Source organism: Nonomuraea sp. NPDC000554 (assembly GCF_040300065.1).
Taxonomy (GTDB): Bacteria; Actinomycetota; Actinomycetes; order Streptosporangiales; family Streptosporangiaceae; genus Nonomuraea.
In genome coordinates this window covers 1-57,671 of the sequence record NZ_JBEPDC010000044.1, presented here as the reverse complement: position 1 = coordinate 57,671, position 57,671 = coordinate 1, and the positions used below count along the sequence as shown (strand labels likewise).

The following is a 57,671-nucleotide window of genomic DNA, read 5'->3' as shown; positions in this document are numbered from 1 at the left end:
TCGGCGACGAGCTGCCGGAACAGCTCCTCGTAGCGCCGGCAGGCCCTGGCGGGCAGCACGGTGTGCAGCGTGTCGCGCACCTGCTGCCGCCGCCTGTCATCCCATTCGTCCCAGCAGCTCAGCCCGGAGACCAGGGTCGCCAGGTGGGAGGAGAAGCCCTGGTAGCGCGCCGACAGGGAGACGAGCAGCTCCTCGCGGGGCAGCTGCGGGGCGGGCACCGGCAGCTCGGCCGCGAGCAGCCAGTCGACCTGGCTCGCCGCGCCCTCCGGCCGGACCAGCCGGTCCTGGTCGGCCCGGCTCAGCTTCGGGACGACGTCCAGGCTGGCCAGCGCCTCGAAGTAGGCGTTGATCACCACGACGGCGTGCGCCGCGACCAGCCGTTCCGTCCGGTCGTAGCGGGACAGGCCCTTCACCTTGTCGCGCAGCGCCCGGATCAGGCCGTCGCCCAGCTTGACCGCCTCGCCGCGGGCGTCGAACAGGTCGATCGCGCCCAGCCCGAACAGCGCCACCGACGACGCCTTGTCGAGGACCCCGGTGAGGGCGCTCTCGCCTCCCAGCAGGACGACGGCGTCGCGGTAGCTCAGCATCCGGCGCAAGGGGGCTCCCGGGAAGATCGGCACCTTTCTCTCGGGATCGTAGCCGTGCGCGGCCGATGATCAGGAAGCGCCGAGAGCGATGGTGTCGGCCACCTCGGCGTGCCGTTCCGCCTCCTCCTCGGTGAAGCGGGCCTCGTCGAGCTTGTCGGCGATCTCCTCGTCCTGCTTCATGAGGGCCTCCAGCGACTGGCCCGCCATCTCCAGGACCCCCATGTCCGCGTACGCCTGCTGCAGGCGCGGGCTCCACAGGCCGATGTCCTTCACGCACGGGACGATCCGGCTGAACAGCAGTGAGCGGAACAGCCTGAGGTACTCCGAGTTGTCGGTCGCCCGCATCGCCTCGTCCACCTCGGACTTCGACAGGCCTATGTTCTCCCACGTCTCCCTGCCGCGCAGCCTGTCACGCATGAGGTAGCAGCCCTCGATGACGAAGTCCTCGCGCTCGCGCAGCTCCGCCTCCGACAGGTCCCGGTAGTAGTCGCGCAGCGCCATCCGGCCGAAGGCGACGTGCCTGGCCTCGTCCTGCATGACGTACGCGAGGATCTGCTTGGGCAGGGGCTTGGTGGTGATGTCGCGCATCACGCCGAAGGCCGCCAGCGCCAGGCCCTCGATGAGCACCTGCATCCCGAGGTAGGGCATGTCCCAGCGGGAGTCGCTCAGCGTGGACTCCAGCAGCGCCTTCAGGTGCTCGTTGATGGGGTAGGCCAGGCCGACCTTCTCCTGGAGGAAGCGGGCGTAGGTCTCGGCGTGGCGGGCCTCGTCCATGGTCTGGGTGGCCGCGTAGAACTTGGAGTCCAGGTCGGGGACCGACTCGACGATCTTGGCGGAGCAGATCATCGCGCCCTGCTCGCCGTGCAGGAACTGGGAGAACTGCCAGGCCGCGCCGTGCAGCCTGACGTCCTGGCGGGTCTTGTCGTCCATCCGCTCCCAGAGCGGCGTGCCGTGGATGGCGATCGTGTTGTCAGGGACGCCGAGGACGTTGTAGGGATCGACTTCCAGGTCCCAGTCGATGCGCTTGGTCGCGTCCCACTGCTTGTCCTTGCCCTTCTGGTAGAGGGCCAGCATGCGATCCCTGCCGTCGTCGTACTCCCAGGTGAACCGGCTCGTGCCGGCCATGTCCACGTTCCAGGTCGAGAGGCCGGCGGGGATGGTGTACAGCTCGTGCGTCGACATGGTGCCTCCGGGGGGATTACGTACACCGTACGTCCACTTCGAGCTTGCACGTACGGTGTACGCCAGTCAATAGAATGAGCTATGCCCACCGAGCCGTTGTCTCGCGCGCGTATCGTCGCCGCGGCGATCGACCTCATCGAGCGCGAGGGCGCCGACGCGGTCTCCATGCGGCGCATCGCGGCCGAGCTCGGGGTCGGCGCGATGTCCCTGTACAACCACGTGCCCAACAAGGACGCCCTGCTCAGCGGCGTCGCCGAGGCCGTGCTGAGCGAGATCGAGTTCACCGACGACCCTGACGCCGACTGGACCGACAGGGTGCGGGCGCAGGCCCGCGCGTTCCGGCAGATCGCGCACGGCTACCCGCGCTGCACGATGCTGGTGGTCAGCCGCCAGCTCCAGTCGAACGCGGGGCTGCTGCCGGTCGAGCGGGCGCTGGCCACGCTGCGCAGCGCCGGCTTCGACGGGGTCGACGCGGTCAGGGTGCTGCGGATGTTCATCGCCTTCATCGTCGGGTCGCTGCTGCGCGAGGTCGGCGTGACGCCGGCGTTCGCGCCGGCGCGCCACCCGATGGTCAGCCCCGAGGAGGTCGATCCCGCGCTGTTCCCCGAGGTGAGCGCGCTCGCCCCGCTGCTGGGCGGCTGCGATCACGAGGCGGACTTCGAGTTCGGCGTCGAACTGCTCATCCAGGCCATCGCCGCCCTCCCGCAACGGAAGGAGGGCACCCGGTAGCCCCGGGCGCCCTCCTGTCAACAGCCGTTCCTTCCCCTGAACGGCTGCTAGTACCAGTTGTGCGATCTGAAGTGGCCCCATGCGCCGCATGGCCGGCCGTACCTGCCCTTGATGTAGGTCAGGCCCCAGCGGATCTGGGTCTCCGGGTTCGACCGCCAGTCACGGCCCGCTCCCCGCATCTTTCCTCCGGGGAGCGCCTGCGGGATTCCGTAGGCGCCTGACGAGCTGTTGTACGCGCGGTGGTTCCAGTTGCTCTCCCTGGTCCACAGGTTGTCCAGGCAGCGGAACTCCTCGTACGACCAGGCCCGCTGGACCACCTGGTCCAGCGCGAACCCCTTGTTCCTGTCCGCCGGCCGTGGCACGGGCCTCGGCTTGACCGAGGTCTTCCAGGTGCCGAGCTGTACCGGAACCTGCCAGTAGCTCTGGTGGATCCCGGGTTTGGCCTCGGCCCAGGCGACGGTCGCGCTCCCGTCGACAACCGTGAAGGCCGTCACGGCGACGAGGGCGCTGCGCAGAACGCGTTTGCTGTCCAATTCGATCCTTGCTGTCAGGTCGCGTGCGGACGGGCGCCGCTGCTTGTCAGCGCCCTGCCGGTCCTCGTCCGTGGCTCGGACGAGGAGGGTCCGCGCGGCCACACCGGGATCTTGCTCCGCCCGATCGTGCTGGACGGCCCGGAGGGCTCCACGACGTGTCCTCTAGCCGGTTTCTATTACGCTCCGTCACGTTCGATCACACACTGTGATGGGCGAAGGGCAGGTGTTTGTGTGATCATTGCGGAAGAATGGGGTCCTCGCAGGGCCCGCGTTGCACGGCCCGGCGGCCCGATGGCCCGGCCTTTGGGGGAAACGGGCGTGAGCCTGAGGCGGGGCCCGGTCAGTACCAGTGGTGCGACCGGAAGTGCGCCCAGGCGCCGCACGGTGTGCCGTATCTGCCCTTGATGTAGGCCAGGCCCCAGGCGATCTGCGTCCTGGGGTTGGTGCGCCAGTCGCGGCCGGAGGAGGACATCTTGTGGCCTGGCAGCGCCTGCGGGATGCCGTAGGCGCCCGAGCCGCTGCCGGCCCGGTGGTTCCAGCCGCTCTCTCGAGCCCAGAGTCTTTCCAGGCAGCTGAACTGCGCCTGGCTCCAACCGCGCTTGGCGACCATGGGCTTGGCGATCGCCTTGTTCCTGCTGCCGGCCTGGGAGCTCTGCGCCTGTGCGGCCGTCGCGCCGCCTGCCGCCACGAGCGTGGCGCTCAGGATCAGGACGCTGGTACGGCGGAGCATGGGCATGCGGGTTCCCTTTCGACGGGTTCCGGGGACCGCGCCACCCTGCCGTACTCGCCCAGATTGTCGCGAATTGACCATGAAAACGTAGATCGTTAGTAAAGATCACGATTTATGGATGTTCAGGGGATTTGCCGGGAAAATGTGGACTGCGTCTCACTTTCCGGGCGGGGGTGTTCTGTAGGGTCGGCTCATGAGCCTTCGTGACATCCCGCTCCGCACGCTCGCGGACGCCCCCACGACCCTCGCCGAACTGGCCGGCGACAAGGCCGTGCTCATCGTCAACGTGGCCTCCAGGTGCGGCCTGACCCCGCAGTACACCGGCCTCGTCAAGCTCCAGGAGGAGTACGGGCCGCGCGGCTTCACCGTGGTGGGCATGCCGTGCAACCAGTTCATGGGCCAGGAGCCGGGCACCGCCGAGGAGATCCAGGAGTTCTGCTCGACGACGTACGGCGTCGACTTCCCGCTCCTGGAGAAGTCCGACGTCAACGGCCCCGACAGGCACCCCCTCTACGAGGAGCTGACGCGGACGACGGACGCCGACGGCCAGGCGGGCGACGTCCAGTGGAACTTCGAGAAGTTCCTGGTGGCGAGGGACGGCACGGTCGCCGCCCGCTTCCGCCCCGCCACCACCCCCGAGGACCCGGCCGTCACCTCGGCCATCGAGAAGCTCCTGTAGGCGCTTCGGGGCCCCTGGCGGGGCAGTAGCGGCTCAGTGGCGGGGGCCGCAGCTGCCGCGGACGATCAGTTCCGTCGGGAGGACGACGCTGCGGGGGCGCCTGCTGCCCGCGCGCAGCACCAGCTCCGCCGCGCGGTAGCCGATGTCGCGGCCGGGCTGGGCGATCACGGTCAGCGGCGGGGAGCACAGCTCGGCCCACGGCACGTCGTCGTACATCACCAGCGACACGTCCCGCGGGACCCGGAGGTCGAGCTCCCTCGCCGCCAGCACCGCCGCCTCGCCCAGCACGTTGCCGCCCGCGACCACCGCCGTCAGGTCGGGGCGGCTCTGGAACAGGCCGGACGCGGCCGCGTAGGCCGAGTCGCGGCTGCCCGTGGAGAACACGACGAGCTCCTCGTCCACGGGCGCGCCGACAGCCTCACGGAACGCCGCCACCCGCCGGTCGTGCCCGGGTCCTCCCAGGTACGCGATCCGCCGGTGCCCGAGGCCCCTCAGGTACCGCACCGCCGTGCGGATGCCTGTCCTGTCATCGGCCAGCACGGACGGCACGTCGAGCATCCGGGACGCGCCGGCTTCCTGCGGCCTGGACGCCACAGCGCCCGGCACTTCCCGTGGCCGGGAGAGGAGGGAACCGCCCGGGGCGTCCTGCGCGCCGATGCCGGGGGAGAGGCCGTCGAGCAGCATGAGGTCGGCGATGGCCGCGTTCTCCACCGAGTGATCCGCCACCGCGAACGCCGGACCATCGGCCGCGCCCCCGCCCATCGCGCTCGGGAGGCGGTCGGCGAAGACCACCGTCATGCCCGCCTTGACCGCCGGCCGCCAGGTGTCGGCGTCGCCCGCCGGGACCGCGATCACCCGGTCGACGCTCTGCTCCAGCAGCATGCCGATCAGCTCGGCCTCCTGCTCGGGGTCGTCGCCGGTCGAGCCGAGCACCACCGGCTCGCCCGCCGATCGCGCGCACGCCAGCACCCCCTCGGCGAGCTGCCCGTAGAAGGTGTCGGTGAGGTCGGGGACGAGCAGGCCGATGCCGCCGGTGCGGCGCTGGCGCAGGTTGCGTCCGAGCGCGCTGGGCCGGTAGTCGAGCTGGGCGGCGACGGCCAGCACCCGCTCCCGTGTCCGGGGGCTGGCCGAGCCCCCGGACAGCACCCTGGACACGGTGGCGACGCCGACTCCGGCCGCCTCCGCCACGTCCTTGATGGTCGCTCGCCGAGATTCCATGGAAACGATTCCATCATGCTTTCCGCGACACTGGAACCCCGATGACCCGACAGATGCTGCTCACACGGGAAGTCTTGACACTAATCTCCGTTTCGGGTGAGATGCTTGAAAACGTATCCACGTAAGTGGAAACCCCCGCACAACATCCGGGCCACCCCCTGGAGCGCGAAGGACTGTCATGGCATCCATCGTTCTAAGCAACGTCGACAAGATCTACGCCGGTGGCGTAAAGGCCGTGAACGGGCTCAACCTTGAGATCAAGGATGGCGAGTTCATGGTGCTGGTCGGCCCGTCCGGTTGCGGTAAGTCGACCGCGCTCCGGATGATCGCCGGCCTGGAGGACATCAGCGGCGGCGAGATCTCGATCGGCGACAAGGTGGTCAACCACCTGCCGCCGAAGGACCGCGACATCGCGATGGTCTTCCAGAACTACGCGCTCTACCCGCACATGACGGTCGAGGAGAACCTCGCCTTCGGCCTCAAGCTCCGCAAGATGCCCAAGCCGGAGATCCAGAAGCGCGTCCAGGAAGCCGCCAAGATGCTGGGCCTGGAGACCTACCTCAAGCGCAAGCCGGCCGCCCTCTCCGGTGGTCAGCGCCAGCGTGTCGCCATGGGCCGCGCGATCGTCCGCGAGCCGCAGGCGTTCCTCATGGACGAGCCGCTGTCGAACCTCGACGCCAAGCTGCGCGTCTCGATGCGCGCCTCCCTCAACACGCTGCACGAGCGCCTCGGCGTCACCACCGTCTACGTCACGCACGACCAGGTCGAGGCCATGACGCTGGGCGACCGCGTCTGCGTCCTGCGCGACGGCCTCCTGCAGCAGGTCGACACGCCGCAGAACCTGTTCGACAAGCCGGTCAACCTGTTCGTCGCCGGATTCATGGGCTCGCCGTCCATGAACTTCGTCACCGCCGAGCTGGTCCGCGACGGCGACGGCGCCGCCGTCACCTTCGCCGGGATCAGGCTGCCGATCGCCGAGACGACCTTCTCCGACAGGCCCGGCCTCGACCAGTACATCGGCAAGAAGGTCATCCTCGGCATCCGCCCGTCCGACTTCGAGGACGCCTCTTCCGCGGGCAACCACGCCAACGGCTGGGCCACGCTGCCCGTCAAGGCGGAGGTCACCGAGGAGCTGGGCTCCGAGATCAACGTGCTGTTCCTGATCGACGCCCCGCCGGTCGAGCACAAGGACACCGTCGCCGCCGCCGACCAGGGCGACGACGACGAGGCCGCGCTGCCGCTCGTGGGTGACAAGTCGCTGTGGACGGCGCGCGTCAACGCCCGCAGCCACGTCCGTCCGGGCCAGAACATCGACCTGGTGGTCGACACGCACAACGTGCACTTCTTCGACACGGAGTCCGGCCTGGCCATCGGGCACGAGGCGAACGTCGGGCGCTGAGCGTTCGAATCCCGGCCGTGAGCCCGCTCACGGCCGTCCGGGCCCCCACCGCGACCCCCTCCCGCGGTGGGGGCCCGCTCTTTCGCGCTCGTGGACGCCCCCGCTTCGGAGCGGCTTCAGCGGCCGATGCGTGCGGAGATCCGGCCCGCCAGGCCGCGCGGCACCAGCCTGCCCAGCGCGACGATCGCCTTGTAACGGGCGTCGGGGATCGACACCCGCTTGCCCAGCGCCAGGTCGCGCAGCGCCTCGTTCACCACGTTGTCGGCCTTCAGCCAGAGGAATCCGGGGATACCCGACACGTCCATCGTGGCGCGCTGGTGGAACTCGGTCCGCACGAAACCGGGGCAGAGCGCCATCACCTTGACGCGCGGGTTCCTCACCTCAGCCGCGGCGGACTCGCTGAAGTTGACCACCCACGCCTTCGAGGCGCTGTAGGTGCCGCGGGTGAAGAACGCGGCGACGGACGCCACGTTGATGACCGCGCCTCTGTCGCGCTCCTTCATCCCGGGCAGCGCGGCCAGGGTCAGCCGCAGCACGGCCTCGCAGTGCACCTTCAGCATGCGGACCTCGTCCTCGACCGGCACCTCGAGGAAGGCGCCGGGATGGCCGAAGCCCGCGTTGTTGACGAGCAGGTCCACGCCGTCGCGCAGACGCGACTCGACACGTGACAGCCCCTCGTCGGTGGCCAGGTCGGCGGCCAGCACCTCGACGTTCACGCCGTACCTGAGCTTGAGCTGGCCGGCGACGTCGGTGAGCCTGGCCTCGTCACGGGCCACCAGTACCAGGGTGAAGCCGTCACCGGCCAGGCGCCGGGCGAAGGCGGCGCCGATGCCGGCGGTCGCGCCCGTGATCATTGCGGTAGGCATGACCAGAACCCTAGCCGCTCACGACATCGAGGCGTTCCGTCAGCCCTTGATCGCCTCGGCGAGCTGGTTGATGAACTCCTGCTCGGCCCCGGAGACTCCCCTGGAGCTGTTGGAGACCTCGACGGCGATATCGATCAACCACTGCCCGTAGGCGTGAACATCGTCCTCGGTGCCCTTGCCGCGCAGCAGGGCGATGGCCGCTGGGGCGTTGGCGAGCGCGTCCGCGACCGCCTCGTCCCGGGCTGAGCCGACCGCCTCGCCCTTCGGGGTGCGTGCCGCGAGCGCCTTGATGAGCTCGTTGGTGCGCTGCTCGGCTTCCACGAGTGCCTTGCCGCCGGCGTACAGCTCCCTGGCCATCCCGATGACGCCGTCGTCCTCGGCCAGTACCGCCGCCCACGCCACCTGCCGGGGCAGGTGCAGCAGTTGGTTCAGCTCGTCCTCGGAGAATGCCGACTGGTCAGTCATGTCCCTGCTTTCCGCGTGTGAAGCTCCAAGCCTGGACGATGATCGCATGGGGAGTTCGCTGTGGAGGCCCAAGGCGTCACGCAGGCACCGACTCTTAGTGGAACAAATCATTCCGTTCTGATAGAGTCGTCGACGTCAACGGCACAAACCGTAAAGGATGAGCACTGATGGCAGACCTGTTTTCCGCTGCTCCCGAGGGATACAACACCGTCACGCCTTGGATCGTCACGAAGGACACCGCCAGGCTGATCGACTTCATCAAGGAGGCGTTCGACGCCGAGGAACTTGGTCGCGTGCATGTGGACGGCGGTGCGATCGGCCACGCTGAGGCCCGGATCGGCGACGCCATCGTGATGATGTTCGACTCGCCCTTCCCCGTTGAGACCCCGGGCCTGCTGCGACTCTTCGTGGCCGACGCCGACGCGGTCGTCGAGCGTGCTGTCCAGGCCGGCGCCGCCCTCGTCACCCGGCCGACCGAACTCTTGTGGGGCGACAAGGTCGGCCGGGTACGCGACCCGCTGGGCAACGTCTGGTGGATCCAGGAACGCGTCGCCGAACTCACCCCCGAACAGATGGGGGAGCGAGCCGCAGACCCGAAGTTCGCCGAGGCCATGACGTACCTCCAGTCGACGCTCGGCCCTGCCCTGCCCGCGCCCGAATAGCCGGATCAGCCGGCCCGTGGCTGAAGCGGGCCGCGCTTCCTGTTAGGCGACCTCGCCCCGCAGCTTGTGGCCGGTCTTCAGATGCGCGAGGCGGCCGAACCTCGGCCGTGCGGCCGACCTCCTCGCGCGAGGGACTTCTGGCCGATTTGTTGACGTTTGCGAGAAAACGATTCCTCGCATGTAGGGGTGCTCGGCCCGACGGAGGCTGCGCCGGCCTGGTCTGGTGGGACTCGGGCGAGCGTCGGCCGTCCGCAGAGGCGGGCGTTTCAGGGGGCGTTTCCGGCGAGACGGTCGGTCGCGCCCCCGCCGCCGTGGCGCCCCATCCGGGTCCGCGCAACCCTCTTCGGCGATGGATTCCCAGCTCACATCCCCCGTTGCCATCTTGTGATCCAAGCCTCCATTGACAGTCTCCGGGGCCGAATCTAGCTTTACGAGAAATCGATTTCCAGCAAACGATTTCTCGTGAAGGGCATTCGTAGTGGCGCGCATCGGACTGCTGAGCATCTCGGACGGGCGGGACTTCGTCGCCCGCGACCTCGTCGACCACATCAACACCGCGACGAACGGCCTGGCGGAGGCGTTGCGCAAGGAGGGGCACGAGGTCATCGTCGCGCCCGAGATCGTCTGGACGAACGAGCTGGCCACCTCGCAGGCCCGCTGGCTGGCCGACCGGCGTCCGGACCTGACCATCTTCAACTACACCGTCTGGGCCTTCCCGCACTTCACCATGCTGGCGGCCGAGGCGACACAGGGCCCGCTGCTGCTCATGGCGAACATCGACCCGGCCCAGCCGGGCATGGTCGGCATGCTGGCCGCCGGCGGCGGGCTGGACCAGATCGGCCGGGTGCACTCCCGCGCCTGGGGCGACATCACCGACGAGGCCGTGCTGAAGCCCCTCCTGGCGCAGGTGCGGGCCGCGCAGGCCGTCCAGGGGCTGCGCGGCTCGACGTTCGGCAGGATCGGCGGGCGGCCGATGGGCATGTACACCGCCGTCTCCAACACCGACCAGTGGATGCGCACCTTCGGCGTGGACGTCGAGGAGATCGACCAGTGGGAGATCGTGCGCCGCAGCGGGGACGTCGAGGCGTCCCGGGTGAAGCAGGGCAGGGAGTGGCTGGAGCGGCACGGCAACGTGCACTACGACGGGAAGTCGCTCACTCCTGAGCTGCTGGAACGGCAGATCCGCACGTACTACGCGATGCGCGAGCTGATCGACGAGTGGAACCTCGATTTCTCCGGCATCAAGGGCCAGCCCGAGCTGACCACCCACTTCTGCACGATGGACGTCGCCGAGGCGTTCCTCAACGACCCGTACGACTGGGAGGGGCCGAAGGAGACGCACGTCTGCGCGACCGAGGCCGACATGGACGGCGCCCTGACCATGCAGATCCTCAAATTGATCAGCGGCGACCCGGTGCTGTTCGCCGACGTCCGCCACTACCACGCCGACCGCGACGTGTGGGACCTGTGCAACTCCGGCCAGCACGCCACCTGGTACGCGGCCCGTTCCGACGACCCGCTGGAGAACCTGGCGAAGACCCACTTCTACCCGGAGGTGTTCTTCTTCCCGGCGGGCGGCGCGAGCGTCCATCACCTGGCCGCGCCCGGCGCCGCCACCTTCGCCAGGCTCACCCGAAGGGACGGCCGCTACCGCATGCACGTGATGCGCGGCGACTTCGAGCTGTACGACGACGAGACGAACGAGCGGATGGCCCGCCAGTCCACCTTCGAGTGGCCGCACGCGTTCACCCGCCTGCACGTCCCGGCGACGGAGTTCCTGGGACGGTTCGGCTCCAACCACATCCACGCGGTGCCCGGCGACCACGTGGAGGAGCTGGCCGCCGTGTGCGCCCAGCTCGGCGTCGACTTCGAGGGGTTCGGGGATGCTGCCTAGCCTGCTCGCCGGCGTCCTGCTGGCAGGATCGCTCGTCACTTCGGCGCAGGCCGTCACTGTGGACCCCGCCGTGGGCCCCAACATAGGCACGGACAAGGGCCCGGTCGGCTGGGACGTCTACCGCCACCTGGAGCGCCTGCCCGAACTGCCGGTCGGCGTCCAGACCAAGCAGTTCTCCAGCTTCGACAGGGCCGGCGACAACGAGGACGGCTTCGCCGGCACGTACTCGTGCCTGCGCACCGACGCCCAGGGCTGCGTGATCGCGGAGCACTCGGGCGCGGGCGAGGTGAACGCCATCTGGTTCACCAGGGACGAGGGCGACGTCACCCGCACCGGCAAGATCACGATCGAGCTGGACGGCGAGAAGGTCGTGGACGCGAGCCTGCAGGACCTGGTCGACGGGAAGCTCGGCGCCCCGTTCGTCAAGCCGCTGGTCGGCAACGCGGACCAGAGCTCGGGCGGCGTGTACGTCGAGGTCCCGATGCCGTTCACCCGCTCGATGCGGATCACCACGGAGCACAATCCGCTCTTCTACCACGTCACCTACCGCACCTTCGCGGACGCGGCCGGCGTCTCCACGTTCGACCCGGCCGACAAGGCGCTCGACGTGATCGAGAGGTTCTCGTCCGGGACGGATCCCAAGCCCGCGCTTCCCGGAGCGCGCACGCAGGACACGGCGCTGCGCGTGAACCCGGGCCAGACGGTGCGGCTGGCCGGCACGCGCGGCTCCGGCGTCATCTCCGCCCTGAAGGTCCAGCTGCCCCAGGCGGAGCACGTGCCGGCGAGGAACGAGACGGACGAGGGCCGAGCGTTCGGCGCGAACGGCTACAGCCAGTTCACCGTCAAGGTCGACCCGGCCAACGAGGGCGTCCGGCTGACCAGGCGGATCGACCCGGCCATCGGCAACCAGGTGGCCAAGGTCCTGGTGGACGGCCAGGAGGCCGGGCAGTGGGCGCCGAGCAGGAAGCTGCCCTCCGGGCTGTGGGCGGAGGAGGTCGTGGACCTTCCCGCCGCCCTCACCAAGGGCAAGGACCGGCTCACGATCAGAAACGCGTTCGTCTCCTCCGACCTGGACTACAACGAGTTCACCTACTGGGCCGACAGCGCCGGCAGGCGGACCGACACGGTCGACGTCGGCGACCCCGCGGACGAGGCCGCGCACGCGTACACGATCGGCGGTCAGACCTGGCAGGGCGTGCGCACCTTCGGCTACCCGCTCGACGACGCCGCGCAGGCGAAGATCGCGCAGGCGCGGGAGCTGCTGCAGGGCCTGCGGCTGCGGATCAGCTTCGACGGCAGGCGCACCGTGGACTCGCCGCTGGGCGAGTTCTTCGGCTCGGGCCACGCCGTGACGCCGGTCAGGTCGCTGATGTCGGCCGTCGACGAGAAGACCAGCACGATGTCGTCCTGGTGGCCCATGCCGTACCAGGGCGGGGCGACGGTCGAGCTGTACAACGGCTCGAAGCGCGCGGTGGACGCGGGCAAGGCGTCGGTCACGTCGGCCGACCGCTCGGGCAAGATGCCAGGATATTTCCAGACGCAGTCTCGGGAGGGCGCGACCACGCCCGACCAGAGCTGGCCGTTCCTCCAGGCCACAGGGCAGGGCAAGTTCGTCGGCGTCAGCCACACCATGCGCGGCCCGACGCACCGCAACTACCTGGAGGGTGACGAGCGCGTCCACGTGGACGGCTCCCGCACCCCGCAGATCCACGGCACCGGCACCGAGGACTTCTACCAGGCCGGCTGGTACTTCAACAGGGAGACGTTCAACACCCCCTTCCACGGCAACCCCGCCCATCTCACCCCGTACACCGGCTGCCCGGACGACAGCGACTGCACCGGCGCGTACCGGCTGATGATCGGCGACGCGGTCGCGTTCGGGAGTGGCATCGACTTCGGGATCGAGCACGGCTGGGTCAACAACATCGACGCCGTCTACTCCTCGACCGCCTTCTGGTACGGCAGGCCGCAGGCCGCCACCCGCCAGACCGACGCGCTCACGGTCGGCGACCAGGCCAGCGAGCAGGCCCACCAGTACACCGGCGGCGGCGCGCCCGTCACGCTCGACTCGGTCTTCGAGGGCGACTGGAAGGCCCCGCAGGCGCTCAAGGCCGCCACGCGTACCGCGACCGGCCCGGTCTCCTTCACCCTGAAGATCGACCGCGAGAACCGGGGCGTCGAGCTGCGCCGCACCAGCGACCAGAGCCGGCCCTGGCAGCAGGCCGAGGTGACGGTCAACGGACGGCGGCTGCCCGACTGGGTCCAGCCGCTGGGCAACCAGAGCCGCCGCTGGCTGGACGACGTCTACCAGATCCCGGCGAGCGTCACCCGGGGCCAGGCGCGGATCACCGTCACGCTCACGCCGAAGACCCCCTGGTCGGCGGCGTCGTACGCGGCGTGGAGCCTGCGGTGAACACCATCCTGGCCATGCGCGGCATCGGCAAGTCCTTCCCCGGCGTGCGGGCGCTCGACGGCGTGTCGCTGACCGTCGGGGAAGGGGAGGTCGTGGCCCTGCTCGGGGAGAACGGCGCGGGCAAGTCCACGCTGATGAACGTGCTCGCCGGGGTGTTCAAGGAGTACGAGGGCGAGATCGAGGTCGGGGGAGAGGTCGTCCAGATCCACTCGCCCAAGGACGCCCAGCGGCACGGCATCGCGATGATCCACCAGGAGCTCAACCTGGTGCCCGAGCTGTCGATCGCCGACAACATCTTCCTCGGCAGGGAGCCGCGCACCAGGCGGGGCACCCTGGACCGCCGGACGATGGACGCGCGCACCGTGGAGCTGCTGGGCGGCCTCGGGCTCGACCTGTCGCCGCGCCGCCTCATCAAGCAGTGCAAGATCGCCGAACGGCAGCTCATCGAGGTGGCCAAGGCGCTCTCCCTCAACGTGCGGCTGCTGGTCATGGACGAGCCCACGTCCGCGCTGGCCGACGCCGAGGTGCACCGGCTGTACGAGGTGATCCGCGACCTGACGGGACGCGGCGTCGGCATCGTCTACATCTCGCACCGGCTGGAGGAACTGGAGGAGATCGCCGACCGGGTGGTGGTGATGCGCGACGGCGCCTACGTCGGCGACCGCCCGATGGCCGGGACGAGCAGGGACGAGCTCATCCAGCTCATGGTCGGCCGCCCGCTCGGCGAGCTGTTCCCCCGCACGGACACGAGCGCCGCCGGCGAGGTGCTGCTGCGCGTCGAGGGCCTGTCGGTCCCCGGCGACCCGGCCGCCGGGCGCACGGCGCTGCACGACCTCTCGCTGGACGTCCGCAGAGGCGAGATCGTCGGCGTCGCCGGGCTCATGGGCGCGGGCCGCAGCGAGCTGCTCGAAACGCTCTTCGGCGTGCACCGCCCGGCCAGGGGCGCCGTCACGCTGGGCGGCTCGCCCTACCGGCCGCGCGGCCCCGGCCAGGCCATCAGGCGCGGCGTCGCGCTGGTCGCCGAGGACCGCAAGGCGCAGAGCCTGGTCCTGGCCAACACGGTCGGCTTCAACGCCAGCCTCTCCTCGCTCAGACAGTTCGCCCGGTTCGGCACGGTGTTCGGCACGGTGTTCGGCCTTGTGGACCGCAAGCGCGAGGCCGCCGCCGTGACCGAGCAGGTCGACGAGCTGAGGGTGAAGACGCCCGGCCTGCGGTTCACCGTCGGCAACCTGTCGGGCGGCAACCAGCAGAAGGTCGTCCTCGCCAAGTGGCTGCTGACCTCGCCCGAGCTGATCCTCATGGACGAGCCCACGCGCGGCATCGACGTCGGCGCCAAGGCGGAGATCCACGCGCTCATGGCCTCGCTCGCGGCCTCCGGCAAGGGCGTGCTCGTCGCCTCGTCGGAGCTGCCCGAGCTGCTGGCCATGTGCGACCGCGTCCTCGTGCTCTGCGAGGGCCGGCTCACCGCCGAGTTCCCGCGCGGCGGCGCCACCCAGGAAGCGATTCTCGAGGCCGCGATGGCCAGACGGCAGGTGACAGCATGACCACCCAGACCGCGCCGCCTCCTCCCGCCGCCAAGGCGGAGCCGGAGAGCCGGATGCGGCGCACGCTCTCCGCCCTCGGCGCGGCCCAGGCCTACATCGGGCTGGTGCTGGTGCTGGCCGTGGGCATCGCCACCAAGGGCGAGATGTTCCTCAACGAGACGAACCTGACCAACGCCGTCGGCGCGTTCGCCTCGCGCGGCATCCTCGCCGTCGGCGTCACGCTGGTGATCCTCACCGGCGGCATCGACCTGTCGGTGGGCTCGCTGCTCGGCATCTCCTCGATGACCGCCGCGATGATGCTGTCGAAGTTCTCCCTCGAACCGTGGCAGATCGTGCCGATCTGCATGGCGGTCGGCGCCCTGTTCGGCTTCCTCAACGGCGCGGGGACGACCTGGCTGCGCATCCAGTCGTTCGTCATGACCCTCGCCATGCTGTCGGTGGTGCGCGGCCTCGACCGGCAGGTCAGCGACAACGTCAGCGTCGGCACCCAGATCGCCGGCCCCGACGGCAGGCTCACTCCGCAGGCCGAGTCGTTCCAGCTCTTCGGCACCCCGGGGCACAACCTGTTCGAGGGCGCGCTCGGGGCCGGGATCTACTACCCGGTGCTGGCCTTCGTCGTGGTCTGCGTCGTCTTCCACCTCGTCCTCAGCAAGACCAGGTTCGGACGGCACGTCTACGCCGTCGGCGGCAACCCGACGGCCGCGCGGCTGTCCGGCGTCAACGTCACCGCGGTCACCATCGCGGTGTTCACGCTGAGCGGCATGCTCGCCGGGTTCGCCGGGCCGATCGACGCCGCCTACAGCGCGTCCGCCGACCCGCTGGCGGGCCAGTCGTTCGAGCTGGACGCCATCGCCGCCGCCGTGATCGGCGGGGCCTCGCTGGCGGGCGGGCGCGGCGCGATCGCCGGCACGTTCGTCGGCGCGCTCATCCTGACGCTGCTGGACAACGTGCTCGGGCTCAACGCGGTCAGCGACAACTGGCAGCTCGTGATCAAGGGACTGATCGTCGTGGTGGCGGTCGTCCTGCAGCGTCCTGATCTCTTCCGATTCCTCCGAGGAGGGAAAACCGCATGAAAACCGTCAAGATCGTCGCCGCGGTGGTGGTGGCCGCGGGACTCGTGGCCGGGTGCGCGTCCAAGGCGCCCACCGCGTCCGACCCGGCCTCCGCGGGCGCGAAGAAGAAGTTCGTGGTGGGCTACTCGCAGAGCAACAACGCCGAGCCCTACCGCGCGCAGCTCAACCTTCAGCTCCAGCATTACCTGAAGAAGTATCCGGACATCGAGCTGCTGCCGATCGCGGACGCCAAGCAGTCCAGCGCCACCCAGGTGTCGCAGGTGCAGAACTTCGTCACGCAGAAGGTGGACGCGCTGATCGTCTCGCCGACCGAGCCCGCGCCGCTGACGGCCGCGGTGCAGCAGGCGTGCGACGCCAAGATCCCGGTCATCGTCCTGGACCGGACGGTCAACACCGAGTGCTACACCTCCTTCATCGGCGGCGACAACGTCCTCATCGGCAAGAAGGCGGGCGAGGAGGTCGTCAGGCTGCTGCCGAACGGTGGCAACGTGGTCGAGCTGCGCGGCATCCTGTCCAACCAGCCGCAGGTCGACCGCGACAAGGGCTTCCGCGAGGCGCTCGCCGCCAACCCGAAGATCAAGATCATCGCCGACCGCGAGGCCAAGTGGCTCAAGGAGGCGGCCACGCCCGTCATGCAGCAGTGGCTGTCGCAGCACCCGCAGATCGACGTGGTCTACGGCCACAACGACCCGATGGCCCTCGGCGCCTACCTCGCCGCCCAGGCCGCGGGCCGCGCGGACAAGATCAAGTTCATCGGCATCGACGGCCTGGCCATCCCCGACGGCGGCATCCGGGCCGTCCAGCTCGGGCAGCTCGCCGCCACCTTCATCTACCCGACGGGCGCGCAGGAGGCCGCCGACACCGTCAACAAGATCCTGCACGGGCAGCAGGTGGAGAAGAAGCAGATCCTGGGCACCACGCAGGTGACCAAGGAGAATGCCCCTGACCTCTACAAGCAGTACGACCTCTCTGGACAGAACTGACATGTTCCTCGGGATCGACATCGGGACCTCCAGCTCCAAGGGCGTTCTCGTCGCCGACGACGGCACGGTCGTGGCCACGGCGGTTCGCGAGCACCGCACCGCCACGCCGCGACCGGGCTGGTTCGAGCACGACGCGCAGGAGATCTGGCTGGCCGACTTCGCGGCGCTCACCCGCGAGCTGGCCGCGCCCGGCATCGCGGCCGTCGGCGTGAGCGGCATCGGGCCGTGCGTGCTGCCCGCCACCGCCGACGCCACCCCGTTGCGCCCGGCCATCCTGTACGGGGTGGACACCCGCGCCACCGCCGAGATCGCCGCGCAGCTCGACAGGTACGGCCCGGCCGCCATCATGGAGCGCTGCGGCTCGCCGCTCACCTCCCAGGCCGCCGGCCCCAAACTGGAGTGGATCCGCACCCACGAGCCGGACGTGTGGGCGCGCACGAGGCGGCTGTTCATGGCGCACTCCTGGCTCGTGCACGAGCTCACCGGCGAGTACGTGCTCGACCACCACTCCGCCAGCCAGTGCGACCCGCTCTACGACACCCGAGCCTTCGACTGGATCCCCGAATGGGCCGCCGAGATCGCGCCCGGACTGGAACTGCCCCGGCTGGCCTGGAGCGGCGAGATCGCAGGCACGGTCACCGCCTCGGCCGCCTCGGCGTACGGGCTGCCCGAGGGCATTCCGGTCATCGCCGGGACGATCGACGCGTGGGCCGAGGCGGAGAGCGTCGGCGTCCGCGAGCCCGGCGACGTCATGCTCATGTACGGCACGACCATGTTCATCGTGGAGATCCTCCGCTCGCGGGTCACCTCGCCGTCGTTCTGGGGGACGGCCGGGATCACGCCGGGCAGCCACAACCTGGCGGCGGGCATGGCCACCTCGGGCGCGGTCACCGGCTGGCTGCGCGACCTGACCGGCGCGTCCTACGAGACGCTCACCAAGGAGGCCGCCGACGTCGCCAGGGGCGCCGAGGGGCTGCTCATGCTGCCGTACTTCGCGGGAGAGCGCACCCCGATCTTCGACCCGGACGCGCGGGGCACGCTCGTCGGCCTGACGCTGCGGCACGGGCGCGGCCACCTGTACCGGGCGGCGCTGGAGGCGACGGCGTTCGGCGTCCGGCACAACCTGGAGGCCATGCGGGAGGCGGGCGGCGAGGCGCGGCGGCTGGTCGCCGTCGGCGGCGGCACGGCGGGCGGCCTGTGGACGCGGATCGTCTCCGACGTGCTCGGCCGGCCACAGGTCCTGCCCGCCCACACGGTCGGCGCCGCCTACGGCGACGCGCTGCTGGCCGCCAGGGCGACGGGCGTGGCGGTCGAGTCGTGGAACCCGCCGGCCGCGCAGGTGGAACCGTCACCGGACGCGGACGTCTACGACGACCTCTACGCCCTGTACCGCGACCTCTACCCGGCCACGGCCGGCATCGCCCACACTCTCGCGGGCGGCCCGCCGTACCGGAGGTGAGAGCGCGCGGTCGGGTGGGCCTCGCTCTGAGGTCAGGGCGCGGGCGGGCGGGCGCTGCTCTCCCGCACGTGCAGCTCGGTCGGCAGGACGATCGTGGACGGCTTGCCGGCCGGGGTGTGGATGCGGTCGACCAGTAGGCGGGCCGCCACCCTGCCCAGCTCGTAGGTGGGCTGGGCGACGGTGGTGAGCGAGGGGCGCACCAGGTCGGCCCACGGCAGGTCGTCGAAGCCGACGAGGCCCAGCTCGCCGGGCACCGCCACCTTGTGCTTCGCCAGGCAGCGCATCGCGCCCACCGCCATCAGGTTGTTGGCGACGAACACCGCGTCGGGACGCTCGTCCTCGGCCAGCAGCGACGCCATCGCGTCGTAGCCGCCCTGCTCGCGCAGGTCGGCCCGCCTGACCGGCCCGTCCGCGACCCGGTGGTAGCCGCGTAGCCGCAGGTCGGCGGTGCTCACGCCCTCCGGTCCCGTGATGCAGGCGATGCGCTGGTACCCGGCCTCGGCCAGATGCCTGGTCGCCGCCTCCGCGCCGCCCTCGTTGTCGGCCACGACCGTGTCGACCGACGCCCTGGGCAGCTCGCGGTCGATCGCCACGACCGGGGTGCCGGAGTCGATCAGCGTCTTGGCCGCCTTGCCGTTGCCGCTGGAGGCGATGATCACCCCGGCCATCTGCTGGCTGAGGGCGGCGGCCACGTAGACGGCCTCCTTGTCGGGGTTCTCGTCGCTGTTGCAGAGCACCACCGAGTAGCCGGAGTGCTGTGCGACGTCCTCGATGCCGCGCACCATCGAGGTGAAGAACGGGTTGCCGATGTCGGAGATGATGACCGCCCAGAGCGTGGTCTGGCTGCGGCGCAGGTTGCGGGCCACCGCGTTGGGCCGGTAGCCGAGTTCGCGGACCGCCGTCAGCACCCGCGCGACCATGGCGGGATCGACGGTCTTGTTTCCGTTGAGCACCCGGGAGACCGTGGCGGCGGACACCGCGGCCTGGCGGGCGACGTCGTAGATGGTGGGCATCGCTCCCATTTTCCGGTATCCGGGCGCCGGGTGGGACACGGGTGGCGGATGTCCGCTCGCTCAGCCCGCACCGTCCTGGCCGTCGGAGCGCTCCATCCTGACGCGCTCGATCAGCTCCTCGACCTGCGCGTTGAGTTCCGCCCCCCGAGACCAGCCCGCGTAGTGCGCGAGGAAGACCACCACCTCGCGCAGCTCGACCTCGGTCAGCTCGCCCGTCCGCAGGGCGGCGTCGAGTTGCACGTCCAACTGGCGGTTCAGGCCCTGGCCCACCAGCAGGCCCAGCAGGAGGAGGCGGCGCTCCCTGACCGGCATCACATCGCGGGACCACACTTCGGTGAACAGACGCTCCGCCGTGATGCCGAAGGAGTCCACTGCTTCCACCGCCGGTTCTGTCATGTATTGCTCCAGGTTCTGCTGAGGATGTTCATATCTTTCGCCACTTCCTGAGATGAACCAATGGGGGTTGCATGAACGTTGTAGCGTCGCCGGCGCGGCGGTGGCGTGCGGGTTGATGTTGATCTGTAACAAGTAAAGCCAATGGACGAGCAAGATTTGGTCAAGATTTCTCACCGCACACCAGGCTCATTCCGCACGAAAGCGGGCACAACAACTCCGTTGGTCCGTAAAGCGGAGGTAAGCCCTGGTGAAAAAGACACGGGCTTGGATCGCTCTCCTGGTCGCCGCACTCGCGCTGACAGCGTGCGGGCAGCCGGAGTTCACCTACGTACGTGACAGGGACGGCACCACGTACTTCAAGGTCCCGGCCTCGTTCACCCAGCTCAACGCGTATCCCATCGAGCTGTACCTGAGCGGCGAGCATCCGAACTCGCAGGCCGCCGCGCTGCGCGCGCAACGCGTCTGGTCGACGGCGTTCGACCAGTCGGCCAAGCCGACGCCCGCGCACCTGCTCGGCTCGGCCGACCCCTTCGTCTACGCCACCGTGCACAGGCTCACCGACGACGAGCGGGACTCGATCTCGCTCAACCGGTTACGCGACTTCATCCTCCCGGTGACAGACCAGGTGCGCCAGCTCTACGAGGCACAGGCCGAGGCGAGCGGACGGGCGCCGCTGTACGCGCGCTTCGAACTGCTCAGCGACCAGGTCCTCCTCCTGGACCATGGCGCCCGAGGGGTCCGCGTCCGCTTCAACTACCAGATCGGCGACGACGTCCAGACGTTCGACGACACCGCCATCCTCGACGAGAAGGGCGGGACGGTCTCGGTCATGCTCATCGGCTGCCAGTCGATCTGCTTCAGGAAGCGCGCCGCGGAGTTCGACAAGATCGCGAATTCGTTCAAGCTGCTCCGGCTGCCCGGATGAGGGGAGCACCAGTGACGACCGTCCACCACGAAGGGCTACGCGCCCCCGGCAGCGGCCCCACCGACCCCGACGCCGTGACCAGGAAGAAGATGCGGTTCTGGGATCGGAGCAAGTTCCTCATCGTCCTGGTGCTGGCCTTCCTGGTGCTCACCTGGAAGGTGATGGCCGACTTCGAGGGCGTGGTGCCGTTCGGCGAGGCCATGATGGCCATCGCGCGGGCCCACCAGTGGATCTTCTGGCTGCTCGGCGCGGAGGCGGTGCGGCAGCTCCACTTCCTCGTCAGCGAGCGCTGGTCGGGCTACCACCGGTTCTGGAGCAGGCGCGTCTTCGGCGGGTTCGAGCGCTGGTCGCACCGGCGTTTCGACGACTGGACCAGGTACCGCGTCTCGCGCGCGGTCAAGATCGCCTTCTGGGTCGTGGTGCTCGCGCTCGTGCTGGGCGCGGTGCTGGAGGTCAGCCCGCTGCTGGCGCTGTTCAGGGCGCCCGCGCTGATCTGGCAGGCGATGCCGTTCCTCATCCAGATCGTGTTCCTGTTCTTCGTGGTCATCATCCAGTTCGTCGGCCTGTTCTGGTTCCTGTCCAGGGGCGGCGTCGAGACGTACTTCCCCGACGACATCAAGACCCGCTTCCACGACGTCTGGGGCCAGGACCACGTGGTCGAACGGGTCCGGGAGAACATCGTCTTCCTGGAGCGCCCGGACGAGATCGAGCGGCGCGGCGGGTACGTCCCCAGCGGCCTGCTGCTGTGGGGGCCGCCCGGCACCGGCAAGACGCTCATGGCCGAGGCGGTGGCCGGAGAGACCGGCAAGCCGTACGTCTTCGTCGATCCCGGCGCGTTCACCAACATGTTCATGGGCATCGGCATCCTGAAGGTGAAGACGCTGTTCAGGAAGCTGCGCAAGCTGGCGCTCAGGTACGGCGGAGTGATCGTCTTCTTCGACGAGGCCGACTCGCTCGGCAAGCGTGGCAGGCTCGCCCAGCAGGGCCCGCAGGGGCAGGGCGGCGGCTTCTCCGCGTCCCACCTCTCCGCGTCTCACTTCTCCGGCTGTCACGGTATGAACTACCTGTCGGAGGAGACCCGCGCGGCGCTCGCCTTCCGCGCCGGGCGCGAGGCCGGGGACGAGCAGGGCCGCCGCAACCGCTTCTTCATGGGCGGCGGCATGAACAGCGGCGACCCCGGCACGCTGCAGGCCCTGCTCACCGAGCTGTCGGGGCTGAAGAAGCCGCGCGGTTTCTTCAACCGGCTGGTCAGGCGGCTGCTCGGGATGCGTCCCAAGCCGCCGCCCAGGTTCCGCATCCTGGTCATGATGGCGACCAACCGTCCCGACGCGCTGGACGAGGCGCTCCTGCGGCCCGGCCGCATCGACCGCATCTACAAGGTCGGCTACCCGTCCAAAGCCGGACGGGTGCGCACCTACCAGGGCTACTTCGACAAGGTCGAGCACGAGCTCACCACGGAGCAGATCGACAAGCTCGCCACGATCACCCCGTACGCGACCGGCGCCACGATCAAGGACCTGGTCAACGAGTCGCTGATCACCGCGATCCGCGACGGCCGCGAGATCATCACCTGGTCGGACGTGCTGCGCGCCAAGCGGCTCAAGCAACTCGGCCCGCCCGAGGACGTCGAGTACATCGAGCGCGAGCGGCACGCGGTGGCCGTCCACGAGGCGTGCCACGCGGTGGTGGCGTACGTGACCCGGTTCCACCTGGAGATCGACATCGCCACCATCGAGAAGGGCGCCGACTACCTCGGCATGGTCGCCTCCATCAAGCCGGAGGACCAGTTCACCCGGTGGAAGTCCGAGTACGAGGCCGACATCATGGTCTCCCTGGCCTCGCTGGCGGGGGAGCGGATGTTCTTCGGCCAGGACAACTCCTCCGGCGTCTCCGGCGACCTGCACTCGGCCACGTTCCTGACCGCGCTCATGGAGTCGTACTGGGGGATGGGCTCGGGCGTCACCTCGCTGCCCGCGCTGCAGGAACTGGAGATCCTGGGCGGCAAGGCCATGCCGCGGCGCGCCGGCGGCGGCTCCATCGGCATCACCGACAGGGAGCCGTCCAGGAGGCAGCCCGACCTGGCCCCCGACGTGCTGGGCGAGCGGATCGAGTTCAACCTGGTGCGGCTGCTCGAGAAGACCGAGCGGCTGCTGGAGGAGCACCGCAGGGACGTGCTCTGCCTGGCGCACGCGCTGGAGACGCACAAGACGCTCAACGGCGACGACGTGGTGGCGATCATCGAGCGGTCACCCGGCCCGCTCGTCGACGGCACGATCTACGCCTCCGACGAGCTGTACGAGGACCTGGAGGAGTACCACCGCGACGCCGCCAGGGCGCACAAGGAGCACAGCCGCATCGAGCGCGAGCTGCCGGGCGCGGCCGAGGAGCGCCCCACCGCCCCGGCCTCCGTCGAGCCCGCCCTCCTGGGGGCGCCCGGCCTGCCCCTGCTGACCGCCCCAACGGCCGGACCACCCGCTCTGATCGCGTCCGAGCCGCCTGGGGCGACGGCCCCGGCCGCGGCCGGGCTGCCCGCGGAGGTCGTGACGGTCGGTCGGCCTGGGCGTCCCGAGTTCGTGCCGTGGGCGCCGGAGCCTCCGCCCGTCGCGCCCGCGTACGCGGCGACGCCCGGGACCCCCGTCGCGTCCCCGCAGCGGAGGCCCCGCGTCTGGGTGGTCGTCGCCAGCCTCCTCACGCTGGTGGCCGCGGCGCTCGTCGCCGGGTTCGCGGTCACGGGCGTCTCACCGCCGCCCGGCCTGGCGTCGCCGGGGCTGCTGCTCGTGCTGTTCGTCGTCGTGGTCGCGGTCATCGTCGGCGGCGGGCTGGCGTTCGTCGCCGTCAAGGGGCTGCGTGCCGCGCAGGCCAGGACGGAACGCGAACGCGACCAGGCCCACGCCAGGGCCCAACTCCTGGCCGCGGCGCTGGACCCCGACACCGCCATGCGCCTGCTCGGCTACGACGGCAACGGCAAGGACGGAAGGTAGAGAGGCCGACGGCGGCCCGAGTCCGCGACGGGCGCGTAGGCAGGGCGGCGGCGCGGATCCGCGACGGGCACGTGGGCAGGGCGGCGGCGCGGATCCGCGGCGAGATCCTCCGGAAACGACTTGAACCGGGCGGGGGCGGGCCACGTCGTACGGGTGTGCGCAGACTTGCCGTGATCGTTGCCGCCGCAGCCATGCTGACCGGATGCGGCTCGGAGCCGCCCCACCCCTGCACCCTGATCGGCACTCCCGTCGGCGTCGGGCTGACCGTGGAGGCGCCGCTCGCCGCCAAGGTGAGGTCCGCCACCCTGGAGGTGTGCTGGGACGGCTCCTGCCGGCGCCCCCGGCTGGAGCTCTTCCAGGGGTCGCGGGCGGGCGAGCAGACCTGCTCGGGCGACACGTGCTCGGCCGTCGCCGTGCCCACCGCCGAGAAACAGGGCTTCGCGGACGTCGCGGGCCTGCCCAAGCGCCTGGTCGAGGTCCGGCTCACCCTGCGGGGCGCGCGCGGCGCGTCCCTGCTGGACAGGACGGTGCGGGTCACCCCCAAGGGCCGCTTCCCCAACGGCCCGGAGTGCGGCGAGGGCGGCCCGAACGCGATGCTCACCGTGGACGGCGGCGGAAGCGTGCGGGAGAGCTGATCGCGCACGGGTGGGCTGCGGGATTAACACGGCGTTCACATTCGGGCAAAAACGGGGAAACGGTCGTCCATAAGACTCGGCGTGGCTGTGAAGAATTCGGAAAGGACCGTTGTGAGCTACAAGGCTGAGTACATCTGGATCGACGGAACCGAGCCCACCGCACTGCTGCGCTCGAAGACGAAGATCCTGGCCGACGGGGCCGAGCCCCCCGTCTGGGGCTTCGACGGTTCCAGCACCAACCAGGCCAAGGGCCACTCGTCCGACCGCGTCCTGCGCCCGGTGTTCACCTGCCCCGACCCGATCCGCGGCGGCGCCAACGTGCTCGTCCTGTGCGAGGTCGAGGAGATCGACGGCACGCCGCACGAGAGCAACACCCGCGCCCTGCTCCGCCCCATCGCCGAGCAGTTCGCCGGCCAGGACTCCTGGTTCGGCATCGAGCAGGAGTACACCTTCTTCAAGGGCAGCCGCCCGCTCGGCTTCCCCGAGGGCGGCTTCCCCGCCCCGCAGGGCCCCTACTACTGCGGTGTCGGCGCCGACGCCATCTTCGGCCGCGAGATCGTCGAGCTGCACCTCGACCGCTGCCTCGCCGCCGGCCTGGAGATCTCCGGCATCAACGCCGAGGTCATGCCCGGCCAGTGGGAGTTCCAGATCGGCCCGGCCGGCCCGCTCGACGTGTCGGACCACATGTGGATCGCCCGCTGGCTGCTCTACCGCACCGCCGAGGAGTTCGGCGTGGAGGCCACGCTCGACGCCAAGCCCGCCCGCGGCGACTGGAACGGCGCCGGCGCGCACACCAACTTCTCCACCAAGGCCATGCGCGAGAGCTACGACGCGATCATCACGGCCTGTGAGGCGCTCGGCGAGGGCGACAAGCCGACCGAGCACATCACGCAGTACGGCGCGGGCATCGAGAGCCGCCTGACCGGCGCCCACGAGACCGCCCCCTGGAACAGGTACAGCTACGGCGTCTCCGACCGCGGCGCCTCGGTCCGCATCCCGTGGCAGGTCGAGGTCGACAAGAAGGGCTACATCGAGGACCGCCGCCCGAACGCCAACGTCGACCCGTACGTGGTCACCCGCCTGCTGGTGAACACCTGCTGCGCCGCCCTGGAGAAGGCCGGCCAGGTCTGACCGAAGGCGTCTGACCGGAGGCGCGCAAGCCGTATGAGGGAACGCGGGCACCCCCGATGGGGCCCGCGTTCCCTCATGCCAGCCGTGACTCGTAGACCCTGCGGGCCTCCGCCACGACCGCCAGGTAGCCCGCGCCGACCCGGTCCCTGATCAGGTCCTCCAGCAGTTCCAGCCAGCGCAGGCAGAACGTCACGTCCTCCTCCCTGGCCACCCGGCGGTTCTCGACGTCCAGGTAGACCGGGCTGGTGTGCGCCCGCACCTGGCCGCCGCCCTCCGCCACCGCCACCACGTAGGTCGGCCAGATGACCGTCAGCTCCGCCGCCACCTCGCCGGGCGGCCCCGACGTCAGCTCGCCGTCGGCTGTCAGCAACCGGACGGTCTCCACACCGGGGCCGATCACCCGGCCCGTGACGCGCAGCCGGGCTCCGGGCGTGAGGCTCAGTGTGGAGCCGGGGCCGTGGCCGTCGGCTGACAGCTCCAGGAACGGCCCGGTGGTGGCGAACGTGCGGCCAAGGCGCACCGCCGCCGCGTAGGACTCCGCGGTGAGCGGGCCGGCGACGTGCGCGTACGTGCGCTCGCGGCCGATCGGCCCGAGCCGGTGCGCGGCGCCCGCGACGGCGGCGATCCGGTTGCCCGCGCCGATCAGCCGCCGGTAGGCGCGCGCCGAGCCGATCGCCGAGGAGAAGCTGTCGACCTGGCCGAGCGCCGCGTCGACCACCGACAGCCGCGCGTCGAACCCCGGGTCGCCGAGGCCCACGAGCTGCTCGGGCGTCTCGACCGGGCCGCGGAAGGCGTTCGCGTAGCCGATGAGCGCGCCCCGCTCACGCAGCTTGGTCAGGGAGTCGCCGGGGTCGTCGATGCCGAGCGTGTGGTGCGCGAGGTCCACCCTGGCCACGTGGGTGCCGTCGGACCAGGGCAGGTCGCGGCCCGTCCAGCAGTCCATCGGGTCGCCGTCGCAGGGCAGCAGGTTGACCACGTGCAGGTCCTCGCCGTGCTGTGAGTCGGCCACCCACTGCGACGGGCGGTTCAGGCGGACGTGCAGGTCGCCGCCGTACCAGCCGCGCGCCGCCGCGTCGTAGATGCGCCGCGGAGCCAGCTCGACGAGCGTCTCGCCGTCGCCGGGCACCAGCGTCGTCTCGGCCCGGTCGTACTCCATGCCCCGCGCGGCCCTGACCGTCAGCCGTTCCGGCGGGACCTCGATCACCAGGTCGTCGCCGTGGAAGTAGGGCAGTCCGTCGAGGTCGCGCGCCGGTGAGACGCCTTTGGGGTACCAGCCGCGGCGGTCGGCGGACCAGACGCTCCACCGGCAGGGAAAGCCCGCCCGCAGGCGAATCGTCCGGCTCGTTGGTGTCGCATCGTTACGCATCGGCTTCTCCCCGTAATCGAAGGCGCCGATATCGTGGCACGACCTGCACTCCGCCGGAAGACCCATGAATCCCGGCGGAGTGGCTTTCTTACCTCCAGGTGGAAGGTTCTAGAGCCGGAAGCCCATATCCGGGGTGATGTCGGCGACGTCCATCTGGGCCTTCTGGAGGCGGCCCGAGTGGTCCCAGTTCATCGCCTGCCAGCGGGTGAACTGATCGAGCACCCACATGCCCGACTGGCGGCTGCCGTTGCCCGACTTGCCGTTGCCGCCGAAGGGCAGGTGCGCCTCGGCGCCCGACGTGGAGTTGTTGACGCTGACCATGCCGGCCGAGATGCCCTCGCGGAAGCGGAAGGCGTGCCGGGGGTCGGTCGTGTAGATCGAGCTCGACAGGCCGTAGCCGGGCAGGTTGGCCAGCTCGATCGCCTCGTCGAGGCTCTGGAAGGTCGTCACGCCGACGATCGGGCCGAACGTCTCCTCCAGGAACAGCCGGTCGGTCGGCCGCACCCCGTCGACCACCACCGGGTGGTAGTACAGCCCCTCGTCGCCGGTGAAGTCGTGGCGAGGGCTGTCCTTGGAGATTCTGCCAATATTTCCGGACACGACGGTGTGGTGGGGCTGGATCCAGGCCAGGTACTCCTCGTACCGATCGGCGAACTTCTGGTCCAGCAGCGGCCCGGCTAGCACGTCGCCTTCAGGGTCGCCGATCTTAGCCTCTCTGACGGCCTGCGCGAACCGCTCGACGAACCGGTCGTGGACGCTCTCGTGCACGATCACCGTGCCCAGGCTGGTGCAGCGCTGCCCGGCCGTCCCGAAACCGGAGAACAGCGCGCCCTCGACAGCGAGGTCGAGATCGGCGTCCGGCATGATCACCATCGGGTTCTTGCCGCCCAGCTCCAGGCAGGCGGACTGCAGGTGCCGCCCGGTCAGCTCGCCGACCTTCCGCCCGACCTCGCTGGACCCGGTGAAGCCGACCTTCTGCACCGTGCCCTCGCCCAGCGCCAGCTCCAGCCCGCGGAACGTCTCGGCCCCGTCGGCGAAGACCACGTTCAGCACGCCGTCGGGCAGGCCCGCCGCGACGAACAGCTGGAACATCGCGTGCGCGCTGGCGGCGGCGTACTCGGCGGGCTTCCACACCACGGCGTTCCCGCACAACAACGCCGGGACGAGGTACCACGACGGCACCGCGACCGGGAAGTTCCCGGCGGTGATCACCGCCGCGACCCCGATCGGGTTCCGGAACGTGAACAGGTTCTTGTCCGGCATCTCGGACGGGACGGTCTGCCCGTACAGCCGCCGCCCCTCGCCCAGGAAGAAGTCGCACGTGTCGACGATCTCCCGCACCTCGCCCAGAGCCTCGGCGTACGGCTTGCCGATCTCCTCGGTGACGAGGTGGGCCAGCCGCTCGGCGTTCGCCTCGACCAGCCGCCCGATGGACGCGATCACCCGCCCCCGCACCGGCGCCGGCACCCTGGCCCACTCCCGCTGCGCCTCCTTCGCGGTGCGGCAGGCGGCGGCGAAGGTGTCGGCGTCGGCCAGCCCGACCTGGGCCACCACGTCGCCGGTGCGGGCGGGGTTGGTGGATGCGTAGGTGACGGTGCCGGTGGCGTCCTTGCCACCGACGATGGAGACGATCTTTCGGCTCACCGAGGCCCTCCTCATAGTTCCTCCCGACAGACAATCACCTCGCCCCAGAATCTCAAACCGAGCACGCGGCCTAGAAGAGCGTGATTTTTGCTGTTTGTGGAGCAAGTGTGCGTTGTGGGCCTTTTGGTGAGCCTTCAGGCTTCGTGAGGCGATGGAAGGCTGCCAGTGGAGCGAGATCGACGTCCTCGGTCACGCCGCGCAGGGTGCGGGCCTGCTATCCCTGGTCGGCCGTGAAGTCGGCGAAGTCGAAACCCGGCGAGACCACGCAGCTCACCAGCACCGCCTCGTCCGCCGCCGGGCGGGCCGACTGCCAGGCCCCGCCAGGGACGACGGCCTGCGGCACGTGCCCCTCCTCCACCAGCGGCCCGAGGACGACCGTCGCGTCGCCGATGGTCAGCGCCAGCGGGCCGCCCCGGTGCCAGAACCAGACCTCGTCGGACCGGACCATGTGCGGCACCGACTCCTCGCCGGGTTGGAGCAGGAAGTAGATGCCGGTGGCGCTGGCGCGGGGGCCGGGATAGGAGTCGGGAGTGAAGGAGACGGGGGAGCGCCAGGTCTCACGGAACCAGCCGCCCTCGGGGTGGGGGAGAAGATCCAGCTCCCTGGCGATGGGCGGGCGCTCGACGAAGGCGACGGGCGCGCCGGTGACGTCACGGCGGAGGAATCGGGTGCCGTCGAGGACGAGCTGCCCGTCCAGGTCGCTGGCCAGCGCCTCACTCTCGCCGGCCACCTCGATCGACGGCCCATCCGGGTAGATCATCAGCTTCACCAGCCGATTGTAGGTCACCCGACGACGCCTCCGCTCTGAACACCAGTGGCAGGAGGTGAGCTGCTGGTTGACGTCGGCGCGGCGGGCGATCCCCGCCGTGCGGGCACCCGCGTAGCCCCTGGCGCCGAACTCGGCCACGGCGCGCGAGGTCGGTCCAGGCGCGCATCGGCGCTGGTCGACTGCCGCTTTCGCCGCTGGTGCCGGTGAGCTGTGATCGTGCTTCGCGGTGGGCCGGGAAATGTCGGTCGGGCTGGCTAATGTGCGGCGAGTGATCGAACGGTGGAGCCGTGATCAGGTGCTCGCCCTTGCCCCCGACGCGTCGTCCCAGAAGGCGGCGCAAGGCGTGGCGGCGCCTGGCACGTGGTCGTTGCGCGGTGTGACAGACAGCGTGCTCTTCGGGGAGTGCCGGGGCAGCGGCGCGAAGCCGTACCAGGCGAGCGTCGACCTGACGGAGCCCGCGTACCGGTGCAGTTGCCCGAGCCGGAAGTTCCCCTGCAAGCACGCGCTGGGGCTGCTGCTGTTGTGGTCGGCCGACGGGGTCCCGGTCACGGACGTGGTGCCGCCGTGGGTGTCCGAGTGGCTGGCCCAGCGTGCCGACCGCGCCGCCAAGGCGTCCGCGAAGATCGAGGCGGCCCGTGCCAGGGCAGAGGCGGCGCACACTCCTGGCGAGGGAGCCGGTTCGGCTGGGGAAGGTGCTGCCTCCGCAGGTCGAGGTGCTGGTTCGGGTGAGGCGGGTGTCGGTCCGGCCGGTGCCGGTTCCGTCAGGGAGGGCGCTTCGGGCGGGGCAGATGGTGGGCGGGCGGAGTCGGTGCGGGAGAGGCGGGTCGCGGCGGGGCTGGGCGAGCTGGAGCGCTGGCTGGCCGACCAGGTCCGCCAGGGGCTCGCCGCGGCCGGCGACAGCGACTGGGACGAGCTGGCCAAACGCCTCGTCGACGCCCAGGCTCCCGGCGTCGCCGGAATGGTCGCCCGCCTGTCGCACGTCCGCAGGCAGGACGACTGGCCTGAGCGCCTGCTGGAGGAGTACGCCCTGATCAACCTCCTCGCCATGGCCTACAGACGCCGTGCCGAGCTTCCGCCGGAGCTCGCGCAGACCGTCATGACGCGTACCGGCTTTCCCGTCACGCGCGAGGAGGTGCTGGCGAGTCCGGCGGTGCGTGACGAGTGGCACGTCCTGGGCAGGCGCGACGAGGAGCAGGGGCGGCTGACGTCCCGGAAGGTCTGGCTGCGCGGCCGGAAGACGGGCAGAGCGGCTCTGGTCCTGTCGTTCGCCCCGCAAGGTCAGCCTCTCGACGCCTCCCTGGTCACGGGCACGACGGTCGACGCCGACCTCGCCTTCTACCCCGGCGCCGCTCCCTTGCGCGCCCTGGTGGCCGCCCGCCACTCCCAACCGGTCCGCGGTGGCCGGCCGTCGGGAGTGTCCCCGGAGGAGGCCCTGGACGAGGTGGCCACCGCCCTCTCGGAAGACCCGTGGACCGACTCGTGGCCGCTCGTCCTGCGCGAGGTCGTCCCCGGCGGTGCCGAACTGGGCGGCCTCCCGCTGCATCCGGCCGGGCGCGACCTGTGGCGGCTGATCGCCGTCTCCGGCGGCCATCCCGTGACGGTCGCCGCCGAGTGGACTCCTTCCGGCCTGCGCCCGCTCACCACGTGGGACGACGAAGAAACGGCGGTGATCCTGTGAGCTGGGAGGACCTCGCGTCCACGGCGCTGGTCGGCACCGACCGCCGCCCGTACCAGGGAGCGTTGCTGGAGAGCGCGGCCGTGGAGGTGGTCCGCCGTCGCGCGGGCCAGCGCCTTCTGGCGAACGCCCACGCCTCCACGCAGGAGACGGTTCCGCAGGCCACGGCCGAGGGCCGGCGCGCGGTCCCTGACGCGGTCGGGAATGAGCGCGTGGCCGTTCCACGGATGGTGGCCGGAGAGGAGCGGCACGTGCCCGTCCCAGGAGCGGTCGCCGCCGAGGAGGAGCGGGAGGCCGTGTCGCGGAGGGCGGCCGAGCGGCTGGTCAGGATTCTGGGCGGCGAGTACGACCGGCTGCTGCCCGAGTGGCTGGCCGCCGCCGCGGCGTCCGGGCGGCGGGTGCCCGCGTACGTGCTGCCGGACCTGCTCGACCGGGGCAGCCGTGACCGGTCGATCAGGGCTCACCTGGGAGTCCTGGCGGGGCAGCGCGGGAGGTGGCTGGCCGGGCGCAACCCGTCCTGGCCCTACCTGCTGGAAGAGCCGACCGGCGAGACGTGGGAGCTGGGCGGCGCCGCCGACAGGCGCGCCCACCTGCGGCGGCTCAGGGCCGCCGACCCGGCGCGCGCGAGGGAGCTGCTCGAGAGCACCTGGGCGCGCGAGACGCCCGACGACCGCACGGAGTTCATCGAGCTGCTGACCGACGGCCTGTCCATGGACGACGAGCCGTTCCTGGAGGCGGCCCTCGACGACCGCAGGCGAGAGGTACGCCAGGAGGCCGCGAACCTGCTCACCCGCCTGCCCGGGTCGCGCCTGGCGCGGCGCATGGCGGAACGCGCCCGCGCCTGCCTGACGATCGCCGGCGACACGATCGTCGTCGAACCGCCCAGGGAATGCGACAGGGCGATGGAGCGCGACGGCGTCCGGCCGAAGCCGCCGCGCGGCATCGGGGAGCGGGCCTGGTGGTTGCAGCAGGTCGTCGCCCGTGCCCCGTTGACGACGTGGGGGCAGGCCCCCGCGAAACTGCTCGCGAGGAAGATCCCCGACTGGGACTCCGAGGTCCGCACTGCCTGGGTGCGCGCGGCCGTCCTGCAACGCGACCCGGAGTGGGCGCGGGCGATGTTCGCCTGGGATCCGATCGCCGACCTCCTCGGCGCCCTGGGGCCGAACGAACAGCAGGAGCTAGCCGCCAACTTCGTGAAAAATCATGACCTGGACAGCCAGTTGATCATGGTGCTCGGCGGCGTCTCCCCGCACTGGCGCGAGGGCCTGGCCACAGCCGTGCTGCGCAAGATCCTCAAGGTGGCGAGCACCCAGCCGTGGAACCTCGGCGAGCTGGTCAAGCTCGCCGGCGAGCGCATCGACCCCGCGCTCTGCGACCTGGCGGAACGCTACTCGCCCGAGCAACCCATCCAGCAGGTCGCCGCCCTGCTGCGGTTCCGTGCCGACATGACCAAGGAGCTTGTATGACCGTCCTGCGCCCCCACGCGGAAGCCCAGTACGCGGAGGAGCTGGCCCTGCTCGCCAAGGACGACGACCGTCCCAGGCCGCCCGGCTGGAAGCTGTCGCCGTGGGCGGTGACCACGTACATCCTGGGCGACGGCGACCGCATCACCCCCAAGTACGTCGGCGCCCGCCGCATCGTCGAGGTCGCCGTCGCCACGCTGGCCACCGACCGCGCGCTGCTGCTGCTCGGCGTGCCCGGCACGGCCAAGACCTGGCTGTCGGAGCACCTGGCCGCCGCGATCAGCGGCGACTCGACGCTGCTCGTGCAGGGCACGGCCGGAACCGCGGAAGAAGCCATCCGGTACGGCTGGAACTACGCGAGGCTGCTGGCCGAGGGCCCCTCGGTCGAGGCGCTGACCCCTTCGCCCGTGATGCGAGCCATGTCCGAAGGCCGGATCGCCCGGGTCGAGGAGCTCACCCGCATGCCGTCCGACGTCCAGGACGCCCTGATCACCGTGCTGTCGGAGAAGACGCTGCCGATCCCCGAGCTGAACCGCGAGGTTCAGGCGGAGCGCGGCTTCAACGTCATCGCCACCGCCAACGACCGCGACAGGGGCGTCAACGAGCTGTCGAGCGCGCTGCGCCGCCGCTTCAACACCGTCGTGCTGCCCGTCCCCGCCACCGCCGAGGAGGAGGTGGACATCGTCTCGCGCCGCGTCGCCCAGCTCGGACGGTCGCTGGAGCTGCCCGAGACTGCCACGGGCCTGGCCGAGATCCGCCGCGTGGTGACGGTCTTCCGCGAGCTGCGCACGGGCGTGACCGAGGACGGCCGCACCAAGGTCAAGTCGCCGAGCGGCACCCTCTCGACGGCCGAGGCGATCTCGGTGCTCACCAGCGGGATCGCGCTCGCCGCGCACTTCGGCGACGGGGTGCTGCGGCCGTCCGACGTGGCGGCCGGGATCGTCGGCGCGGTCGTGCAGGAGCCGGTGTCGGACCGGGTGGTGTGGCGCGAGTACCTGGAGACCGTCGTGCGCGAGCGCCGCGACTGGAGCGACTTCTACCGCGCCTGCCGTGAGGTGTCATGAGCGTCTCCATCCTCGGAGTACGGCACCACGGCCCCGGGTCGGCCCGGGCCGTGCGGCGGGAGCTCGAACGTCTCCGGCCGGACGCGATCCTCGTCGAGGGGCCGCCGGAGGCCGACGCGCTCGTCTCCCTCGCCCCCGATCTGGAGCCGCCGGTGGCGCTGCTCGCGCACGTCCCGGGTCGGCCGTCCCGTGCGGCTTTCTGGCCGTTCGCGGAGTTCTCTCCCGAGTGGCAGGCCGTCACGTACGCGACGGCGTCGGGTGTTCCGCTGCGCTTCTGCGACCTGCCCGCGTCCCACACGCTGGCCGCCGGTGACGACGGCGACGACGAGGGCGGTCGCGACCGGGATGTTTCCGGCCTTCGGCTCGATCCCATCGCGACGCTCGCCCGCGCCGCCGGCTACGACGACCCCGAGCGCTGGTGGGAGGACGTCGTCGAGCACCGTGGCGACACCCCGTTCGACGTGATCGCCGAGGCCGTCACCGCCGTGCGGGAGGGTCACGAGCCCGACGAGCGCGAGGCCAGGCGCGAGGCGCACATGCGCCGCACCCTCCGCGCCGCCGTCAAGCAGGGCTTCGAACGGATCGCGGTGGTGTGCGGCGCATGGCACGTCCCCGCGCTGACCGAGCCGCTGCCCCCGGCGAGGGCCGACGACGCGATCCTGCGCGGGCTGCCCAAGGTGAAGGCCGAGCTGACCTGGGTGCCGTGGACGTACGGGCGGCTGGCCTGGTGGAGCGGCTACGGCGCCGGCATCAGCTCGCCGGGCTGGTACCACCACCTGTTCACCGTCCCCGACCGGCCGGTCGAGCGGTGGCTGGCCGGCGCCGCGGCGGTGCTCCGCGACGAGGGGCTGGCGGTGTCGTCGGCGCACGTCATCGAGGCGGTCCGCCTCGCGCACGGCCTCGCCACCCTACGCGGCAGACCGCTCGCCGGGCTGGACGAGGTCACGGAGGCGGCCAGGGCCGTGCTGTGCGAGGGCGACGACCTGGCGGTCGAGCTGATCCAGCGCCGCCTGGTGGTCGGCGACCGGCTCGGCCGCGTCACCGACGGCACCCCCATGGTGCCGCTCCAACGCGACCTCCGCGACCAGCAGCGGCGGTTGCGGCTCAAGCCCGAGGCGCTGGAACGCACCCTCGACCTCGACCTGCGCAAGCCGCTCGACCTGCAACGCAGCCATCTGCTGCACCGGCTGCGGCTGCTGGGCGTCGGGTGGGGGGCGCAGGGGCGGTCACGGGGCACGGGCACGTTCAGGGAGACGTGGACACTGTCGTGGCAGCCGGAGTACGACCTCACGCTCATCGAGGCGGCGGCCCTCGGGATGACGGTCGCGACGGCGGCCACCCAACGCGCCCGCGACCTCGCCACGGCCACCGACTCCCCACCCGGCCCGGCGTCCCCGTCCGGCCCTACAGCTCCGCCCACGGTTCTCACGGCTCCGCCGGCCACTCCTTCGGTTTCGCCGGGTGTGCCGTCGGTGCCGCCTGCCGGTCCTTCGGCGTCACCTGGCGGGCCCTCGGTGCCGCCCGCTGTGCCTTCGGGGGGTCGGGGCGGTTCGGCGGGTGGGGGCGGGGAGGGGGGCGTCTCACTGGCCGAACTGACCGGGCTGGTCGAGCAGTGCCTGCTCGCCGACCTCCCGGACGCGCTGCCCGAGGTGCTCGCGGCCCTGTCGGCCAGGGCCGCGCTCGACACCGACGTCACTCACCTGATGACGGCGCTGCCCGCGATGGTTCGCGCCCATCGCTACGGTGACGTGCGCGGCACCTCGGCGGACGGGCTCGCGGTCATCGTGCACTCGATGCTGGACCGCATCCGCGTCGGCCTTCCGGTCGCGGTCACCGGCCTCGACGATGCAGCCGCAGCGGCTCTCCTGACCAATATCGACGCGGTGCACGCCGCCGTCGCTCTTCTCGACGAGACCCCGCCTCTTTCCGCGGACGCTACCGCTGAGGAGGCTTCCCCCTTCACCACCAGCGACGCTGCCGATGGCCAGGAGGCCGCGCCGCCGGAACCAGGGGTCGGGCCGTCGGTGCTGTCAGAACCGGAGGCGGGCCCGGCAGCGCTGGAGGCGGGCCCGGCGGTGCCGGAGGTGGGTCCGGCGGTGCCGGAGGCGGGTCCGATGGTGCCGGAGGCGGGTCCGGCGGTGTTGGAGGCGGGGCTGCCGGCCCCGGAGGCAGGGGCGGTGGAAGCGGACGTCGCTCCGGTCGGTCGTTCTGGCGAGGTGCGCGCTGCCGGCCCTGGTGCTCTCGCCGGGGAGGGGGCTTCGGCCGGAGGCGGCGGGGGTGGTCTGGTTGGGGCGGGGGCCGGGGGTGGTCCTTCTGATGAGACCGTCAGGGTTGCGCCTCGGGCGCGGTGGCTGGGGACGTTGCGGGGGATCTGCGATCGCGGTGATCTGCACGGAGTCATCGAGGGACGGTTGACGCGGATCCTGCTCGACGCCGGGGAGCTCGACGACGCCGAGCAGCGGATGTCGCGGGCCGTATCCCGGGGGCAGCCGCCTGCGCGGGCCGCCGCCTGGGTCGAGGGATTCCTGGCCGGCGGCGGGTTGTTACTGGTGCACGATCCCCGGCTGCTGCGGCTGGTCGACGGCTGGTTGAGCGGGCTCGGCGGTGACCAGTTCATCGACGTGCTGCCCCTGCTGCGCCGTACCTTCGCCGGGTTCGCCGCGCCGGAGCGCAGGGCGATCGGTGAGCGCGTCCGTGCGGCGGGGCGGCGGGAGGACGCGGGCGAGCGGGACCTCGACGAACGCCGCGCCGACGCTGCTGCGCGGACCGTGCTGGCGATCCTGGGGAGGGCACATGGATGAGCGGATGCGCAGGTGGCGGCTGGTGCTGGGCGGCGGCGACGCCGACGGCACCGGGTTCGGGCTGCAGGGCGCCGACGCCAAGATGGACGGGGCGCTGGCCGCGCTGTACGACGGGCAGGGCGGCCGTGGTGATGGGCGCGACGGGCGGGGTGACGGGCAGGGCAGCCGGGCGGGCGGGCTGGGGGCGTCGGCGCCGCGAGTGGCGCGGTGGCTCGGCGACGTCCGGACGTACTTTCCGTCCACGGTCGTGCAGGTGATGCAGAAGGACGCGATCGAGCGGCTGAACCTGACCCGGCTGCTGCTGGAGCCGGAGATGCTCGAGGCCGTGGAGCCCGACGTGCATCTCGTCGGGACCCTGCTCGCGCTCAACCGGGTCATGCCCGAGCAGGCGCGCGAGTCCGCCAGGGCGGTGGTGCGCGCGGTGGTGGAGGAGCTGGAACGCAGGCTGGCGCAGAAGACCAGGGCCGCTGTCACCGGCGCGCTCGACCGCTCGGCCAGGACGCACCGCCCCAAGCGGGTGGCGGACATCGACTGGAACCGGACCATCCGGGCGAACCTCAAGAACTATCTGCCGGAGCGGAACACGGTCGTCCCGTCGCGGCTGGTGGGGTACGCGCGCAGGCAGCGGGCGGTTCAGCGCGAGGTCGTGCTCTGCGTCGACCAGAGCGGGTCGATGGCGGCGTCGGTGGTGTACTCCAGCGTGTTCGGCGCGGTGCTGGCCTCGATGCGGTCGCTGCGGACGTCCATCGTGGTGTTCGACACGGCGGTGGTCGACCTGACCGACCAGCTCCACGACCCGGTGGAGCTGCTGTTCGGCACGCAACTGGGCGGCGGCACCGACATCAACAGGGCCATCGCCTACTGCCAGGGGCTCATCACCCGGCCGTCCGACTCCATCTTCGTGCTGATCAGCGACCTGTACGAGGGTGGGGTCAGGCAGGAGATGCTGCGCAGGGTGGCGGCGATGACCCAGGCGGGGATCCAGGTGATCGTGCTGCTGGCGCTGTCCGACGAGGGCGCGCCGTTCTACGACCACGAGAACGCCGCCGCGCTGGCGGCGATGGGCGTCCCCGCGTTCGCGTGCACACCTGACGCCTTCCCTGACCTGATGGCGGCGGCGATCGAGCGCCGTGACATCACGCAGTGGGCCGAACGGCACGTCGGCGCACGCTCCTGACCGCACGGAGCGAGCTCGCCGTACACCTTCCGACAACGGGCGGGCGTGGCGAGCGACCGCTGTGCGGCCCTGGTCCGAGAGAGGGCGAGAGTGGGGGAAGTGCTCCGTTGACGTCAAGAGGGCGCGGGCTCCCTGGTGGGAAGGCCCGCGCCCGCGTCCGGCGGGTCAGTGGCCCGCTTGGCCGGGACGGGCCTCGCCGGGAAGCAGGAACGACAGGGCGAAGGTGAGGGCCAGCAGCCCGACCTCGACCCAGACGGTGACCTGCATCGCCGAGCCGAAGCTCCACTGGTCCTTGAGCAGGTTGAAGAAGAGCGTCCCCAGGACGGCGGTGCCGAGCGCGCCGCCGAGCTGCTGGATCGCGGTGAGCGTGCCGGAGGCGGAGCCCGACTCGTGCGGCTCGACCCCGGCGAGCACGATGTCGAAGAACGGCGCCATCGTCAGGCCCATGCCCATGCCGACCAGGGCGAGGCCGGGGGCGAGCTGCCAGGGGCTGACGTCCAGGCCGGCGAGGTGGACGGTCAGGCCGAGGACGACCGCGCCGGCGGCCATGACGGCGGTGCCGATCTGGAGGAGGCCGCGTCCGAGCTTCTCTTGCAGGCCGGACAGGGCCAGGCCGAAGCCGATGACCCCGCCGAGGGCCTGGGGCAGGCCGGTCAGGCCGGCCTTGAGCGGGCTGTAGCCGAGCCCGACCTGGGTGTAGAGGGTGAAGACGAGGCTCAGGCCCATCAGGCCGGAGAAGAACGCCAGCCCGGCGACGAGCCCGCCGGTGAAGGAGCGCTTGCGGAACAGCCCGGGCGTGACCAGCGGGTCCTTGCCGGAGCGGGCGCGGCGCGACTCGTAGACGGCGAACAGCGCGAACATCACGACGGAGGCGGCCATCGAGAGGAACGTCCAGACGGGCCAGCCGAGCTCGCGGCCCTGGATGAGCGGGTAGATGAGCAGGAAGGCGGCGCTCGACACGAGGACGACGCCGAGCAGGTCGAGCCGGGTGGCGTCGGAGAGCCGGTACTCGGGCAGGAACCGCATCCCGGCGAGCGCGGCGGCGAGCCCGACCGGCAGGTTGATCAGGAAGATCATGCGCCAGCCGGTGCCCCACAGGTCGGCGTCGACCAGCCAGCCGGCGAGGATCGGGCCGCCCACGGACGAGATCGTCATCACCGGCCCGAACATGGCGAACGCCTTGCCGATCTCCTCGGGCGGGAACATCTCCTTGATCAGGCCGAGCCCCTGCGGCAGCATCACGGCTCCGAACAGGCCTTGCAGGACCCGCCCGCCGATCAGCATCTCTGGGTTGGCCGCGACGCCGCAGATCAGGGACATCGCGGTGAAGCCGAGGGCGCCGACGACGAACATCCGCTTGCGGCCGAACAGGTCGCCCAGCCTGCCACCGGTGATCAGGCCAACGGCCATGGCCAGCGTGTAGCCGGCGCCTAACCACTGCACCAGGCTGGACATGCCGCCGAGCTCCTTCTGGATCGTGGGGGCGGCGATGGTGGTGACGAGCGCGTCGAGCAGGTCCATGACCTCGGCGGCCAGGATGATGAACAGGGCGGCCCAACGCCAGCGGTATCCCTGGCGTTCGGAGCTCGCCAGGGGAGTGGTGACGGTCATCAGGAACTCCTAACAGTGTTCTTAATTACGAACGGCGTTCGTTACGAACACCGTTTTAGTAGCGAACGATGTTCGTGTCAAGTACAGTGTTCGACATGGGAAGCAACGCAGAGGTGCCCACCCCGCCGTGGCGCAGGTCGCGTAAGCCGGTCAAGCGACAGCTCAGCCAGGACCTCATCGTCGAGACCGGGCTGCACGTCCTCGACGCCGAGGGTTTCGACGCGCTGAGCATGAGGCGCGTCGCCCAGGAGCTCGACACCGGCCCCGCCTCGCTCTACGCGCACGTGGCCAACAAGGAAGAACTGCTGGAGCTGATCTACGACCGGGTGCTGGGCGAGATCAAGCTGCCGGAGCGAGACCCGTCCCGCTGGAGGGAGCAGCTCCGCGAGTACGCGCTGGAGGCCCATCGGGTGCTGTGCGGCCACGCGGACGTGGCCAGGGCGGCGCTGGCCACGATCCCCACCGGGCCGAACGCGTTGCGCGTCGGCGAGTTCCTCCTCGGGCTGCTCATCGAGGCCGGCATGTCGCCCAGGAACGCCGCGCTCGTCCTGGACCGGCTCACCCTCTACATCTCCGGCGACGCCTTCGAGGGCTCGCTGCACTGGACGAGGATGCGCGCCTCCGGGCAGTCCGACCCGAGGGAGTACATAGAGTCCTTCATCGGGCAGATCGCCGACTACTACGGCTCGCTGCCGCCGGCGCAGTTCCCGTTCATGACCAGGCACGTCGACGCCTTGGTCGACGCCGACGGCGAGGAGCGCTTCCGGTTCGGCCTCGACCTGCTCCTGGGCGGCATCGACCCCCTCATGCCTTAGGGCGAAGGGCCTAGGCCCACCGCCCGATGTGCTGACCAGGGGCTTCGCCGTACGTTGCCGGGTATGACAACTACTGTTGAAGCCCCTCCAGCCAGCGTGGTCTCACCCAGCTACCGAGCGCTCAGCGTGGGGCTGGTCGCGCTGGTCATGCTGGTGGCGTTCGAGGCGATGGCGGTCGCGACGGCGATGCCCGTGGTCGCCCGTGAACTCGGCGGCATGCACCTGTACAACCTGGCCTTCAGCGCCACGCTCGCCGCCAGCGTGATCGCCACCGTGCTCGGCGGGCGGTGGAGCGACGTGCAGGGCCCGCTCGCGCCGATCTCCGTCGGCATCGCCGGCTTCGTCGCCGGGCTGCTCGTCGCCGGGTTCGCCGCCAACATGGAGATCTTCGTCGCCGGCCGCTTCCTCCAGGGCCTCGGCGCGGGCCTCGTCCAGGTCGCGCTGTACGTGCTGGTCGCCCGCGCGTACCCGGCGGCCATGCATCCCCGGGTGTTCGCGCTGTTCTCCGCCGCCTGGGTGGTGCCGTCCATGGTGGGGCCGGCCATCGCCGGGTTCGTCGTGCAGAACTTCGACTGGCGGTGGATCTTCCTGGGCGTGTCCCTGATCGTCGTCCCCGCCGCGCTGCTGCTCTGGCGCGGCACGTCCGGACGTGACCTCGACGGCGGCAACGCCGAGCCCGCGCCCGGCCTGGGCCGCAAGCTGGTGTGGGCCACGCTCACCGCGGTCGCCGCCGCGCTCATCCAGTACGGCAGCGCGCTCAAGCTCGGCGGGATCCCGCTGCTCGCGGCCGGGCTCGTGCTGCTGGCCGTGGCGCTGCCCAAGCTGCTGCCCGCCGGCGCGCTCAGGGCAGCCCGCGGGCTCCCGTCCGCGCCCGTGCTGCGCGGCCTGGCCTACGGCGCGCTGATGGCGGCCGAGGTCCTCATCCCGCTCATGCTGATCAGCGAGCGCGGCCTGACGCCCACCGGCGCCGGCATCGTCCTGACGGTCGGCGCGCTCGGCTGGTCCACCGGCTCATGGATCAAGGGACGCGGCGCGATCTCCCACCTGACCGCCATGCGCGGCGGCGCCTTCATGATCGCCGCCGGCATCGCGCTGATCTCGCTCGTGCTCATCGACTCCGTGCCCCTCGCCGTGGCGTACGTGGCCATGGCCATCTCCGGCCTCGGCATCGGCGCGCTGCACCCGACGGTCTCCATCCTGGTGCTGGAGCTGTCCAAGCAGGGGGAGGAGGGGCAGAACACGGCCGCCGTCGGCGTCGGCGAGTCGGTGTTCACCGTCGTCGCCGTCGCGATCGCCGGCGCCCTCTTCACGGCCACCGGCGAGACCTATTTCGTGGGGCTGGCCTTCACCTTCGTCCTCGCCATCCTGGCGGCGTTCGTGGCACCGCGTTTTGCCCAGATGGCCAAGGCGGGCACACTGGAAGGAACCGCGTCATAAGAGGGGGGTACATGCCGCGAGTGCGGGAGCTTGAGGTTTTCCGGCTCGTCCTGCCGTTCGGCAGGCGATCGGAGAGCCTGCTCGTGAAGCTCACTGACCAGGGCGGCATGACGGGCTGGGGCGAAGCCCTGTCGCCCGACCCGAAGACCTGGTCCAGGCTGGAGGAGTCGCTCGGCGCGCTGCTCATCGGCACCGACTGGGAGCATCCCGACGCCGTCCACAGCGGCGACCCGGCCGTCGACATGGCCTGCTGGGACCTGTGGACCCGGATGCGCGGCGTCCCCCTCGCCGAGGCGATCGGCGGCACCCGCACCTCGGTGATGGCCAGCGTCCGGCTCAGCCCCGACCCGTCGCTGGAGAGCCTGGTGGTGCGGGTCAACCAGCTGGTCTGCGCGGGCTACGGGCACGTCACGCTGGACATCCGTCCCGGCTGGGACGTCGAGCCCGTCCGGGCCGTGCGGCAGGCGTACCCGGCGCTCACGCTGGCGGTCGACTGCGGCGGCGCCTACTCCGAGGACGGCCAGCTCATCGCGCTCGACTCCTACGGCATCGAGGTCATCGAACGCCCCTTCCCGGTGGGCGACGTCTACGCGCACGCCACCCTGCAGGACCAGGTGGCGGCGTCGGTGGCGGTGGAGGTCCGCACCACGGCCGAGCTCGACGACTACCTGACGCTGCGGGCGGCACGCGTCCTCCTGCTCCGGCCGTCCGCCTTCCCGTCGCTCTCCGAGGTCCGCCGGGCCCACGACCGGGCCGCCGCCGCGGGCTGGGACATCCAGTGCACGGGCGGCCAGGGCGCCGGCCTCGCCAGGGCGGCGACGGTCGCGGTGGCCAGCCTGCCGGGATGCACGCTTCCGTGCGACGTCACGCAGCCGCCGCGCAACAACCAGATCGTCACCCCGATCGTGGGGGCGAACGCCGGGGTCATCGCGGTGCCACTCACCCAGCCGGGCCTCGGCCACACCATCGACGAGCCCCGCGTCCGCCGCCTGGCGAAGGACTCCTTCCGCGCGTGATGCCAGCGTGATCCGGCCTTCGTACCGTTATCCCGAAATCCTGGGATGAACGGTGAGGTGGCGGTGGGGTTATCCGGGCGCAGAGTGCTGTGGCTTCTCCTGACCAGGCATCCGTCGCTGGTGGTGCCGGACTGGCTGATCTTCGTCTTCGGCCTCGTCCTGCTGACCGGCGTGGTCTTCGGTGTGCTCGGGGCCGCGGTCGTGGTGTTCGGGGGCGGCCTGGGCCTCCAGCTGATCTGCGGTGCTGTTGCCTGCGCCTGCCTGGTCGCGTACGTCGCCGACCGCTGGCCGAGGTACCGGCGCACTCGCCCCCTGCTCGCGTTGGACGACCACCCGCGCCTGAAGAAGGTGCTCGCCGAAGCGGTGGAGCTGTCGGGCTTCCGCGGGGTCCCCGAGGTCCGTCTGCGTCCCTGGCCCGGTGTGGTGCCCAAGGCGTGGTCCAGGTCGGTGCTGCTGCTCGGGCTGCCCGTGCTGTCAGAGGCCGATGAGGACGAGCTGCGCGCCTTGCTCGTGCGGGAACTCCTCCTCATCCGGACCTGGTCCTGGCGTGACCGTGGGGCGAACATGCTCAGCAGGTACGACCTCCTGCACGCCAAGCCGCGCAGGAAGTTCCGCGAGCGAGCGGCCCTGCGCACGGATTCGCAGAGGCTGCGGCGGGAGTCGTGGGAGGCGGCGGCCTCGCTGGTGGGGCATGACGTGCTCGCCCGCGCCATCAGGAAGGAGGTCGTGCTCGCCCATGCCTTCAACTGGCATCTGAACCGCTATGTCGCGCTGATGGGGCATCCCACCTTGGGTTTCCCCGTCGACGTCTTCGAGACCTTCCGATGGAAGGTCCGGGAGGACGGGTTGCTGGCGCGCGTGTGGCCGAGCGTCGACGCCCACACCGCGGAGCGGGCTGATCTCCACGAGGCGGAGTTGCTGGAAGGGTTCGGGTGGGGAAGCGGGCAGGCGGTCGAATGCGCGGCCGACCCGGTCCTCCCGCGCGCTTCCGAGGAGGCGGAACGCAGGCTGGGGAAGGGCGTCTGGGAGGAATGGCTCGAACGCCGCAACACGCTGGCCGTCAAGGCGGGGGCGTTGCGTCACGTCACGGAAGAGAGGTCGAGCTACTACCAGGAGTACCAGCGCGAGCAGGTCATCGCCGCCGCGAGCGCGTTGCTCGGGCGACCCGCCGACCCGCAGGACGTCGTCCGGCTCGCCGTCGACGGACGGGCGGGCGAGCTCGACTGGTGGCACCTGAAGTTTCCCTGCCCGCACCCCGGTCCGGCCGTCTGCGTTCTGGTCCCGCTGGTGGACGTGGCGCTGCGGTTGCAGGGTTACGTCCAGGGGAACCCCCTGCAACAGCGGGAACTGACGGGGCCGCGAGGCGACACCGTCAACGTGGTACACATGGCCACGGAAATGGCCCAAAGGCTGCCGTACTGGGTGGAACTGGGAGGTGTGGTGACCGACAGGGACCCCGACGAGGACGCGCGGCGGCTGGCCGCGGAGTCGCTGGCCGGCGACGACCCCACCGGATGGTTCGAGCGGCTCTACGCGGAGTCGGCGACGGGCGACGCGATCGTGCCCTGGGACTCGCGGACGCCGCACCCGCTGCTCGTCCAGTGGGCCGACGGCGCGCGGGGCGAGGGGCGGCGGGCACTGGTCGTCGGGGCGGGGCTGGGCGACGACGCCGAGTTCGTCGCCTGGCTCGGGTACGAGACCGCGGCCTTCGACGTGAGCGAGACCGCCGTGCGGCTGGCGGCGGAGCGGTTTCCCGGCTCCCGCGTCGAGTATCGGGCCGCCGACCTGCTCGAACCGCCCGCCGAGTGGCGCCGGGCCTTCGACCTGGTCGTGGAGATCATGACCGTGCAGGCGCTGCCCGAGGAGCTGCACGGGCCGGCCATCGCCGGCGTCGCCGAGTTCGTCGGGCCGGGCGGAACGCTGCTGGTCATCGCGTCCGCCCGGGACGAGGGCGGCCCGGCGGGCGCCCCGCCCTGGCCGCTCACCCCGGACGAGATCGCCGCCTTCTCCGCGTACGGGCTGGTGGAGGAGAAGGTCGAGGACCTGCGCGACCCGGGGCGGCGGCGCTGGCGGGCTACCTTCCGTCGTCCGCGTCAGCCGGAAGGCCGATCGGCGCCACGCTCTTGAGCACGACCGCGTACGTGAACGCGCCCAGCAGCGCCACGCCTGAGATCACCATGAGCGGCACGGTGAACGACCCCGTCTTGTCGACCAGGAAGCCCACCATGATGGGGCTGATGATCCCGGCGAAGTTGGACGCGAAGTTCTGGATGCCGCCGATCGAGGCCACGTGCCGGTCGGCCGGGGCGACGTCGGCGGGCAGCGACCAGATGTTGGACGCGGCGAACGTCGAGCCCGCGTAGGCGATCGACAGCAGTGCCAGCGCCATCCACGCCTCGGGCGCCCAGACAGCGATCCCGATGACGGTCGAGACGAGGAAGCCGCCCGCGATGAACGTCTTGCGGACCCGGGTCACCGAGTCGCCCTTCGCGATGCGGCGGTCCGCCAGCCAGCCGCCGAGCCACTCTCCGGCGATCGCCACCAGGCCGGGCAGGGCGCCGAACAGGCCCAGCTTGAGCAGGGTGAACCCGCGCTCCTCGACCAGGTAGGTCGGGAAGAACGTGAGGAAGAAGTACACGACCATGTTCAGGCAGAAGAAGCCCAGCATCATCGCCCAGATGGTGCGGTAGCGGAACAGGTCCCGCCAGCGCAGGCCGGAGGCGTCCTCCTCGCCCTCGAAGCGGGCGCCGCCCTCGCGCAGGTACTCCAGCTCCTCCTCGGTGATCTTGGGGTGGTCCTGCGGGTCGCGGTAGTTCTTCCACCAGCCGATCGCCCACAGGAGGCCGATGACGCCGATGACGGCGAACGTCCAGCGCCAGCCCAGCCAGGCGATGAGCCCGGTCACGACCGGCAGGGCGATGACGCCGCCCACCCGGGAGCCGGAGTCCCAGATGCCGGTGGCCAGCGTCCGCTCGTGCCGGGGGAACCAGCGTCCGACGACCTTGGCGCTGGTCGTGGCGGCAGGGCTCTCGCCGACGCCGAGCAGCAGCCGCACGCCGAACAGGGTGGCGAAGCTGCTGGCCACCGCCGTCAGCGAGGTGAACAGCGACCACCAGACCGCCGCGAACGTGAACGTCCTGCGCGGGCCGTACTTGTCGACGAACCATCCGGCGGCGAGCTGGAAGAAGTCGTACGACCAGAAGAACGCCGCGAGGATCATGCCCTCCTCGGTCTTGGACAGCTTGAAGGTCTCGCCCATGAATGGCAGGGCGACGCCCAGGCTGGCCCGGTCGAGGTAGTTGATGACAAGACCGGCGAAAACAAAGCTGATCATGTACCAGCGCAGCCGGCCGTGGACGGTGCCGCGCGGACGACGGGGGAGAGTTCTGGCCATAGGGATGATCCTTGTAGTATTTCCTATTGGATATTTCCAGCATGTTGCCGACGACGCACGCCGTCCGTCAAGACCTCCCATCAGGAGCAGGGATGACCAGCGAGCTCGAGAAGCGCCTCAAGGGCCAGGTACGCGCCGCCAAACGCAGCGTCCTGACCGCGGACGTCTACGAGAGCGTGAAAAGCCTGATCATGGACGGGGAGCTGTCCCCGGGAACCCGCGTCAACATCTACGCGGTCGCCAGGCTCCTCGACGTCTCCCAGACCCCCGTACGCGAGGTGCTGTCGGCCCTGGAGTCGGAGGGGCTGGTGACGAAGGAGCCCTTGCGCGGCTACTCGGTGGCCGCGGTGCTCACGTCCGGACAGGTCGCCGACCTCTACCAGCTGAGGCTGCTGCTGGAGCCGTGGGCGGCGGCCAGGGCGGCCGAACGGGTTGACGCCGAGGGCGCCGAGCGGGTGCGCGCCGAGTTGGCCAGCGTCCCGAAGGCGCCCCAGGGCACGCGGTACCACGACTACCACGGCATCCAGGCGCACGACGCCCGCTTCCACGACCTGATCGCGGAGCTGTCGGGCAGCCCGGCGGTGCGCGACTCCCTCACCCGCACCCACTCCCACCTGCACCTGTTCCGGCTCGACTACAAGGGCAGGCGGCACGGCGACCCCACGCTGGCCGAGCACGCCCGCGTCGTGGACGCCGTCGTGGCGGGCGCGCCCGACGAGGCCGAGGCGGCCATGCGCGCCCACCTCGCCGCCGCCCGCGACCGTTACCTCGAAACCTTCTGACCCGCGCAGCCGACGTCCCTGGAGGAACCAGCAACCATGCCTCTGATCACCAGCGCCGACGCCTACCTCGTCGACATCCCCGTGGAGACCGAGCGCACGGACGCCGTGCAGGCGTTCCTCAAACAGGAAACGATCTTCGTGGAGCTGGCCACCGACGACGGCCTGCGCGGCACCGGCTACTCCTACACGATCGGAACCGGCGGCCGTGCCGTCCTGTCCATGCTGCGAGACCACCTCCTGCCCCGGCTGGTCGGCGCGGACGCCCGCAACGTCGAGGGCCTCTGGCGCGACCTGTTCGCCTCCACCCGCGCGACCACGGTCGGCGCGATCACCTCGCTCGCGCTGGCCGCCGCCGACACCGCCCTGTGGGACCTGCGCTGCCTGCGTGCGGGGGAGCCGTTGTGGCGGCTCGCGGGCGGCCACCGGCGCAGCGTCCCCCTCTACGACACCGAGGGCGGCTGGCTGCACCTGAGCGTGGCCGACCTGGTGGAGGGCGCGCTGGGTGCCAAGCGGGCGGGCCTGCGCGGCGTCAAGATCAAGATCGGCAAGCCGCGGGTCGAAGAGGACGTCGAGCGTGTCGCCGCCGTCCGCGAGGCCCTGGGGCCGGGCCTGGACCTCATGGTCGACGCCAACCAGTCGATGACCTACGCCGAGGCCAGGCAGCGCGCCCACGCCCTGGAGCCGTACGGCGTCCACTTCTTCGAGGAGCCGCTGCCCGCCGACGACGTCCAGGGGCACCGGGAGCTCGCCCGCTCCACCTCGATCCCGATCGCGGTCGGGGAGTCGATGTACTCGCTCGGCCAGTTCCGCGACTACCTGCAGCGGGGGGCCGCGTCGGTCGTGCAGGCGGACGTGGCGCGCATCGGCGGTATCACGCCCTGGCTCAAGGCGGCCCACCTGGCGGAGGCGTTCAACGTCGCCGTGTGCCCGCACTTCCTCATGGAGCTGCACGTCAGCCTGGTGGCGGCGGTCCCCGCGGGCACGTACGTGGAGCACATCCCGCAGCTGCGCGCCGTCACCAGCACCGAGCTGACCGTCGAGGACGGCCACGCCGTCGCCCCCGACACCCCCGGCCTCGGCCTCGACTGGAACCGCGACGCCATCGACGACCTGCGGGTCAGCTGAGGGCCGCGGTGGACGTGCTCGGCGGCGGGGCGCCCGTGGGGCGCATCGTCACAGCGCTCCGCAGCCCTCGGTGAGGCCCTTGGCCGGGTTCTCGCCGGGCTTGGCCGGCTTCTTCTGCGACGCCTTCGCCGACGGGGTCGCCGAGGGGGTCGCCGAGGGGCCGGCCGACGGGGTGGCGGACGGGTCGGCCGAGGCGGCGACCGCGGGACCGGTACCGGCGGAGTCGCGGACGGCCTTCGCCGTGATGGAGCGGATCTTCGCCCAGTCGGGGTAGCCGGTGTTGATCAGCGGCGGGACGAACTGGACGCTCGCCACCTTCGCGTTCTTCACCCGCAGCGCCAGCGGCACCAGGTCCTTGAGCATGTCGCGCGGGATGTCGGTCCTGATCAGCTCCTTGGTGGCCAGCGCGATCCTGTTGAACCTGGTCAGGACCGTGGCCGGGTCGGCCTGGTCGAGCAGCGCGCCGAGCACGCAGCGCTGGCGGCGCATCCTGGTGTAGTCGTCGCTGTACGTGCGCGAGCGGGCGTACCACATCGCGTCGGCGCCCTTCAGCTTGCGGGTGCCGGCCTTGACCAGGCCCTCGTTGTACTTGCCGAACACGACGTCCTGCTCGATCGTGAGCTTGATGCCGCCGATCGCGTCGATCAGCCGGGCGAAACCCCACATGTTGACCAGCGCGTACCAGTCGACCTTCAGGCCCAGTGTGTAGCCGATCGTGTCCATCAGCACCTTCGGGCCCTGGTGCTGCTTGCCGCCGAAGATCTCGGGATGCGCGTCGGAGTACTCCCAGACGCTGTTCAGCAGGTCGCTGCGGCCGCCGCCGGGGTCGGGAGGCAGCCGGAAGCCGGTCGGGAAGCGCTGCGCCATCGGCGTGCCCGGGCGGAACCTGACGTCCTCGAGGTTGCGCGGCAGGCTGAGCAGGACGGTGTTGCCGGTCTTCACGTCCACGCTGGCCAGGTTCATGCTGTCGGTGCGCACGCCGATCCGGTTGTCGTCGGCGTCGCCGCCGAGCAGCAGGATGTTGACCCGGTCGCGGCCCGCCCAGGGGTCCTCCGGGCGTTCGGGGGAGCGCGCGACGGGCTCCTCGGTCTCGGTCGCGGGCTGGTCGAAGATGCTGTTGATCGTCTGCTGCGACGTCCAGACGTACTGCGTGACCACGCCGAACGGCAGCACCACGACGACGGCGATCAGCCCGGCCAGCGTGCCCGCGAGGATCTGCCCGCCCTGCGTGAGCCTGCCGGGACGCAGCGCGACGAACGAGTGGACGATCATGGCGAACCACGCGACCCCGAGCACGGCGGAGCCGATCGTGATCGCCGTCAGCCACGAGTTCTCGGTCAGCGACCCCAGCAGGTTGTCGGTGCTCAGGCCGACGGCGAGCAGCGCGAGCAGCAGCGCCACGTAGCCGGCGAGCAGCGCCAGCCCGGTCTTGCGCCATCCGGCGCGCAGGTGTGCGGCGCCTGGTGCCACCGCTGACAGCGCGAGCCAGCCGAGAACCGCCCCGGTGCTCACCGGTTTCGTTGCCTGCCTCACGCCATCCCCGTTTCCCCGCGAACATCACAGTAGGCCGAATCGAGGCGGCAGCCTACGGAGCAAAAGCGAAATATGTCTTTATGGGAGGATGAACATCCGTAACCGAATAAGATTCGGTGCATGGCCTTCTCTGCGATCGAGTACAACGTGGCAGGGCGTGTCGCCACCGTCACATTGAAGCGGCCTCAGCGGCTCGACGCCTTCACCTTTACGATGCGCAGAGAGTTGATGGAGGCGTTCGACCTCCCGATGAAGGTCAGTGAGCAGCTGCCGTCCTGGCCGGACAATCCCTAGGGTGTCTAGCATGTACGAGATCACCGTTCTTCCCATGCAGTCCGACTTCGAGGGTGAGGTCGTCGCGACCCTCGTCTCCCGCCGGGCGGGTTCCCGCAGGGCGGTGCTCTACCTCCACGGATTCACCGACTACTTCTTCCAGGACCACCTGGCCGAGCACTACCTCGACCGCGGCATCGACTTCTACGCGCTCGACCTGCGCAAGTACGGCCGATCTCTGCTGCCGCACCAGACCAGGGGGCTGATCAGGAGCGTCACCGACTACTTCCCCGAGATCGACGAGGCCGTCCGCATCATCAGGCAGGACCACGACGAGCTCACCATCAACGCCCACTCCACCGGCGGGCTGGTCGCCTCCCTCTGGGCCGACCGCGTCCGCGGCAAGGGGCTGATCCACGGGCTGGCGCTCAACAGCCCGTTCTTCGACCTCAACGTGCCCGCGCCGCTGCGCCTGGCCGCCGACCTGCTCAAGACGCCGCTCTCCTACACCCGCGCCGCGCTGCCGCTCGGCGTCAGCACCGTCTACGGCCGCACCCTGCACCGCTCCGAGCAGGGCGAATGGGACTACGACCTGGAGCTCAAGCCGCTGAGCGGCTTCTCCGTGCACGCCATGTGGCTCGCCGCGATCCGCCGCGCGCAGCGACGGCTGCACGCCGGGCTGTCCGTGGACGTGCCGGTGCTCGTGCTCGCCTCGGCCAAGGGGCTGCGGCTGCGCGACTTCGTCCCCGAGGCGCAGACGGCCGACCTCGTGCTCGACCCCCGGCACATCGCCCGCTGGTCCACCGCGGTCGGACCGCACGTCACCTGCGTCCGCATCGACGGCGGCCTCCACGACCTGGTCCTGTCGGCCGGGCCGGTGCGCAAGCAGGTGTTCGCCGAGCTGGACCGCTGGATGAGCGCCTTCGTCTACCAGGGGAACGAGAACAACCCGTAATAGGCCGCCGCCACCAGCAGCAGCCCGGTGCCGCCCAGCACCCCCGCGATGGCCACATGCTGCCAGCGCCCCGGGCGCAGGCCCTCGCGCAGCCCCACCACGACCGCCGCCACCGCCGTGACCTCCTGGACGAGCATCAGCACGGCCAGGACCCGCACCACCAGCCACCCGGCCAGCACCGCCGGCCAGGCGCCCGCCTGGTTCACCGAGAACAGCACGAGCAGCATGATGAACGCCGCCACCGAGGCCAGCAGGCCGAGCCCGGTCCACGCCATCCTGCGCAGCCTGCGCCTGATCGGCGGCCACAGCCGGGTGTTGGTCTCGGCCGGCGTGTGGCGTCCGCGCAGCCGCACCACCATCGCCGCGACCGGGCCCGCCACGTAGCCGACGGCGGCCAGGCAGATCGTCAGCCCGAGCATGGTGCCGCCCGCGTACCAGGGGGCGGCGGGCACGTCGCTCGCCTCGAACCGCTGCACCGGGGTCGCGCCCGCCAGGTGCAGGACCGGCTTGGCCGTCTCCGGCAGGTCCCTGATCCAGTTGGCGAGCGTCTCCAGGTAGCCGCGGGTGAACGGGCCGCCGTTGACCCGCATCGCGTGGTCGCCGTGGTCCATGAACCGGATGGTGTAGCGGTCGTTGCCCGCCTGCGCCAGCGCCGTGGTGAGCGCCCTGGTGGACTCCACGAACGGGATGGACGGGTCCGTCGTGCCGTAGAAGGCCAGCACCGGCTGCCTGATCTGGCGCAGCGCCGGCATCGCGTCGTAACGCAGGAAGTTGAAGCCGACCCCGCCCATCGCCCTGGTCAGCAGGTCGCGCACGCCGATCGGCGCCCGCAGGCGCAGCAACTGCTCGTTCAGCGCCCAGGCGACCTGCCTGAGCGGGGAGACGTTCGGCGAGGACACCAGCACCGCGAAGCCGACGTCCACGCTCTTGGCCGCCGCGATCGGCACCACCCAGCCGCCCTCGCTCACGCCCCATAACCCCGTACGGGCCGGATCGACGTCCGGGCGGGTGCGCAGGTACTCGACCATGCGCAGCGCGTCGTCGGCCAGCAGGCCGAAGTCTCGTTCGCGAAAGTCGTAGCCGACCGTCCGCTTGTCGAAGGCGAGCGTCACCACGCCGGCCTTGGCGAGGAACTCCGCCTGCGGCGTGAACTCGGTGCGCGAGCCGTTGCCCGACCCCGAGACGAACACCATCGCCGGATGCCGCCCGGGCGTCACGGGGGCGCGGACCGTCCCCTCCAGCCGCTGCCCCTCCGCCGGGAGCGAGATGTCCTCCTGGTGGATGGCGGCGGACGCCACCACCGGCCTGAACTCCTGCGGCGGCTGGGCCGGTAAGGACTGGAACGCCGGGTCGGCCTGCAACAGCGGAGGATCGAACGCCGGCGGCAGCACGTACCCGACGCACGCCAGAGCCACCAGAACGAGACCGGCGGCGACAGTCAAGGTGCCACGGCCAGTACGCATCGGCCTCCCCATGCGTGTTGGTTTGCCCGCCGATCAGCCACACTACTCCCGGCCCCCAGGAAGCGCCGTGGCGTACGAGGCCACATTTGTCGGCGGGACCTGTTAGCTTCCTGCGACATGCGGATCCTGCACACCTCCGACTGGCACCTGGGCCGCTCGTTCCACCGCGAGAGTCTGATCGAGGGGCAGGCGGCGTTCGTCGACCACCTGGTCGAGACCGTCCGGGCCGAGCGGGTCGACGTGGTGGTGGTGTCGGGCGACGTCTACGACCGGGCGCTGCCGCCGGTCGACGCGGTGGCCCTGTGCGGTGAGGCGCTGCGCCGCCTGGTGGCGACGGGCGTGCGCACCGTGATGATCAGCGGTAACCACGACTCCGCCCGGCGGCTGGGCTTCGGCGCCGACCTCATCGACGCGGCCGGGGTCCACCTGCGCACCGACCCGTCCCGCGCGTGGGAGCCGGTGGTGATCGACGAGGTCGCCTTCTACGGGGTCCCGTACCTGGAGCCCGAGCTGGTCAGGGGGCCCTGGGAGCTGCCCGACCGCAGCCACACCGCCGCGCTCGCGCACGCCATGACACGGGTGCGCGCCGACGCCGTCCGGCACCGCCACTCGGTCGTGCTGGCGCACGCCTTCGTCACCGGCGGGCAGGCCAGCGACAGCGAGCGCGACATCAGCGTGGGCGGGGTGGCGCACGTGCCGCTCTCCCTGTTCGAAGACCTGTCGTACGTCGCGCTCGGCCACCTGCACGGGCGGCAGCGGATGTCCGACGGCGTGCGGTACTCAGGCTCGCCGCTGGCGTACTCGTTCTCCGAGGTCAACCAGGTGAAAGGGTCCTGGCTGGTGACACTCGGGGAAGGGGCGGAGTTCGTGCCCGCGCCGGTGCCGCGCCCCGTCGGGCGACTGCGGGGCGACCTCGAGGAGCTGCTGACCTCCCCGAAGTACGCCGACTTCGAAGGGCACTGGCTGCAGGTGGTGCTGACCGACGCCGTCCGTCCCAAATCGGCCATGGACCGGTTGCGGGCGCGCTTCCCGCACACGCTCGCGCTCTCCTTCGACCCGGTCGGCGCCGCGCCGGCCACGCCGGCGGTGCGGCTGAGCGGGCGGCCGGAGGCGGAGGTGGCGCTCGACTTCGTCCGCGAGGTACGCGGCGAGCCTGCCGCACCCGACGAGGAAGACCTGCTAAGACAGGCGATCGAGGCGTCCAGGGCGAAGGAGGCGATGGCGTAGATGCGGCCGCACCGGCTCTCGCTCACGGCCTTCGGGTCCTTCCCCGGCACAGAGACCGTCGACTTCGACGCGCTGACGGAGGCCGGGCTCTTCCTCGTGCACGGTCCCACGGGGGCGGGCAAGACCACCGTCCTCGACGCCCTCTGCTTCGCCCTCTACGGCGTCGTCCCAGGCCAGCGCAACAACGCCCGCGCCCTCCGGTGCGACCACGCCCCGCCCTCCGTCGGGCCGTCGGTCACGCTGGAGGTCTCCATCCGGGGCCGGTTACTCCGCATCCAGCGCTCGCCCGTGTGGCAACGTCCCAAGCTGCGCGGGGCCGGCCTCACGGAGGAGAAGGCCAAGGTCATCGTCGAGGAGCGGGTCGGGGAGGGCTGGCAGGGCCTGACGACCAGGTCCGACGAGGCGGGCGACCTCGTCGGCGGGCTGCTCGGCATGAACGCCGACCAGTTCTGCCAGGTGGCGATGCTGCCGCAGGGCGACTTCGCCAGGTTCCTCCGCGCCGACGGCGACGACCGCCGCAAGCTCCTGGAGCGGCTGTTCACCGTCAAGATCTTCACGCAGGCCGAGCACTGGCTGGCCGACCACCGCACGCGGACGTGGCGCGACCAGCAGGAGCTACGGCAGCAGGTGGACTTCGCGATCCAGCGGCTAGAGGAGGCCGCGGGCGACGAACTCCTCTCGACCCTGTCCGCGGCGCCCGAGCGGGAGGCCGAGTCGCGTGAGGTGCCCGCTCCTGACACCGAGCCGCTGCGGTGGGCCGGTGCGCTTCTCGACGCGGCGCGCGCTGTCGTCGCCCGGGCGACCGACCGGCAGGCCGAGGCGGAGCGGGCCCTGCGCGTGACCAGGGCCCGCTTCGAGCAGGCGTCCTCCCTGGCGGAGCGCCAACGCCGCCACGCCGAGGCCCTCACCCTGCGCCACACCCTCGACGAACGGGCCGAGGAGCGAGCCGACCTCCAGGCCGTCCTCGACGACGCGGCCCGCGCCGACCGCGTCATGCCCCTTGTCATGGCCGCCCGCCAGCGCGCCGAGGCCACCACCAAGCTCCACACCCTCGCCGCCGACGCCCTGGCCCGCGCCCGCCCCCTCCTCATCGGCCGGAGCCCGGCCGGGGCGTCGCATGGCCGCGCTCCGGCGGAGGCCGCGTTCCCCGACTCCCGTGCCGCGGGCGAAGCGTCGTCCGCGTCCTTCGCCGGGTGGGTGGAGCCGGAGCGGCTGGCCGTACTGGAGCGGGAGCGGCAGTCGGAGATGGCACGGCTGTCCGAGCTGCTCACCGAGGAGGCCAGGCTGCTGGTGGTGCGGCGAGACCTGCGACGGGTCGAGGACGAGCTGACCGGGCTGAGCACCGAGGACGAGGCCGTCGCCGAGCGGCTGGCCGTCCTGCCCGGGCTGATCGAGGAGGCCGAGCGGCGGCTCGCCCGGGCGCGGATGGACTCGGCCAGGGTCCCGGTGGCGCAGAACGTACGGGATGCCGCGAAAGACCTGATCGGCGTCGACGGTGAGCTGGCCAGGCTGGCCGTGGAGCTCGACGGCCTGACACAGAGCGAGGCCGAGGTGGCCGCGGCCGAGGCCGACCTGCCCGACCGGATCGCCGACGTCAACGCCCGCCTGGCCGAGGTACGGGCGGAGGCGGCAACGGTCCCGGCGGCTGTGGCGACCCTCGACGCGGCCAGGGCCGTCCTCGAGACCGCCCACCGGCGCGACGCCCTCGCAGCCGAGCTGGACTCTGCCGCCTCAGCCCATCAGGCCCTCGTCGACCGAGCCCAGAGCCTGCGGGAGCACTGGCTCGACGTCCGGCAGGCCCGCATCGACGGCATGGCCGCCGAACTGGCCCTCGACCTCTCCGACGGATGTCCCTGCGCGGTCTGCGGCTCCGATCAGCACCCCCACCCCGCCTCACCCACCCCCAGCGCCCCCTCGCCAGAGGACGAACACGCGGCCGAGACCGCCCACGAGGCGGCCCTGACCGAACGCGAGGCGGCCGAACGCGCCCTATCCGCCCTGCAGTCGCGTCACGCCGACGCGGTCGAGGCCACGGGCGGGCTCGACGCCGGCGCGGCCGAGGACGCCGTCCTCCAGAGCGAGCGGGAACTGGCGCGGGTGCGGGCGATCGCCGATCGCGAGCCCGCGCTGGCCGCCGAGCTCGACCGCATCGAGACGGACCGCGAACGGGTGCGAGACCGCGCCCGCGAACTCGCCGAGTCCCTCACGGCCAACCGCACCCATCGCACCCACCTCCAGGCCGAGCGTGTCCGCCTGGTGTCCCGCCTCGTCCAGAGCGACCTCACCCCGGTCCCCGGTACCCGGTCGAACGCACCCGCGCCAGGCGATGACGTCGAGGGCTCGGAGGAGGACGGCGGAATTCCCGCCGAGTCGGCGCCAGTGGTGCTGGCCGCGGCCGAGGAGGAGTTGCGCAGGCTGAAGGAGTCCGCTGGCCGGGAGCCCGTCCTGGCCGCGGAGGCCGGAGGGCTGGCGCAGGAGCGGATGGCCCTGGAGGAGCGCGGGCGGCGCGTCGCGGCGCGGCTGGCCGCCTGCCGCACCCGGCACGAGGAGCTGAGCGGCGACGCCGGACGGCTGAGCGCGCGCCTCGACAGCGCCCGTGGCGACGATCCGACGCTCACCGCACGGTTGTCACGGCTCGGCGACGAGGCCGAGCTGCTGCGGGAGGCGCTGGAGGCCACCCGGGCGGCCGTCGCCGCCGTCGACGAGCGCGACAAGGCGGCGGAGGCGGCGGCGCGGGCCGCGGAGGAGGCCGGGTTCGGCGACGTCGCCGAGGCCGTGAGCGCCGCCAGGAGCGCGTCCGAACGCGAGAGCAAGGGCGAGTTGCTGCGCCGGCTCGACGCGCAGCACGCCGCGGTGACCAGCACGCTGGCCGACCCGGAGCTGGTGGCCGCCGCCGCGCAGCCCGCACCCGACCTGGACGCGATCGCCGCGGAGCGCGACGCGGCCGAGCACGAGCACACGGCGCTGGCGTCCGGGAGAGACCGGGCGGTGGCTCGGGAGGCGCGGCTGCGAGAGCTGGGCGGCGAGCTGGCGGCCTGCCTGGAGCGGTGGGAGCCCGCCGCCGCGCGGCACCGGCTGGCCGAGCGGATGGCGTCGCTGGCCGGCGGCACGTCCAGCGACAACCAGTGGAACATGAGCCTGTCGTCGTTCGTGCTGGGGGAGCGGCTCAGGCAGGTGGTCGACGCGGCCAACGAGCGGCTCGACCACATGTCGGCCGGGCGGTACTCGCTCCGTCACGACCTGCGCAAGACCGCCGGAGCCAGAGGGCGGTCGGGTGGCGGGCTGGGGCTGCGGGTGTCCGACGGCTGGACCGGCGTCGACCGCGACCCCGCGACCCTGTCGGGCGGCGAGAGCTTCATCACCTCGCTGGCGCTCGCCCTCGGTCTAGCCGACGTGGTCACGGCCGAGGCGGGTGGCGCGGAGATCGGCACCCTCTTCGTGGACGAGGGCTTCGGCACCCTGGACGAGGACACCCTCGACGGCGTCCTCGACATCCTCGACAGCCTGCGCGACGGCGGGCGCGCGGTCGGCATCATCAGCCACGTCGCCGAGCTGCGCTCCCGGATCCCGGCACAGCTCAGGGTGGCCAAGACCCGCACCGGCTCCACCCTCTCGACGATCGGAGCGGGCTGACCGCGCTCGTGTCGATGACCTCAGGCGTCGTGCCCGAGCACTGCTTCTGCGTACCGGTGGACGACCGGTTCCAGGTAGTCCACCTGTGGCCCGACGAGGCCCGCCAACTCGGCCTGGGAGCGAACAAGGGCGATCTGCTCCAGCTCCGGATCCCGACCGAGTGCCGTCTCCGAGGACACCAGAGCTGCGAACCGTTCGTGTATCAGCGACGCCGGCCGGCCCGGAGCGAGGAACAGGACACCGACGCTCCCCCTCTTTCCGCGTGCGACAAGCCACAGGGTCAGGTCGTCGGGCGGCGTGTCGATGCCGGTCTCCTCGACCAGCTCCCGGGCGGCGTGTCGGCGGAGCGCGGCCTCGTCGAGGGGCTCGCGGTCATCCGGCGGTTCGACGGACCCGCCCGGCAGCTGCCAGCGACCAGGAGTGGCCGTTGACGGCGACATCCGCCCCACCAGCAGGCGCCCGTCAGCTGTCGGCTGCACGACGGAGACGAACAGGGACGGCAGCCACGAGGTGGCGCCAGGGACCCGGCGCAGGGCGTAGCGGCGGTAGGTCGTCCTTGCCCAGAAGAGGACCAGGCTGTGCGGCCCCTCCCGATCCAGCCCCGCGCACGCCGCCACCGGCCCGTCGAAGAGGCTTGGGTTGGCCCGCACCGCCTTCTCCCAGACCCGGTCCATGGCCAGCCGGTCTTCGGGCGACATCGCGGGCGCGGCAGCTTCGACCAGGCGGAGTCGGTGAACGTCCATGAGTTCGACGCCGGAAGGCGGCAGCAGTGGCTCGGGCACTGGCTCATGCTGGCACACCAGGGCGCGTGCGGCGCGGTCATCTCATCTCGGTGCCCTGGTGACCTTCGAGCCCAGCTAGTGCTCTGACCGCATAGGTTCGCCGGTTTGGTGATCGTGGCGGTTTGATGGGCGGTGACGTCCGATCCGACCGCTGGAGGCGCGGTGGCCG

At 71.2% G+C, this 57,671-nt stretch carries 47 protein-coding genes (1 of these 47 running past the window's edge); 29 read left to right on the top strand and 18 right to left on the bottom strand.

The genetic code is table 11. From position 1 onward, the window contains the following. Positions 1-587, bottom strand: partial view of an NACHT domain-containing protein gene (locus ABT294_RS47435; RefSeq protein WP_502912234.1) — the beginning only. Its footprint begins 2,377 nt before the window's first position; only the first 587 of its 2,964 coding nucleotides appear in the window; it begins with the start codon at positions 585-587; the stop codon falls past the left edge of the window. A 69-nt stretch (positions 588-656) separates the two neighbouring features. Continuing rightward, complete coding sequence (locus ABT294_RS47430; RefSeq protein WP_350813119.1) at positions 657-1,769, bottom strand: ferritin-like domain-containing protein; 1,113 nt, start codon at positions 1,767-1,769, stop codon at positions 657-659. An 81-nt stretch (positions 1,770-1,850) separates the two neighbouring features. Here ABT294_RS47430 and ABT294_RS47425 point away from each other — a divergent pair, with 81 nt between their 5' ends. Further along, positions 1,851-2,498: a TetR/AcrR family transcriptional regulator gene (locus ABT294_RS47425; RefSeq protein WP_350813118.1), complete on the top strand. Its 648-nt coding sequence runs from the start codon at positions 1,851-1,853 to the stop codon at positions 2,496-2,498. 47 nt (positions 2,499-2,545) lie between these two features. Here the strand turns inward: ABT294_RS47425 and ABT294_RS47420 are convergent, their stop codons facing one another. Both ABT294_RS47420 and ABT294_RS47415 read right to left on the bottom strand, forming a co-directional pair. Continuing rightward, complete coding sequence (locus ABT294_RS47420; protein ID WP_350813117.1) at positions 2,546-3,133, bottom strand: aggregation-promoting factor C-terminal-like domain-containing protein; 588 nt, start codon at positions 3,131-3,133, stop codon at positions 2,546-2,548. 238 nt (positions 3,134-3,371) lie between these two features. After that, a complete protein-coding gene (locus tag ABT294_RS47415; protein ID WP_350813116.1) occupies positions 3,372-3,767 on the bottom strand; it encodes an aggregation-promoting factor C-terminal-like domain-containing protein in 396 nt (131 codons plus the stop codon). A gap of 187 nt (positions 3,768-3,954) precedes the next feature. Between ABT294_RS47415 and ABT294_RS47410 the strand changes: the two genes are divergently transcribed. After that, positions 3,955-4,440: a glutathione peroxidase gene (locus tag ABT294_RS47410; RefSeq protein ID WP_350813115.1), complete on the top strand. Its 486-nt coding sequence runs from the start codon at positions 3,955-3,957 to the stop codon at positions 4,438-4,440. 33 nt (positions 4,441-4,473) lie between these two features. Here the strand turns inward: ABT294_RS47410 and ABT294_RS47405 are convergent, their stop codons facing one another. Next, positions 4,474-5,658 (bottom strand): LacI family DNA-binding transcriptional regulator, encoded by a 1,185-nt coding sequence (locus ABT294_RS47405; protein WP_350813114.1) that lies wholly within the window; start codon positions 5,656-5,658, stop codon positions 4,474-4,476. Between the two features lie 178 nt (positions 5,659-5,836). On the opposite strand from ABT294_RS47405, the gene ABT294_RS47400 reads away from it, so the two are divergent. Further along, entirely contained in the window at positions 5,837-7,057 is a 1,221-nt protein-coding gene (locus ABT294_RS47400) for an ABC transporter ATP-binding protein (RefSeq protein WP_350813113.1), read from the top strand. Between the two features lie 116 nt (positions 7,058-7,173). Here ABT294_RS47400 and ABT294_RS47395 read toward each other — a convergent pair whose 3' ends face one another. Then, entirely contained in the window at positions 7,174-7,923 is a 750-nt protein-coding gene (locus tag ABT294_RS47395) for an SDR family NAD(P)-dependent oxidoreductase (protein WP_350813112.1), read from the bottom strand. A 39-nt stretch (positions 7,924-7,962) separates the two neighbouring features. Further along, positions 7,963-8,388, bottom strand: a complete 426-nt coding sequence (locus tag ABT294_RS47390) for a hypothetical protein (protein WP_350813111.1) — start codon at positions 8,386-8,388, stop codon at positions 7,963-7,965. Positions 8,389-8,555: 167 nt separating this feature from the next. Between ABT294_RS47390 and ABT294_RS47385 the strand changes: the two genes are divergently transcribed. The 7 genes from ABT294_RS47385 to ABT294_RS47355 all read left to right on the top strand — a co-directional run bounded on the left by ABT294_RS47385 (position 8,556) and on the right by ABT294_RS47355 (position 18,416). Then, the gene (locus ABT294_RS47385) at positions 8,556-9,050 is read left to right on the top strand and encodes a VOC family protein (protein WP_350813110.1); all 495 of its coding nucleotides are present in this window, start codon (positions 8,556-8,558) and stop codon (positions 9,048-9,050) included. A gap of 478 nt (positions 9,051-9,528) precedes the next feature. Beyond that, positions 9,529-10,944, top strand: coding sequence for an L-fucose/L-arabinose isomerase family protein (locus tag ABT294_RS47380; RefSeq protein ID WP_350813109.1), 1,416 nt, complete (start codon positions 9,529-9,531; stop codon positions 10,942-10,944). Then, positions 10,934-13,357, top strand: a complete 2,424-nt coding sequence (locus ABT294_RS47375) for a glycoside hydrolase family 172 protein (RefSeq protein ID WP_350813108.1) — start codon at positions 10,934-10,936, stop codon at positions 13,355-13,357. The genes ABT294_RS47380 and ABT294_RS47375 overlap by 11 nt, the downstream gene beginning before the upstream one ends. Next, complete coding sequence (locus tag ABT294_RS47370) at positions 13,354-14,901, top strand: sugar ABC transporter ATP-binding protein (protein ID WP_350813107.1); 1,548 nt, start codon at positions 13,354-13,356, stop codon at positions 14,899-14,901. Before ABT294_RS47375 ends, ABT294_RS47370 begins: the two co-directional genes overlap by 4 nt. Then, positions 14,898-15,974: an ABC transporter permease gene (locus ABT294_RS47365; RefSeq protein WP_350813106.1), complete on the top strand. Its 1,077-nt coding sequence runs from the start codon at positions 14,898-14,900 to the stop codon at positions 15,972-15,974. Before ABT294_RS47370 ends, ABT294_RS47365 begins: the two co-directional genes overlap by 4 nt. Continuing rightward, entirely contained in the window at positions 15,971-16,957 is a 987-nt protein-coding gene (locus ABT294_RS47360; protein WP_350813105.1) for a substrate-binding domain-containing protein, read from the top strand. The genes ABT294_RS47365 and ABT294_RS47360 overlap by 4 nt, the downstream gene beginning before the upstream one ends. A gap of 1 nt (position 16,958) precedes the next feature. After that, a complete protein-coding gene (locus ABT294_RS47355; RefSeq protein ID WP_350813104.1) occupies positions 16,959-18,416 on the top strand; it encodes an FGGY-family carbohydrate kinase in 1,458 nt (485 codons plus the stop codon). A gap of 32 nt (positions 18,417-18,448) precedes the next feature. Here ABT294_RS47355 and ABT294_RS47350 read toward each other — a convergent pair whose 3' ends face one another. Then, a complete protein-coding gene (locus tag ABT294_RS47350; protein ID WP_350813103.1) occupies positions 18,449-19,429 on the bottom strand; it encodes a LacI family DNA-binding transcriptional regulator in 981 nt (326 codons plus the stop codon). 60 nt (positions 19,430-19,489) lie between these two features. Next, entirely contained in the window at positions 19,490-19,825 is a 336-nt protein-coding gene (locus tag ABT294_RS47345; RefSeq protein ID WP_350813102.1) for a carboxymuconolactone decarboxylase family protein, read from the bottom strand. Positions 19,826-20,072: 247 nt separating this feature from the next. Between ABT294_RS47345 and ABT294_RS47340 the strand changes: the two genes are divergently transcribed. The 4 genes from ABT294_RS47340 to glnII all read left to right on the top strand — a co-directional run bounded on the left by ABT294_RS47340 (position 20,073) and on the right by glnII (position 25,497). Further along, positions 20,073-20,750, top strand: coding sequence for a hypothetical protein (locus ABT294_RS47340; protein ID WP_350813101.1), 678 nt, complete (start codon positions 20,073-20,075; stop codon positions 20,748-20,750). Between the two features lie 11 nt (positions 20,751-20,761). Beyond that, positions 20,762-23,731 (top strand): AAA family ATPase, encoded by a 2,970-nt coding sequence (locus tag ABT294_RS47335; RefSeq protein WP_350813100.1) that lies wholly within the window; start codon positions 20,762-20,764, stop codon positions 23,729-23,731. Between the two features lie 155 nt (positions 23,732-23,886). Further along, complete coding sequence (locus ABT294_RS47330; RefSeq protein WP_350813099.1) at positions 23,887-24,366, top strand: hypothetical protein; 480 nt, start codon at positions 23,887-23,889, stop codon at positions 24,364-24,366. A gap of 111 nt (positions 24,367-24,477) precedes the next feature. Further along, positions 24,478-25,497 carry a glutamine synthetase gene (glnII, locus tag ABT294_RS47325; protein ID WP_350813098.1) on the top strand — a complete coding sequence of 340 codons (1,020 nt, stop codon included), beginning with the start codon at positions 24,478-24,480 and terminating at the stop codon, positions 25,495-25,497. Between the two features lie 73 nt (positions 25,498-25,570). On the opposite strand, the gene ABT294_RS47320 is transcribed toward glnII, so the two are convergent. From ABT294_RS47320 to ABT294_RS47305, 4 genes are all read right to left on the bottom strand, one after another. Then, a complete protein-coding gene (locus tag ABT294_RS47320) occupies positions 25,571-26,863 on the bottom strand; it encodes a CehA/McbA family metallohydrolase (RefSeq protein ID WP_350813097.1) in 1,293 nt (430 codons plus the stop codon). Positions 26,864-26,971: 108 nt separating this feature from the next. Then, a complete protein-coding gene (locus tag ABT294_RS47315) occupies positions 26,972-28,507 on the bottom strand; it encodes an aldehyde dehydrogenase family protein (protein WP_350813096.1) in 1,536 nt (511 codons plus the stop codon). A 70-nt stretch (positions 28,508-28,577) separates the two neighbouring features. Then, the gene (locus ABT294_RS47310) at positions 28,578-28,700 is read right to left on the bottom strand and encodes a hypothetical protein (protein WP_350813095.1); all 123 of its coding nucleotides are present in this window, start codon (positions 28,698-28,700) and stop codon (positions 28,578-28,580) included. Positions 28,701-28,721: 21 nt separating this feature from the next. After that, on the bottom strand, positions 28,722-29,267 hold the full coding sequence (locus ABT294_RS47305; RefSeq protein WP_350813141.1) for a cupin domain-containing protein: 546 nt from the start codon (positions 29,265-29,267) through the stop codon (positions 28,722-28,724). Between the two features lie 277 nt (positions 29,268-29,544). Between ABT294_RS47305 and ABT294_RS47300 the strand changes: the two genes are divergently transcribed. The 5 genes from ABT294_RS47300 to ABT294_RS47280 are packed head-to-tail and all read left to right on the top strand — an operon-like array spanning position 29,545 to position 37,456. Further along, positions 29,545-30,954, top strand: a complete 1,410-nt coding sequence (locus ABT294_RS47300; protein ID WP_350813094.1) for an SWIM zinc finger family protein — start codon at positions 29,545-29,547, stop codon at positions 30,952-30,954. Continuing rightward, the gene (locus ABT294_RS47295) at positions 30,951-32,417 is read left to right on the top strand and encodes a DUF5691 domain-containing protein (protein ID WP_350813093.1); all 1,467 of its coding nucleotides are present in this window, start codon (positions 30,951-30,953) and stop codon (positions 32,415-32,417) included. Before ABT294_RS47300 ends, ABT294_RS47295 begins: the two co-directional genes overlap by 4 nt. Continuing rightward, on the top strand, positions 32,414-33,478 hold the full coding sequence (locus ABT294_RS47290; RefSeq protein WP_350813092.1) for an AAA family ATPase: 1,065 nt from the start codon (positions 32,414-32,416) through the stop codon (positions 33,476-33,478). The genes ABT294_RS47295 and ABT294_RS47290 overlap by 4 nt, the downstream gene beginning before the upstream one ends. Then, positions 33,475-36,279, top strand: a complete 2,805-nt coding sequence (locus tag ABT294_RS47285; protein ID WP_350813091.1) for a DUF5682 family protein — start codon at positions 33,475-33,477, stop codon at positions 36,277-36,279. The genes ABT294_RS47290 and ABT294_RS47285 overlap by 4 nt, the downstream gene beginning before the upstream one ends. After that, positions 36,272-37,456: a VWA domain-containing protein gene (locus ABT294_RS47280; RefSeq protein WP_350813090.1), complete on the top strand. Its 1,185-nt coding sequence runs from the start codon at positions 36,272-36,274 to the stop codon at positions 37,454-37,456. Before ABT294_RS47285 ends, ABT294_RS47280 begins: the two co-directional genes overlap by 8 nt. Positions 37,457-37,621: 165 nt before the next feature. On the opposite strand, the gene ABT294_RS47275 is transcribed toward ABT294_RS47280, so the two are convergent. Then, positions 37,622-39,067 (bottom strand): DHA2 family efflux MFS transporter permease subunit, encoded by a 1,446-nt coding sequence (locus ABT294_RS47275; RefSeq protein WP_350813089.1) that lies wholly within the window; start codon positions 39,065-39,067, stop codon positions 37,622-37,624. Between the two features lie 95 nt (positions 39,068-39,162). Here ABT294_RS47275 and ABT294_RS47270 point away from each other — a divergent pair, with 95 nt between their 5' ends. The 4 genes from ABT294_RS47270 (at position 39,163) to ABT294_RS47255 (ending at position 44,462) form a co-directional block, all read left to right on the top strand. Continuing rightward, a complete protein-coding gene (locus ABT294_RS47270) occupies positions 39,163-39,882 on the top strand; it encodes a TetR/AcrR family transcriptional regulator (RefSeq protein WP_350813088.1) in 720 nt (239 codons plus the stop codon). A 63-nt stretch (positions 39,883-39,945) separates the two neighbouring features. After that, positions 39,946-41,319 carry an MFS transporter gene (locus ABT294_RS47265; RefSeq protein ID WP_350813087.1) on the top strand — a complete coding sequence of 458 codons (1,374 nt, stop codon included), beginning with the start codon at positions 39,946-39,948 and terminating at the stop codon, positions 41,317-41,319. 11 nt (positions 41,320-41,330) lie between these two features. Beyond that, on the top strand, positions 41,331-42,335 hold the full coding sequence (locus ABT294_RS47260) for an enolase C-terminal domain-like protein (RefSeq protein ID WP_350813086.1): 1,005 nt from the start codon (positions 41,331-41,333) through the stop codon (positions 42,333-42,335). An 84-nt stretch (positions 42,336-42,419) separates the two neighbouring features. Further along, on the top strand, positions 42,420-44,462 hold the full coding sequence (locus ABT294_RS47255; RefSeq protein ID WP_350813085.1) for a class I SAM-dependent methyltransferase: 2,043 nt from the start codon (positions 42,420-42,422) through the stop codon (positions 44,460-44,462). Here ABT294_RS47255 and ABT294_RS47250 read toward each other — a convergent pair. After that, complete coding sequence (locus ABT294_RS47250; protein ID WP_350813084.1) at positions 44,410-45,729, bottom strand: MFS transporter; 1,320 nt, start codon at positions 45,727-45,729, stop codon at positions 44,410-44,412. The genes ABT294_RS47255 and ABT294_RS47250 overlap by 53 nt on opposite strands. 92 nt (positions 45,730-45,821) lie before the next feature. Here ABT294_RS47250 and ABT294_RS47245 point away from each other — a divergent pair, with 92 nt between their 5' ends. Together ABT294_RS47245 and ABT294_RS47240 are read left to right on the top strand one after the other, a co-directional pair. Continuing rightward, entirely contained in the window at positions 45,822-46,511 is a 690-nt protein-coding gene (locus ABT294_RS47245) for a GntR family transcriptional regulator (RefSeq protein WP_350813083.1), read from the top strand. 36 nt (positions 46,512-46,547) lie between these two features. Next, positions 46,548-47,636 (top strand): mandelate racemase/muconate lactonizing enzyme family protein, encoded by a 1,089-nt coding sequence (locus tag ABT294_RS47240; protein ID WP_350813082.1) that lies wholly within the window; start codon positions 46,548-46,550, stop codon positions 47,634-47,636. A gap of 48 nt (positions 47,637-47,684) precedes the next feature. Here the strand turns inward: ABT294_RS47240 and ABT294_RS47235 are convergent, their stop codons facing one another. Further along, complete coding sequence (locus ABT294_RS47235) at positions 47,685-49,169, bottom strand: LCP family protein (protein ID WP_350813081.1); 1,485 nt, start codon at positions 49,167-49,169, stop codon at positions 47,685-47,687. A gap of 120 nt (positions 49,170-49,289) precedes the next feature. On the opposite strand from ABT294_RS47235, the gene ABT294_RS47230 reads away from it, so the two are divergent. Both ABT294_RS47230 and ABT294_RS47225 read left to right on the top strand, forming a co-directional pair. Further along, on the top strand, positions 49,290-49,463 hold the full coding sequence (locus ABT294_RS47230; protein WP_350813080.1) for a hypothetical protein: 174 nt from the start codon (positions 49,290-49,292) through the stop codon (positions 49,461-49,463). A gap of 10 nt (positions 49,464-49,473) precedes the next feature. Then, the gene (locus tag ABT294_RS47225; RefSeq protein WP_350813079.1) at positions 49,474-50,397 is read left to right on the top strand and encodes an alpha/beta hydrolase; all 924 of its coding nucleotides are present in this window, start codon (positions 49,474-49,476) and stop codon (positions 50,395-50,397) included. Here ABT294_RS47225 and ABT294_RS47220 read toward each other — a convergent pair. Further along, positions 50,370-51,860 (bottom strand): alpha/beta hydrolase family protein, encoded by a 1,491-nt coding sequence (locus ABT294_RS47220; protein ID WP_350813078.1) that lies wholly within the window; start codon positions 51,858-51,860, stop codon positions 50,370-50,372. The two genes, ABT294_RS47225 and ABT294_RS47220, sit on opposite strands and share 28 nt — an antisense overlap. A gap of 117 nt (positions 51,861-51,977) precedes the next feature. Between ABT294_RS47220 and ABT294_RS47215 the strand changes: the two genes are divergently transcribed. Both ABT294_RS47215 and ABT294_RS47210 read left to right on the top strand, forming a co-directional pair. After that, positions 51,978-53,087, top strand: a complete 1,110-nt coding sequence (locus tag ABT294_RS47215; RefSeq protein WP_350813077.1) for an exonuclease SbcCD subunit D — start codon at positions 51,978-51,980, stop codon at positions 53,085-53,087. Next, positions 53,088-56,720, top strand: coding sequence for an AAA family ATPase (locus tag ABT294_RS47210; RefSeq protein WP_350813076.1), 3,633 nt, complete (start codon positions 53,088-53,090; stop codon positions 56,718-56,720). A 20-nt stretch (positions 56,721-56,740) separates the two neighbouring features. Here the strand turns inward: ABT294_RS47210 and ABT294_RS47205 are convergent, their stop codons facing one another. Further along, positions 56,741-57,502, bottom strand: coding sequence for an NUDIX hydrolase (locus ABT294_RS47205; RefSeq protein ID WP_350813075.1), 762 nt, complete (start codon positions 57,500-57,502; stop codon positions 56,741-56,743). Positions 57,503-57,671: the final 169 nt, after the last annotated feature.

What these genes read in the sequence shown, in the direction of transcription:
- ABT294_RS47265 (WP_350813087.1), top strand. Translation starts at nt 39,946, where the DNA reads ATGACAACTACTGTTGAAGCCCCTCCAGCCAGCGTGGTCTCACCCAGC.
- ABT294_RS47385 (WP_350813110.1), top strand. Translation starts at nt 8,556, where the DNA reads ATGGCAGACCTGTTTTCCGCTGCTCCCGAGGGATACAACACCGTCACG.
- ABT294_RS47360 (WP_350813105.1), top strand. Translation starts at nt 15,971, where the DNA reads ATGAAAACCGTCAAGATCGTCGCCGCGGTGGTGGTGGCCGCGGGACTC.
- ABT294_RS47275 (WP_350813089.1), bottom strand. Translation starts at nt 39,067, where the DNA reads ATGACCGTCACCACTCCCCTGGCGAGCTCCGAACGCCAGGGATACCGC.
- ABT294_RS47375 (WP_350813108.1), top strand. Translation starts at nt 10,934, where the DNA reads ATGCTGCCTAGCCTGCTCGCCGGCGTCCTGCTGGCAGGATCGCTCGTC.
- ABT294_RS47210 (WP_350813076.1), top strand. Translation starts at nt 53,088, where the DNA reads ATGCGGCCGCACCGGCTCTCGCTCACGGCCTTCGGGTCCTTCCCCGGC.
- ABT294_RS47400 (WP_350813113.1), top strand. Translation starts at nt 5,837, where the DNA reads ATGGCATCCATCGTTCTAAGCAACGTCGACAAGATCTACGCCGGTGGC.
- ABT294_RS47405 (WP_350813114.1), bottom strand. Translation starts at nt 5,658, where the DNA reads ATGGAATCTCGGCGAGCGACCATCAAGGACGTGGCGGAGGCGGCCGGA.
- ABT294_RS47430 (WP_350813119.1), bottom strand. Translation starts at nt 1,769, where the DNA reads ATGTCGACGCACGAGCTGTACACCATCCCCGCCGGCCTCTCGACCTGG.
- ABT294_RS47350 (WP_350813103.1), bottom strand. Translation starts at nt 19,429, where the DNA reads ATGCCCACCATCTACGACGTCGCCCGCCAGGCCGCGGTGTCCGCCGCC.
- ABT294_RS47345 (WP_350813102.1), bottom strand. Translation starts at nt 19,825, where the DNA reads ATGACAGAACCGGCGGTGGAAGCAGTGGACTCCTTCGGCATCACGGCG.
- ABT294_RS47245 (WP_350813083.1), top strand. Translation starts at nt 45,822, where the DNA reads ATGACCAGCGAGCTCGAGAAGCGCCTCAAGGGCCAGGTACGCGCCGCC.
- ABT294_RS47415 (WP_350813116.1), bottom strand. Translation starts at nt 3,767, where the DNA reads ATGCCCATGCTCCGCCGTACCAGCGTCCTGATCCTGAGCGCCACGCTC.
- ABT294_RS47410 (WP_350813115.1), top strand. Translation starts at nt 3,955, where the DNA reads ATGAGCCTTCGTGACATCCCGCTCCGCACGCTCGCGGACGCCCCCACG.
- ABT294_RS47365 (WP_350813106.1), top strand. Translation starts at nt 14,898, where the DNA reads ATGACCACCCAGACCGCGCCGCCTCCTCCCGCCGCCAAGGCGGAGCCG.
- ABT294_RS47320 (WP_350813097.1), bottom strand. Translation starts at nt 26,863, where the DNA reads ATGCGTAACGATGCGACACCAACGAGCCGGACGATTCGCCTGCGGGCG.
- ABT294_RS47355 (WP_350813104.1), top strand. Translation starts at nt 16,959, where the DNA reads ATGTTCCTCGGGATCGACATCGGGACCTCCAGCTCCAAGGGCGTTCTC.
- ABT294_RS47250 (WP_350813084.1), bottom strand. Translation starts at nt 45,729, where the DNA reads ATGGCCAGAACTCTCCCCCGTCGTCCGCGCGGCACCGTCCACGGCCGG.
- ABT294_RS47305 (WP_350813141.1), bottom strand. Translation starts at nt 29,267, where the DNA reads ATGATCTACCCGGATGGGCCGTCGATCGAGGTGGCCGGCGAGAGTGAG.
- ABT294_RS47390 (WP_350813111.1), bottom strand. Translation starts at nt 8,388, where the DNA reads ATGACTGACCAGTCGGCATTCTCCGAGGACGAGCTGAACCAACTGCTG.
- ABT294_RS47225 (WP_350813079.1), top strand. Translation starts at nt 49,474, where the DNA reads ATGTACGAGATCACCGTTCTTCCCATGCAGTCCGACTTCGAGGGTGAG.
- ABT294_RS47285 (WP_350813091.1), top strand. Translation starts at nt 33,475, where the DNA reads ATGAGCGTCTCCATCCTCGGAGTACGGCACCACGGCCCCGGGTCGGCC.
- ABT294_RS47290 (WP_350813092.1), top strand. Translation starts at nt 32,414, where the DNA reads ATGACCGTCCTGCGCCCCCACGCGGAAGCCCAGTACGCGGAGGAGCTG.
- ABT294_RS47240 (WP_350813082.1), top strand. Translation starts at nt 46,548, where the DNA reads ATGCCTCTGATCACCAGCGCCGACGCCTACCTCGTCGACATCCCCGTG.
- ABT294_RS47220 (WP_350813078.1), bottom strand. Translation starts at nt 51,860, where the DNA reads ATGCGTACTGGCCGTGGCACCTTGACTGTCGCCGCCGGTCTCGTTCTG.
- ABT294_RS47395 (WP_350813112.1), bottom strand. Translation starts at nt 7,923, where the DNA reads ATGCCTACCGCAATGATCACGGGCGCGACCGCCGGCATCGGCGCCGCC.
- ABT294_RS47215 (WP_350813077.1), top strand. Translation starts at nt 51,978, where the DNA reads ATGCGGATCCTGCACACCTCCGACTGGCACCTGGGCCGCTCGTTCCAC.
- ABT294_RS47280 (WP_350813090.1), top strand. Translation starts at nt 36,272, where the DNA reads ATGGATGAGCGGATGCGCAGGTGGCGGCTGGTGCTGGGCGGCGGCGAC.
- ABT294_RS47230 (WP_350813080.1), top strand. Translation starts at nt 49,290, where the DNA reads ATGGCCTTCTCTGCGATCGAGTACAACGTGGCAGGGCGTGTCGCCACC.
- ABT294_RS47270 (WP_350813088.1), top strand. Translation starts at nt 39,163, where the DNA reads ATGGGAAGCAACGCAGAGGTGCCCACCCCGCCGTGGCGCAGGTCGCGT.
- ABT294_RS47425 (WP_350813118.1), top strand. Translation starts at nt 1,851, where the DNA reads ATGCCCACCGAGCCGTTGTCTCGCGCGCGTATCGTCGCCGCGGCGATC.
- ABT294_RS47260 (WP_350813086.1), top strand. Translation starts at nt 41,331, where the DNA reads ATGCCGCGAGTGCGGGAGCTTGAGGTTTTCCGGCTCGTCCTGCCGTTC.